Source organism: Marivivens sp. ABH4_498, assembly GCF_056160585.1.
In genome coordinates this window covers 507542-564157 of sequence record NZ_JBSWXL010000001.1, presented here as the reverse complement: position 1 = coordinate 564157, position 56616 = coordinate 507542, and the positions used below count along the sequence as shown (strand labels likewise).

Here is a 56616-nt window from a genome sequence, read left to right as displayed (position 1 = left end):
CGTCCTTTGGGCGGGCGTCCTGCCCATTTTATCCGCGGTCGCGGCGCAGATGGTGATGGGATTATCTTGTTTTTCCATGGCGGTGGGTATTTCGCCGGTTCCGGAAAAACGCATTCCGCGATGCTTGCACGATTGTCCGGCTATGCGGGGGTGCCAGTGTTCGCGCAAGATTATCGTTTGTCGCGCGACGAACCGTTCCCCGCAGCGTTCGAAGACGCAGTTGCCGCGTGGGATGATTTGATCGCCCGCGGGTATCGTGCGGACCAGATTGTCATTGGGGGCGATAGCGCGGGCGGGGGCCTTGCGTTGTCATTGTTGGCGACATTGTCGGCGCGGGGTGAACGTCCCGCTGGTTTGTTTGCGTTTTCGCCGTGGACGGATCTGACAATGTCAGGCCCTTCGGTGGTCGAGGTTGGCAATGCTGATCCTGTCCTGCCAGCCGATCGCATGACCGAAGCTGCCCAAGCCTATTATGCGGACACGCCCCCGACGGATCCGCGCATTTCGCCGCTGTTTGCGACATACACATCCCCGCCACCCATTTTCCTGCAGGTCGGCAGTCCCGAAGTGTTATCTGACGACACCTACCGCATGGCCGAGGTTTTGCGCAAAGCCGGTGCAAAGGTCGATGTTCAAACATGGGATAAAGCGCCGCACGTCTGGCATTTGGGCGAGTTGTGGGTGCCCGAAGCCCGCGCTGCGTTGCGTGATACGGCGGCTTTTGTTCAGGGCGTGCTAAGCGTGAGTCGATAACCGACCGCTTCGGCAATATGGGGGTGGCGCACGGTGTCTGATCCGTCCAAATCGGCGATAGTCCGAGCTACGCGTAAAACACGGTGATAGCCGCGCGCCGTCAGCCCAAATTTGTCGGCAACCCGAGTCAGCAAAGCCCGCCCGTCACTATCCGGTTCGGCAATTTGTTCCAAAATAGCGCCTTCGGCGTCCGAATTTGTGCGCATGTCTTTGACATCGATAAATCGTGCTTTTTGGATGTCTCGGGCGGTTTGAACGCGGTCCGCGATTGTCGCGCTGGTTTCACCGTCGGCAGGCAAATCCAGATCGGTAAAGGACACGGGGGGCACTTCGATCCGCAAATCGAAACGGTCCATCAAAGGCCCTGAAATGCGCCCCAGATAATCAGACCCACAGACCGGAGCGCGCGAACAGGCACGGCTGCTGTCCGACATAAAACCGCATTTGCAGGGGTTCGCGGCGGCCACCAGCATAAACCGACACGGGTAACGGACATGGGCATTGGCCCGAGACACGAACACTTCGCTTGTTTCAATTGGCTGGCGCAGGGTTTCCAGAACGGTGCGCGGGAATTCGGGGAATTCATCCATAAACAGGACGCCATTATGCGCCAAACTGATTTCGCCGGGTTTGGCGCCGCGCCCGCCGCCGACAATGGCGGCCATGGATGCAGTGTGATGCGGTTCGCGAAACGGACGGTCGCGGCTGATTCCACCGTCTTTGATCAACCCCGATAGCGAATGGATCATCGATGTTTCCAGCGCTTCGCCTGCATCCATTTGCGGCAAAATTCCCGTCAGTCGGGATGCCAGCATCGATTTTCCCGACCCTGGTGGGCCCTGCAAAAATAGGTGATGCCGACCAGCCGCCGCGATTTCCAGCGCGCGTTTTGCACGTTCTTGGCCTTTGACGTCGCGCATGCATTTGTGGGCACCTGACGGCGTTATTTCACCAGGTAGGGCCGGCGTGATCAGGGATTTACCCGTGAGGTGCCGTATGACCGACAGCGCCGATTTCGCGCCGTAAACAGGGGTTGCGTCGACCCACGCGGCCTCTGGGGCAGAGGTGGCGGGACAGATCATCGACATCGCGTTCTCTGCAGCGGTCAGTGCGGCTGGCAACGCGCCGATGACAGGGATCAGGCTGCCATCCAACGCGAGTTCGCCCATAGATACGGTTTCTTTGGCTTTGTCTTTGGGAACGACCCCCAATTCGGCCAGCAGGGCCAAGGCAATGGGCAGATCAAAGTGTGATCCGTCTTTTGGCATGTCGGCGGGGGACAGGTTTACCGTGATTTTGGACGATGGCAGCGCGATGCCTAACGCTTCGAACACGGCGCGGACGCGTTCACGCGCTTCGGTCACTGCTTTGTTCGGCAATCCGACAATTGCAAAACCGGGCAGGCCCTGCACCTCGGCGCATTGAACTTCGACCAGACGGGCCTCTAACCCTTCGAATGCGACTGTATAGGTCGTTGCGACCATGGGACCCCCGTTAACCTAAATGTTTGGTTAACGGGGCAGGAGTTGATGATTAGTTAACGGGCCACGGTTTGCGCGGCAGATTTTTTTCATAAGGAAACGGGTCGTGTGTTTCCTGCAACGCCATGTCGCGCCATTTCAGGAATGCAGGGTCCGCCAGATGCGCGTTCACATAGGTCTGCGCCATGTCGGATACGGGCAATCCGTACCCTGTGATCCGCATCGCCACGGGCGCATAAAACACGTCGGCCAGCGAATAGTCGCCAAACAGCCACGGGCCATTCGCGCCATATTTTTCGCGCGCCATGCCCCACAGAAATTCGATACGCGACAGATCGTTCCGCACCGCGTCGCTGGGTTCAAACCCGTCCCACACGTGGGATAGCTGCATGTCGCAGCCGCGCAGCGCGCCAAAGCTGGAGTGCATTTCGGCGACCAAATTCCGCGCTAAAGCCCGTGCGCCCGCGTCCGTCGGCCACAGGCCTTTGTCTGGGTTTTCTTCGGCCAGCGTTTCGGCCATCGAAATGCTGTCAGACAGTACATAGCCCGCGGGCGTTTTCATCGCGGGCACGGTTTTAGCGGGGGCAAGGTCCGCCATGTCAGTTTTTAATGTGCCCGCATACAGCCCCAGCATATGTTCGGTGTAGGGGATGTTAAATTTTTCAAACATCAGCCATCCGCGTAGGGACCAGCTGCTAAATAGGCGATCGCCAATATATAAATCGTAGCTCATGCCATCACGTTAGCGCGAAAAAATGAAACGCGCTAAACAAGAATTGTGAAGCCCCCCATTAGGGTTTGTGATTGATCGCGACGGCGTTCCAATTGGCGGTGTCGATCGTTGTCACGGACAGATTTTCGATCCGGTGGCCAAAGGTTTCATAGGCGCAGCACCCCAGCGCCCGCTGGACCTGAGTCAGGATCATCCCGAAATGCGCCACGACAATCAGATCGGGGTGCCCCAGCGATAGGTGTTCGTCGATAGCTGTGTTGGCACGGGTCCGCACGTCGTTCCAGCTTTCGCCATTGGGGGCGGCAATGTCGCCGGGCGTTTCCCAAAAGGCGCGCATATGCGGATCGTCGGAAAAACTCGCCATTTCCCAATCGCCGAAATGAATTTCCCGCAGTCCCGCGTGATGCGGCAGACGCGGGCGGTTCCCTTGGATCGCGTCCGCAGTCGCAACGGCGCGCGACAGGTCGGATGACACAACGGGGGCAGCAGGCAAATGCGCCGATAATCGTTCAATCGCGGCGGTGTCCGATAAATCGGCGGGCAGGTCTGTCCACCCGACCATGTTTTTTGCGTGGGTCGGGCCGTGACGCACCAGCCATAGGCGGGTCATTGCGGAGCCTTTAATGTCATGGGCAGTCCTGCGGCGACGAAATAAACGGTGTCGGCGGCGGCGGCGATCTGTTGGTTCATTTTGCCATGAAGGTTTCGAAATTTTCGACCCAATGTGGTTTCGGGCACCAACCCCATGCCCAATTCATTCGATACGATCACGACAGGCGCGGCGCAGCGGCGACAGGCGGCGGTTAAATCATCGAACGCCGCATCGATATCGTGGTCATAGTGCATCAAATTCCCCAGCCACAGCGTTGCGCAATCAATCAAAACGGCCTGAGTTCCGTTCACAGAATCGAGAATTTTGGAAATATTTATCGGCTCTTCGATGGTGTGCCATCCGTCGCCCCGCTGCTGTCTATGCGCAGTTACCTTTGCCTGCATTTCGTCATCGAACGGCTGAGAAGTCGCTAAATATACAGGGTTTTTTCCTGATTTTGTTACAATCGACTCGGCATATTTGGATTTGCCGGATGCAGCGCCACCTAGGACGAGTGTGAGTTTTTGCAACCTTAGATGTGCAGCCATGGGTGATCCACCTTTGGAACTTTTCCGTACCACAGTGAGTTAACCAAACAATTAACACAACAACACCCCAGGAGGTGACCATGGCACTGGACAATACGACGGACTTTAACATTTCCCGCCGCGCCATGAAGGCGGAACTGTTGGACGCAGAAACCGAAGCGCAGCTTGCTTTTGCGTGGCGCGACCATCAGGACACCGAGGCCCTCCACCGTTTGACGACCGCCTACATGCGTCTGGCGATTTCAATGGCCAGCAAATTCCGCCGCTACGGCGCCCCTATGAACGACCTGATCCAAGAGGCGTCGCTGGGTCTGATGAAAGCCGCTGAAAAGTTTGACCCAGATCGCGGCGTTCGTTTTTCAACTTATGCCGTTTGGTGGATCAAGGCGAGCATCCAAGATTTCGTGATGCGCAACTGGTCGATGGTCCGTACCGGTTCGACCAGCAGCCAAAAATCCCTGTTTTTCAACATGCGCCGCATTCAGGCCCGTCTGGAACGCGAAGCGTCCAAAGACGGCATCACGCTAGAACGCTCCGAACTATACGCCGCCATCGCCGCCGAATTGAAAGTGCCGGTGCACGACGTCGAAATGATGGATGGCCGCCTGTCGGGTTCCGATTTTTCGCTGGATGCGACCCAATCGACCGAAGACGAAGGCCGCAGCTGGATCGACACGATCGAAGACGAAAGCGAACAGGCTGAGCAGCTGGTCGAACACGAACACGATCAGGAACAGTTGCGCGTTTGGATGAACCTTGCGCTGGGCGAATTGAACGAACGTGAACGTTTCATCGTCCGCGAACGCAAACTACGCGAAAACCCACGTACCCTAGAAAGCCTGGGCGACGAATTGGGCCTGTCCAAAGAACGCGTGCGTCAGGTCGAAGCAGCAGCCTTTGGCAAAATGCGCAAAAGCCTTGAAGCGCAGTCGAAAGAGGTGTTCAACTTCCTTGCATGAGGAAGTTGATTCTTTTTGTAGGTCTTTTAGCCGCGCCAGTCGCCGCGCAGGATGTGTGGGTGTTGGGTGAAATTCACGACAACCCCGCTCACCATATCGAACAGGCCAATTTGGTCACCGAAATCCAGCCTACGGCGGTGGTTTTCGAAATGCTATCGCCAGATCAGGCCGCCATCATCAACGGCGGCATTGATCCTGCCGACATCGGCGATGCCGTTGATTGGGCGGACAGCGGATGGCCCGATTACGCAATCTATCAGCCGATATTCGAACAGTTGAACGGCGCGCGTGTTTACGGCGCTGCCTTGCCCCGCGACGTGGTTATGTCTGCCGCGGGCCAAGGGGCGGCTGCGATGTTTGGGGATGACGCGCTGACATTTGGCCTAGGCCCGTTAGATGCGGAAACGCAGGCGGCGTTTGAGGACGAAATTTTCCTGTCCCATTGTTCCGCCATGCCCCGCGATATTTTGGGCGGCATCGTCGAAGCGCAACGCCTACGCGACGCCCATTTCGCACGCGTGACGCTGGACGCTTTGCGTGAAACAGGTGGCCCGGTTGCCGTGATCACTGGCAATGGACACGCACGCAATGACCGCGCAATCCCTGCGATCATCGCGCAGGCCGCGCCTGATGTGGATGTTGTGTCTTATGGCATCTTGGAATCGTCCGCCGACACTGATCTGTATGATGTGACCATTGTCACTGGTGCATTTGAACGCCCCGATCCCTGTGACGCGTTCAATTGATTGTCCTTTCGGCTTTCGCTAGGGTCCAACCTATCCTAGGGAAGAGGCCGATATGCTGGCAAATAAACGAATTCTTCTGATCATCGGCGGCGGTATTGCGGCGTTCAAAACGCTGGACCTGATCCGCCGTCTGCGTGAACAGGGCGCGGCCGTGACGCCTGTGCTGACCAAAGCGGGTGCTGAATTTGTCACGCCTTTGTCTGTGTCGGCGCTGGCTGCGGAAAAGGTGTATCAGGATCTGTTTGACCTGACGGACGAAGCCGAAATGGGCCACATCGAACTATCCCGTTCCGCCGATCTGGTCGTCGTGGCCCCTGCGACCGCCGACCTGATGTCGAAAATGGCGAACGGTCAGGCGAATGACCTGGCGTCCACGCTGTTGATGGCGACCGATACGCCCGTTCTGATCGCTCCATCCATGAACGTGCGCATGTGGGAACACCCCGCGACGCAGCGAAACCTGAAAACACTGCAAGGCGACGGGATCATGATCGTCGGACCCGATCAGGGCAATATGGCCTGCGGCGAATACGGTCCCGGTCGTCTGGCCGAAGTGCCCGATATCATCGCCTCGATCCGCGTTGCGCTGTCGGATGGGCCGTTGCGCGGAAAACGCGTTCTGGTCACGTCGGGCCCGACCCATGAACCGATTGATCCCGTGCGTTACATCGCAAACCGTTCGTCGGGCGCGCAAGGCACCGCAATTGCCAAAGCGTTGGTCGAATTAGGGGCCGAGGTCGTGTTCGTCACGGGCCCCGCCGATGTGCCTCCGCCCGTTGGTGTGCAGGTCGTCGCTGTTGAAACAGCCCAACAAATGAAACACGCGGTCGAGGCGAATTTGCCCGTCGATGCCGCCGTTTTCGCCGCTGCGGTGGCTGATTGGCGCGTGTCATCGGCCTCGACGTCGAAGATTAAAAAACAAAACGGCGCGCTGCCTATGCTGGAATTTGCGGAAAACCCCGACATTCTGGCGGCCGTCAGCCAAATGACCGTTGGCCGTCCGCCGTTGGTTGTCGGCTTTGCCGCTGAAACAGATGATGTGATCGCCCATGCCACGGCGAAACGCGCGCGCAAAGGCTGTGATTGGATCGTCGCCAATGATGTGTCCCCCGCAACGGGCATTATGGGCGGATCAGAAAATGCGGTGACGATCATTTCGGACGCGGGCGCCGACGAATGGCCCCGCATGGGCAAAGACGCGGTTGCCCAAAAACTGGCGGAACGCATCGCCAGCGCTATCTTAGACAAAGACTAAAGGAACGCCTCTGTGCCTGATATTCAAATCGAATGGTTGGATGACGCCGATCAATCCGTTGCGCTGCCTAGCTATGAAACCGTGGGCGCAGCGGGCGCAGACGTGCGCGCGAATTTTCCAGCGGATGCGCGTGAAGGCGTGACGATCCCCGCCGGTGGCCGCAGCCTGATCCCCACAGGGTTTCGTATGGAAATCCCCGAAGGATACGAAGTTCAGGTTCGCCCCCGTTCGGGCCTTGCGCTGAAACATGGCATCACCTTACCCAACACCCCCGGAACCATCGACAGCGATTATCGCGGCCCTGTTGGCGTGATCATCATGAACGCTGGGGATCAGGATTTCCACATCGCCCACGGCGATCGCATTGCGCAGTTCGTCGTCGCCCCCGTTGTTCAGGGCCGTTTCGTGGCCGCTGGCAAAGAACTGTCCGACACCGTACGCGGTCAGGGCGGATTTGGATCGACGGGCCGCGCATGATTATCGTTCTGATCATGGCTGGCGTGATGTGGGGTGTCGGGGCCGCTATGGGCACGCCTCGCCGCGCGCGTTGGGTCATGATCGGAATTCTGATGGCCGCTGTTTTGCTGGCCAACATCGTCCTGCCCGAAGGTAACCCACTACGGCAAGCCACAGGCGGAGAGCCGCGTTTATGGGCGCTGGTGATCGGCTTTGCAGGGCTCGTCTGGGCGTACCGTTACGGCCTGCGGGCGCTGAAAACGCGGATCGCGGCCCGCGATGCCGCCGACGCGCCCGCCTTGCCTACGGGCAGTTTTACAGATGCCGAACTGGATCGTTACGCGCGTCACATGATGCTGCGCGAAATTGGCGGACCGGGGCAAAAGAAACTGAAAAACGCGCGGGTTCTGGTGATTGGGGCAGGGGGGCTGGGGTCGCCCGTGCTGCAATACCTTGCCGCCGCTGGCGTAGGCACCATCGGGATTGTCGACGATGACGAGGTGGATAATTCCAACCTGCAACGCCAGACCATCCACGCCGACCAAAACATCGGTATGCCAAAGGTGCATTCCGCGGCCAAAACCATGCGCGCCCTGAACCCGTGGATCGAGGTGCGCCCCTACAATCGCCGCCTAACTGCTGAAGACGCAGAAACCCTGTTCGCCGATTATGACCTGATCCTAGATGGGTCCGACAATTTCCCGACCCGCTATTTGGTCAATGAAATCGCTGTGAAACTGGGTAAACCCCTGATCGCCGCCGCCATGACCCAGTGGGAAGGCCAGATTTCACTATACGACCCCGCGCGCGGCGGCCCCTGTTATCAATGCGTTTTCCCACAGGCGCCCGCGCCCGAACTGGTTCCATCCTGCGCCGAAGCTGGTGTTTTGGGTCCATTGCCGGGCGTCGTTGGGTCGATGATGGCGGCAGAGGCCGTGAAATACATCACAGGGGCGGGCGATCCGCTGCGAGGGCGTTTGATGATGTATGATGCGCTATATGCCGATACGCGGATCATGAAAACGAAACCGCGTGACGACTGCCCCATATGTCAAAGCCGACCCCAGTAGGTCGGCTTTGTCTTTAGTCGCCCAGTTTGGCGTGAACTTCTTCCAGATCGACTTCGCCGATTGGCATTTTATTTCCAGGGTTTTCAAAGTCGTATTTGAACAGCTGGAAATCTTTTTTGTAGATCTCATAGACCAGATGCATCGACAGATCGTCAAAGTAGTCTTCGACGGGATGCGCGCGTTTCGGGCCGTGGCCTTCGGATTCGTTGAAACGTGGGATGTTCGACAGATCAATCGAATGCGCCGTTTCGCAGTTATCCAGAACGACCTGCATGCCTTCGTTGAATTTTTCTGTGAAAAAGATGTGGTCGTATTGACCGCCGTTCACGATGAACGTGGAAATATGGCCAGACATCGCGGACCAGTGGATGTCCGGTTCCATCGGGCGTTTCCAGCGGATGGTGTCACGCGCAAACAATAGGAAACGGCGGAACGACTGGATCTGGTCGAAATCGAAACCGTCCTCTGGGCTGCCAACCTCGATCCCGTATTTCTGGATCAGGGTCGGGACCAGATTGCCGCGATAGCGTTTGCCGTTGCGCTGAATGCCGCAGATTTTGTCAAAGAACGACGACAGAATGCGGGTGTACGGGTTGCGCACGCAGGTAAAGGCATAGCTTTTGTGCGATTTCACGTTGTCGGTGATCACCTGCTGGCTGCTGTCGAACGCCCATTTGTGCATGCCGTCGTTGGCATCGTGAATGTCGCCATCGAAAAATCGGCCGTGATCCGAATAGAACATAATCTGACCGATGGACGAACATGCGCATTTCGGAACGACCCGATATACCATGCTTTCACTTTCGGTCATCCAAGTGCCCGGAAACCCCATACTCTTCCCTTCTTTTGCACGTCGTTCGCCTGTAGATAGTCGACGCGAAATAATATCGCCCATAAAAAGCAAAGAAACACTGTTTTTTCAATGGCTCTTTGGGCTATCTAGAAGAAACCGAAAAGAACCAAGCTGGGTTATTGTTTCCGATATGGCAAAAATCGCCTTTATTCTACTTTGTCATAAAAACCCCGAAGCGATCATTCAGCAGGCCGAACAGCTGACCGCTGTGGGCGATTATATATCGATTCACTTTGATGCCAGCGCACCGCAAGCGGCCTATGACCTGATCGTTCAGGAACTGTCAGACAACCCAAACGTCACCTTTGCGAAAAAACGGATCAAATGTGGCTGGGGTGAATGGAGCCTGGTCCAAGCATCGCTTTACGCGATTGAAGCCGCCGTTGACGCCTTTCCGCGCGCGACCCATTTTTACATGGTGTCCGGCGACTGTATGGCCGTGAAATCGGCAAAATACGCGCATCGGTTCTTGGATTCGCACGACAAAGACTACGTCGAAAGTTTCGATTTTTTCGAAAGCGACTGGATCAAGACAGGCATGAAAGAAGAACGCCTGATCTATCGTCACTGGTTTAACGAACGCACGCAAAAGCGGCGGTTCTACTGGTCGTTCTGGGCGCAGCGCCGGTTCGGTTTCACGCGGCAAATCCCCGAAGATATTCAGGTGCAAATCGGCAGCCAATGGTGGTGCCTGCGTCGCCGCACGATCGAATGGATCATTGATTTTACGCGCCAACGCAAAGACGTGATGAAATTCTTTTCCACCACGTGGATTCCCGATGAAACCTTTTTCCAAACGCTTGTCCGTCATCTGGTGCCCGAAAAGGAAATTGATACGCGCACCCTGACGTTTTTGATGTTCACCGACTACGGGATGCCTGTGACGTTCTATAACGATCACTATGACATGTTGCTGGCGCAGGATTCGCTGTTCGCCCGTAAAATCAGCCCCGAAGCCACCGAACTGCGCAAACGTCTGGGCCGCCTGTACGCATCCGATCGGTCTGATTTCCCCATTTCGAACGAAGGCCGCAACCTGTTCAAATTCCTGACGGGCCGCGGACGCGAAGGTCGTCGGTACGCCCCACGTTTCTGGGAATCAGAGGCATCTTTGGGCCGTGACCGTGAATTGCTGATTGTGGCGTGTAAAAAATGGCACGTGGCCAAACGTTTGATCGCATCCATCGAACAGCACGCCAACATACCCGTGACGGCCTATTTGTTTAACGAAGAATCGACGCCTCTGCCCGATCTGGGCGGTATTCAGGCGACGCTGGGCAAACGTCACCGTCACCGCCGCGCATTGATGCGGATGCTGTTTGACTATCACGAAACCGACCGCATGGTCGTGTGTATGGATACGGCGAACCTGGATCTGATGCAGGATTTTTCGAACGATCGCTCCATTACCAAGGTTCTGGAAATTCAGTGTAATTTTTCGGATGACTACATCCGCGGGCACGCGCAACGGGTTGGTCTGATGGGCGAAGAAACAGACGCCGAAACCACTGCGCGTCTGCTTCCGACGGTTCGCAATGATCTGGCACACGAAAGCGACCGCATTCGCGACAGCGGTTTCGAATCCTACAACCGGATTATCGAAACCCTGCCGCCCGAAGAAAACGCAACCGCACTTGCGTCATTCCTGACCGTATCCGAAGATATCGCGCGTCAAATCGCGCAAACTCCACACCTATTCGTTGACTGAGGCGACCCATGGAATTCAACTACGACCCCCAGAATATTTTCGCGAAAATCCTGCGCGGCGAAATTCCGAATAACACCGTGTATGAAAACGATCATGCGCTGGCGTTTCATGACATCGCGCCGCAGGCTCCGACCCATATTCTGGTGATCCCCAAAGGCCCGTATATGTCGCTGGATCATTTTGCCCGTGACGCATCCGCCGACGAACAGGTTGGTTTCATGCAGGCCGTTGCCAAAGTTTGCGAAATCGCGGGCGTGGATGATGGGTTCCGCGCGATTGCCAACAGCCGCGAACACGGCATCCAAGAGGTGCCGCATTTCCACCTGCACATCGTTGCGGGCCGCGTTTTGGGCCGAATGCTGGAACAGTAATCAGCTGGCCGAGGTGAGGGCGAGGAACACGTCCTCTAGGTCGGCCTCTTCGGTTTTGATGTCGCTGATTTTGATATTGGCGGCATGAACCGCTGACAAAACCTGTTCGGCGGACACTTCGCGCGGTTTATACGTCAGCGCGATGGACCCGTCGGCCCGTTTTGCGCCCGTGATACCAGCGGGTAGGGCAGGGATTTCGGCATCATGGCTGGGCATGATCACCATGGTTTTATTATCCAAACGGCCCAGCAGGTTGGCGGTGGTGTCGCGCGTGATCAGTTCGCCATTATTGATGATGGCGATTTCGTCGCACATTTCCTGCGCTTCTTCCAAATAGTGGGTCGTCAGGATGATGGTCATCCCCAGTTCTTCGTTCAGGCGACGCACATTGGCCCACAGCATGTTGCGCAGGTTGATATCGACGCCCGCTGTCGGTTCGTCCAGCACCAGAATCTGCGGCGCGTGAACCAACGCTTTGCCCAGCAACAAACGGCGGCGCATACCGCCCGATAGGGACCGCGCGTAGGCTTCGGCTTTGTCGGTTAGGCCGATCAGTTCCAGAATCTCTGCCGTTTTGCGCTGTGATTTCGGCACGCCGTATAGGCCCGCCTGTACCTCTAGGCTGCCGCGCGGGGTAAAAAACGGATCAAGGTTCGGCTCTTGCGGCATGATGCCGATGGCGGCGCGCGATTGGCGCGGATTGACGTCCTGATCAAATCCCCAGATTTTCACGTTGCCGGCGGTTTTGTTTACCAGACCCGCCAAAATGTTGATAATCGTGGATTTTCCGGCGCCATTTGGCCCCAGTAGCCCGAAAATGGACCCGCGCGGGATGTTCAGGTTGATCCCTTTTAGCGCTTCTTTCGCCTCTGATCGGCCTGTCGCGGCATAGGTTTTGCGCAGGTCGGTGATTTCGATGGCATTTTCTGTCATGTTCGGGTCCTGCATTTTCAGCGCACGGGGTTGATATAGGTTCAATCACGATCTAAAGCGGAGAGTGTCCAGCGACAACCAATATAGGCTTAGTGATGACAATTCCTGCACCAGAAACCAAAATCGTCGAAACTTGGAAAGTCGCATGTGACGGTAGCGAAGGTGCCTTGGGCCACCCACGCGTCTGGCTGCAAATCCCACACGAAGACGGTTATGTGGAATGCCCGTACTGCGATGCGAAATACGTTCACGCATCGCGTCCGGAACTGGCTGAATAATCAGCTGATTGGAATATCGCCACCCGCGCACGGCAGGTAGGCGATCCGTTCCCCCGTATCCCCCCGAAGATATTCGAGCACATGCGTGCCCGACCAAATCCGTATGGGCGTGCCGTCTGCCATGGATCCGCGCCCAACAGCGGTGCCCGTATAAGGGTCTTGGTACGTGTAATAAACGCGGCCCGTGTCGCCGTTTTCGCATGTCACGTCCGCTTGACCCAGTCCCATCCAATTTTGCGACATCCACGTGCCGCTGCACAGCGTGCCGTCGGACAGTTTTCCTGAAAATTCGCCCGACCCGCGGCCAAAGGCGCGTCCGTTGAACCATGTGCCTTCGTTCCCGACGCAGGCGACGACGCGGTTACAGTTGTCATTGTCGTCCGTCAGGTGGCACGACGTACGTGATTGTGCATTTGCAACCGAAGAAGCCGTAATGCCGACTAGAAGCAGGACGCGGAACATGTCAAAAACCCTTTAACGAATACTGGAAATAGGAGCAGGTCATGAGCGGATTTGGAAAAGGGTGCCATTTGCATCTGATCGATGGATCGGCGTTCATTTTTCGCGCCTACCATGCGCTGCCCCCTTTAACCCGCAAATCTGACGGTCTGCCTGTTGGTGCCGTCAGTGGATTTGTGAACATGTTGCAACGCTATGTCGAGGGGAATTCAGGCCCCGATGCAGCGACCCACGTCGCGGTTATCTTTGACTATTCCGGAAAATCGTTCCGCAACGAAATCTATGACCAATACAAGGCGCACCGTCCCCCAGCCCCCGAAGATCTGGTGCCTCAGTTCCCGCTGACCCGCGATGCGACCCGCGCGTTCAACATCGCCTGCCACGAAATCGAAGGGTACGAGGCTGACGACATCATCGCGACCTTGTCCTGTCAGGCGCGCGAACTGGGCGGCCGCGTGACCATCGTGTCGTCGGACAAAGACCTGATGCAATTGATCGGCGGCGGCGTTGAAATGCTGGACCCGATGAAAAACAAACGCATCGGCGTCGAAGGCGTCGAAGAAAAATTTGGCGTCGGCCCCGAACGTGTGGTCGATGTGCAGGCGCTGGCGGGCGATAGCGTCGATAACGTGCCGGGCGCGCCTGGGATCGGGATCAAAACTGCAGCTTTGTTGATCAATGAATATGGTGATCTGGAAACTCTGCTGGACCGTGCGGGCGAAATCAAACAGCCCAAACGCCGTCAGACCCTGATCGACAACCGCGAACAGATCGAAGTGTCCAAACGTCTGGTTCAACTGGACTGTAACACGCCGCTGGATTTCAGCATTGATGATCTAGAGGTCCGCGACCCAGAACCAGAGGCATTGCTGGGGTTCCTGTCCGCCATGGAATTCCGCAGCGTATCCAAACGCATCGCGGATAAAATGGGCGTCGATAGCCCTGTGATCCCCGACAAAACGCCCGAAGGCGCAGACCCAATTGCCGCCGACGCGCCCGCGCAGGTGCCGTTTGATGCGGATGCCTATGAATGCGTGCGGGACGCTGATGCGCTGCGTAAATGGGTCGATGCGGCGTACGAGGTCGGCTATGTCGCCTTCGATACCGAAACCACGGGCCTAGATGACATGGTCGTTGATCTGGTTGGTGTGTCATTGTCTTCGGTCGCGGGGCAGGCGTGTTATGTGCCGCTGGGCCATAAATCGTCTGCGGCGGATGATCTGTTCGGCGGTGACGCGCTGGCCGAAGGTCAGATGGAGATGAACGCGGCGTTGGAAATCCTCAAACCGATGCTAGAGGATCAAAGCATCCTGAAAATCGGTCAGAACATCAAATATGACGCGAAAATTCTGGCGCGGTATGGGGTGGATGTGGCCCCGATCGACGACACGATGCTGATGTCTTATGCGCTGAATGCGGGTCTGCATGGGCATGGCATGGACGCGCTGTCCGAACAGTATCTGTCGCACAAACCGATTGAAATTAAATCGCTGCTGGGCACAGGTAAATCCGCGATCACCTTTGACCGCGTGCCTGTCGATGACGCCGTGAAATACGCCGCCGAAGATGCGGATATCACCCTGCGTCTGTGGCAGCTGTTCAAACCGCAACTGCACCAGAAAAAGGTCACGACCGTTTACGAAACGCTGGAACGTCCGTTGATGCCCGTGCTGGCGCGGATGGAAATGGCAGGGGTCAAGGTTGACCGCGATACCCTGTCGCGCATGTCCAATGCCTTTGCCCAGAAAATGGCGGGGCTAGAGGATGAAATCAAACAGCTTGCGGGCCGTGATTTCAACGTGGGGTCGCCCAAACAGCTGGGTGAAATCCTGTTCGACGATCTGGGCCTGCCGGGCGGCAAAAAAGGCAAAAACGGCGCCTATAGCACCGGCGCTGATATTCTAGAGGATCTGGCGACCGAACACGAAATGCCGCGCAAAGTTCTGGATTGGCGGCAGCTGTCGAAACTGAAATCGACGTACACGGACGCGCTGCAAAACCACATCAATGCGGATACGGGGCGCGTGCACACGTCCTATCTGCAAACGGGCGCTGCTACGGGGCGTTTGGCGTCGACCGATCCGAACCTGCAAAACATCCCGATCCGCAGCGAAGAAGGCCGCCGCATCCGCGAAGCATTCGTTGCCGAACAGGGCAAAACCATTGTCGCGCTGGACTATAGCCAGATCGAATTGCGCATTCTGGCCCATGTTGCGGGGATCGACGCACTGAAACAGGCGTTCCGCGATGGGCAGGACATTCACGCGATGACCGCGTCGGAAATGTTTGATGTGCCGATGGATCAGATGACATCCGATATCCGCCGTCAGGCCAAAGCGATCAACTTTGGTGTGATCTACGGCATCTCTGGTTTTGGCCTTGCGCGGAATTTGCGTATCCCGCGGGCAGAGGCGCAGGGGTTCATCGACCGCTATTTTGAACGGTTCCCTGGCATCCGTACCTACATGGATGAAACCGTCGCCTTTGCCAAAGAACACGGGTACGTCGAAACCCTGTTCGGACGCAAAATCCATACGCCCGAAATCGGTGCCAAAGGCCCGCAGGCAGGGTTTGCAAAACGCGCGGCGATCAACGCCCCGATCCAAGGCACCGCCGCTGATATCATCCGCCGCGCCATGATCCGCATGGATGACGCGATCAGCGGACTGCCCGCGAAAATGCTGTTGCAGGTCCACGATGAATTGCTGTTCGAGGTTGACCAAGGCGCCGAAGATGATCTGATCGCCGTGGCCCGTGACGTGATGGAAAACGCCAGCGACCCCGCCGTGAAACTGGATGTAAAGCTAAGCGTCGACGCAGGCACCGGCGCGAACTGGGCCGAAGCACATTAAAACAAAAGGCCCGCCAGATTATCTGGCGGGCCTTTGAATTAGGCTTGGCGGGCAAAGTAGGGGGAGGAGCCTTTGCCCAGCTGCGCCTTAATTCAGCGGTTCGTTGTCAATCGTCTGCGATGGTTTGCTGATCGCAATGCGGCGCGGTTTCAGCGCCTCGGGCACTTCGCGTTTCAGGTCGATGTGCAGCAGCCCGTTTTCCAGCGCGGCATTGGTCACCTGTACGTGGTCGGCCAGATGGAAACGGCGGTTGAATGCGCGCGTCGCAATCCCGCGGTGCAGATAGGTTGTTTCAGGTTCTTTGTCTTTCGCGCCCGAAACAAACAGAGTGTTTTCGCGTAATTCGATGGTCAGATCGTCTTCGGCAAAACCTGCGACGGCCAGCGTCACGCGCCATGCCTGTTCGTCGGTTTTTTCGATATTGTAGGGGGGATAGCTTTGGTTTGGGCTATCGTTTGTCATCACGCGGTCCATCAAATCGGCGATCTGATCATAGCCAACGGTGGCGCGGTAAAGGGGTGCAAGGTCAAAGCTTCGCATGGGTCATCCTCCAATGAGCGACAACAGATAATTATGCCTTCCATCATGGACAGGCGGTGAAATAACAGGACCCATTTGGCATCCTGTGGAATTTATTTGTGTATAGGGAAACAGGGTTTCAACCCCATTAGGGGCGAATAAATTTCGCGCCTGTGTCGCGGCGCTGACCGGGGGTGATGGACTGTGGCAAACCCGTCTGCAGGTCGTCAATTTCTTGCACCAACGCGTCCAAAGGCGCCCCGAGACTGGCACCCAGCGAAATTGGTTGCCCATTGGTTTCGGACATCGCAGAAACGACCGACACGATTTCCAAAATTCCGTTGTTAGACCGAAAAACGGGTGATCCCGATGCGCCAAAATCAACATCGCAGGTCAGAATGACAACGCCGTCCTGCTGGCCCAATACATCGCAAATTTCCTGCAAAGATGGGGCTTCTTCGCGGCCTTTGGCGTAGGACACGACCCCAACCATGTCGCCGCGACGGGGGCTGCCCGCAATGGGATAAGGTGCAAGCGACGGTAGGCGGATGGGCTGCGACAGCCGTAGCACTGCCAAATCATGCGCGACCTCTGATGCTTCGATCGCGCCGCCCGGACGAAAATCCGAATGCGCGACAACGGCCGCAATGCTGCGGTAGGCTTCGGCGCGGCCTTCGCGCAGTCCGGCACTGAATGTGAAACGGTCGGCAGAAATGGCCGCGTTATCGCGGTCATAGATACAATGCGCAGCCGTTAAAATCAGGTCTTCGCGGATCAAGGAAGCGGTACAAAACCCTTTGCCCGCGATATCCAAACGCCCGACCGACGCCCACTGCATGCCGTCTTGGCGGCTGGTCAATTCGTTCAGCGCAGTCGATTGCGCCCATGCCCCGCTAGCCCCTGCAATCGCCATAAAGACGCAAAGAATTTTCCAGATATTTTTGGCGCGTTTCATCATGAGCATTCTATCGCAGGGATATCAGGCATCTTTATGGCACATGGCAGGTATTTGGAACGGATTATTGCCTAAGATTTGGCTGCGCGATAATCAGGTTTTATGACTTTGATTGATCACCTGACTTTGCTCACTTTAGGCGACGGCATCGCCGCTATTTTCATTTTGCTTGCTTGGGCCGCTGTGGGGTGGACCATCGAACATCCACCAACGTCCAAACCATCGGTTTCTACGTTGATGGCCGCCTATCGCAGCGAATGGATGGTCGCATTTGAAGCCCGCGATAACCGTATCTTTGACGCGCAGATGATGGGGACGTTGCGGCAGGGGACATCGTTTTTTGCCTCTACATCGATCCTTGCTATCGGTGGTGTCTTGGCGCTGATCGGCAATACGGATCAGTTGCGCGGGGTCGCACAAGAATTCGCAAACGCCGATGATCCGGTGTTTGTCTGGCAGTTGAAATTGGTTTTGGTCGGGTTTTTCCTGACCTTTGCCTTTTTGAAATTTGTCTGGGCGCACCGTTTGTTCGGCTACTGTGCGGTGGTCATGGGAACCGTCCAACGCCCCGGCACCGAAGGCGGCGCGCATAGGTCAGAACAAGCCGCGCAATTGAATATCAGGGCATCGATCAATTTTACGCGCGGATTGCGGGCGATGTATTTTGCGCTGGGGGCGTTGGGGTGGTTGATGGGACCGATCATGCTGATCCTATCAACCTTGGGCGTGCTTTATCTATTGTGGAGCCGCGAATTCGCCTCGGCACCGCGTGATATTTTGATGAACGATTAACGGCGCCCTTCGCGCAGCCATGCGCCGACAGCCAGTGCCGCGGCCATCATCAAAAACAACCACGCAGGCACCAAGGGCATGATCGATACATCGGCGGTCAGATAGGCACCGCGCGGCGTGACGCCCAACCAATTGCTGGCGGCTGCAATGCGGCCTTCGCGGACGGCGCGGACGGTGAATTCACCCGTTTCTTGTCGAAATGCACCGCCACCTGTTTGATCCAGATAGGGCGCAATCACGCTGTCGGTCGCGATGGTTTGTTCAAATTCTTTGGGTGCGGCGGGACCAACGCCGATGACCGTTTCCTGATCGCCTTCGGTGATGCGGTATAGGCCCAGTTCGGGCGCAGTATATTCGGCCTCGAACCTACCGGGGGTGGTCTGACGCAGCGCGAAGGTCTGATCGCTGCCATCGGGCGCGGTCACGGTTGCATCGCCAATCGCATCCGACATTGTGCGCCGAATGATGCGGATCGTGTCGCCGTTCACTTCGGCCCATAGCGTTTCTTCTTCAAGCTCGGGTTCTTTCATCATCCAGTGGGCCAACCGCCGCAACAGTTCCAGCTGCGGCCCGCCGCCTTCGAACCCGCGGTCCCAAAGCCACGATTGATCGGATGTCATCAGCGCCACGCGGCCTTCGCCGACGCGGTTTAGGACCAACAATGGCCGATCATCTGCGCCCGACATCGCAACGGTCGCATCAGGCGTGGGAACGACATCAACCAATCGGAACCACCGCCCCCATTCGGGCGTGCCATCAGGGGCCAGGGTGGTGAACTGTTCCAATCCTTCGGTGACGGGGTGGCGTGCGCCCAGTTCGGTGATGGTAGGGGTGAACCCCTGCTCGATGACCTGCGCTGTTGGGGCACCCGGAATAATATCGCCCAAGGCCGACCGATAGATGCTGTCGGCACCGCCGAATTCAGGACCAGAGGAGACCAGCAAAGCACCGCCGTCTTCGACGTAGTAGCGAATGTTTTCCAAATATGAATTCGGTAAAATTCCACGGCGGCGATACCTGTCAAAGATGATCAGATCGAATTCGTCGATTTTTTCCAAAAACAGTTCGCGGGTCGGAAACGGGATAAGCGAAAGTTCATCTACAGGAACGCCGTCCTGTTTTTCAGGTGGGCGCAGAATTGTGAAATGCACCAGATCGACGCTGCTGTCGGATTTCAGCAGGTTGCGCCACGTCCGTTCCCCTGCATGCGGTTCGCCCGATACCAGCAGCACACGCAGCCTGTCGCGCACGCCGTTTATCTGGATCACGGCAGCATTGTTGCGGTCGGTCAATTCGCCGTCTTCTGTTGGGACGGTAAATTGCAAAACGTTCATTCCGCCGTGGGGCAGGGTGATGGGGACTTCGATATCTTGATCAACGGGAATATCGAATAGGAACGGTCGTCCGCCATCAATCGCGATAGCAAGCTGCGCCAAACCGCCTGTGTCTGGCGCGGCGCCTTGGTCTTCGATCCGCAGAGTCAGGGTGATCGGTTCATCGATAATGCCGAATGCGGGTGCGTTACGGACGATCAACCGGCGGTCCCAATCGGTTTCCTGTCCGGTTTGCAGCAAATGAACCGGCGCTTCGATCACTGGGGCGCGGTCCATATCGTGAATGCGGCCATCGGAAATGACAAAGGCCCCTGCGATCCTGCCAGTGGGTTCTTGCGCCAGAGCGCTGGATAATGCGGTCATCACCCGCGATCCGCTGTCCTGTTCGCCGTCTCGGACCGTGATTTCGCGTAGTTCTGTGTTGGGTAGCCGCGCGATCTGTTCGCGCAGATTTTCCAGCGCGGCCTGCGTTTGGTCGTCGCGCCCGTTGATGCGTTGGCTTGCGCTTTCGTCGATTGCCACCAGAACGATGTCGGACAATGCCGTGCGGTTTTCCGATTTCAGCGCTGGGTTCGCCAGCGCCGTCAGGATCGCAACAGCTGCCAAAGCGCGTAGCCACCAGCCCACGCTGCCGCGCAACGCCGAAAATAGACAAAACGCAATCGCGGCTGCCGCAAGGCCGGCAATCGCAACCCAAGGTAGCAGGGGATCAAAAACAATATCGGTCATTCGCCTAGCCTATCCAACAATGCAGGCACGTGGACCTGATCCGATTTGTAGTTTCCGGTTAGGACGTGCATGACCAGATTGACCCCGAACCGCAGCGCGATTTCGCGTTGCCTTGCGCCCGCGTTCCCGCGTCCGACAGGGAACAAATAGCGCCCTGTTTCATCCATCGCCCAAGCCGCGGCCCAGTCGTTCCCGCCGATCACCACTGGGGTCACGCCGTCGTTCAGATTGCGAAATGGCATGCCATCGATTTCGTTGCCTGCGTTCACGGATGCTTCGACCCAGATGTCGCGCCCGTTATAGCGCCCCGGAAAATCCTGTAGCAGGTAAAACGTGCGGGTCAGAATGTGATCCGTGGGCAGCCGTTCGATGGGGGGAATATCTAGGCCTGCCGCAATCGCCTGCAGTTTGCGAGCCTCGGTTGTGGTGGTGCCGTATTGCGCAAAATCCGCGTCGCGGGTGTCAAAGACGATCATCCCACCAGACCGTAGATAGTCGTTCAGTTTCGCATAAGCGTCACGGCTGGGCATCGGTTGGTTGGCCGTAATCGGCCAATAGATCAGCGGGAAAAACGACAGCTCGTCCGTTTCGATGTTCACGCCTACGGGATCATCTGGTTCGATGGATGTCCTGCGGGTCAATGTATCCGACAATCCAAATAGCCCTGCATAGGCGGCATCATCAACGTCAGCGTCGCCGGTGATAACATGCGCCAAAACAACGTTGGACGTGGCTGCAATCGCGGCGGCATCAGATTGCGCGCGTGCATCATTGGGCAGGATCATCACAGCAATAAACGCGGCAACAATTCCGCCCCGCAGGCGCCCCGACAGGCCCAATGTAACGATGATGTCGACGCATAATAGCGCCAGCGCAGTTGCCAAAAACCAGCCCATCAAAGGTGTCTCTGGTGCATCTGTGATTGTTTCGACCGTGACATTGGCTGGCCATGTGGCAGGTGCAATCTGGCGGTCGGCGTCAATGACATTCAGTGCAAGCGCGCGGTCTTCGCTGGTGTATAATCCGGGCGGAATATCCGCGGAGGGGGTGAATGCGGCCAAATCTTCGCCTGTTGTTCCAGCCAGATCGGCGCCACTACGCAATGTTCCGTCGGCCATCAGGATTTGCGCGGGTGTCCAAAACGATCCGGCTAAAATCTCTGCCGAGGGTTCGGTATTGCCGCTGATAATCGACAGGCGTTCCAGCATTTGAACGAACAATCCCGACAGGGGCAAATTCGACCACTCCGCGTTTGCGGTGACATGGAACAACACAATTTGGCCCGCGCCCAACGTGTCGCGCGTCACCAGCGGTGTGCCATCGGTCAACTGCGCGATAACGCGGCTGGCCAGCGTTGGATCGGGTTCTGCGACCACCTGTGCTGATACGATCACGTCCTTGGGGATCGGCAGTCCTGCAAAGGGGCTGTTTTCTGCGAAAGGTGCAAGGGTTTTAGGTTCGCCCCAGCTCATTGTGCCGCCGACGCTGCGGCCGCCCGACCGTAGGCGCACGGGCAACAAGGGGTCCGCTTCGATGGAAAATTCGGCCGCTGCCAGTCGCGGGCCGGCAAAGCGTAGCAACATCCCGCCCTGTTCGATCCAGTTGGTTAGCAGTTCGTTTTCCAAGGGCGAAATCGTTGCCACATCCGCCAACACAATGACGTCGGGGTTCGCGGGAATGGCATCTGTAAGCGGCAGTTCGATCAGGTCGGCATTGGGGCGCAACGCTTCGCGTAGGTAATGTAGTGGCGATAGCAGTTGCAGGCTTTCGGTGCTGGTCCCGCCCGATACCAACGCGATTTCGCGGCGTTTCAGGCTGTCATCCGTCAATGTCACAGCCCCTGCGCTGTTTACGCCAGAGATGGCAAAACGGGTGACGCGGTTGCGCTGTTCGGGGGGCAGATCGAATTCCGTGGTCGTTTCGGTTTCGGTGTCGGCGAAAACAATCGGCGCTGATGCCAATTCGCGTTCGATACCCGCTGGGTCCAGTCCAATTGCGTGGGCGGTATATTCATCCTGCGCGCCATGCGTTCGCGTCGCGCGCAGGGTCACGGTCGCACCGTCAATCACCGCAGGGCGGAGCCCCACAACAGGCCGATTGGTTTCGAACACGGTGACGGCACCGCGATCTTGCAATGCGACCAGAATGTCGTCGCGCACATCGCGGTCGATACCGTCAGACAGCCAATAGGTGTCGAACGATCCGTTCTGCATGGCGGCCCATTCCGCCGCCGTTTCAGGAACGTCCCAAGCGGCTGGCGACAGGTTTGCAACCGACCGCAGGGCGACATCGGACGTCACAAATGTCAGGTCTGTCGGCAGGTCGGTCAGCGTTGTTACAGCGACAGTCCGTTCGTTGCGCGCGGCTTCGGCAAGTTTGGATTCGATCTGATCCAGCCGCAGTGACCAATCGGGCGCATCCGCCCATGTGCCATCGGCGATGATCAACAATGGCCCCGATCCGCCAGAGCGGGTTTCGGGGTTCAAGATCGGTCCTGCAAAGCCGATAATCAGCCCGGCAATCGCCAAAGCGCGCAACACCAGCAACCACCAAGGCGTGCGGTCTGTTTCGACCTCTTTTTCTTGTAGACCCAATAGCAGCGCCACACCAGGAAAACGGCGTTGGATGGGCGCGGGCGGCACGGCCCGTAGCAAAATCCATAAAATGGGTAGGCCGATCAACGCGACCAGTAACCACGGGGCTGTAAAACCTAATGTGCCGAATAGTACCATTAGCGTGTCTGCTCCGTCGCGGTGTAGAGCCACAATAGGGCCGATTGCGCGCTATCGCCTGTGTGGTGCGTGCCGTATTGCCAACCCGCCGTGCGGGCCAGAGCGGCAATCCGGTCTTTGCGTTCGGCCAGACGTTCGCGGTATCGCGTGCGCAGATCGCCTGCCTTTTGCGTTTCAAACCGCAGACTGCCGCCCATCGACTGAAATACGGTGCGCCCGTCGAATGGGAAATCTTCTTCGGCGGGGTCAAGGATTTGCAACAGGGTTCCGCCCACGCCGCGATCTGCCGCGCGGGTTAGCGCCGTTTCCAGCGGGGCCAGATCGCCCATGAAATCCGACATATACACGGCGCGTGAATTCGGCAGGATGCCCGCATCATCTGGCGATCCGTAATCGGAGCCATCAGCCTGCGCCGCCCATTCGGCGATCCGCATTGATTGCGCTTCGCCGCGGCGGGCGGGGATATCCGCGCCAATCACGCCAACGCGTTCGCCGCCCCGCAACAGCAACAGCGACAAGGCCGTCATCAATACGCCTGCGCGGGCCGCTTTGGTCGGGTGGTTGTCGGCTGAACTGAACGACATCGACGAGGACCGATCGATCCACATCATCACGGTCTGGGCGATCTGCCATTCTTTGTCTTGGACATAGGTCGTGTCGGATCGGCCTGACCTGCGCCAGTCGATCAATCGTGCTTCGTCCCATGTTTGCGCTGGGCGGTATTGCCAGAAATGGTCGCCCATGCCTGCGCGGCGGCGTCCGTGTTCGCCCATGATAACGGTCGATGCCAATTGATCCGCCTGCGCCAATAGCGCGGGCAGGGATGCGGCAACAGTTTCCGCATTGGCACGTAGGGCGATCGGGTCGGTCAAGCGGCGGCCTCGGTCCCTGTGAACTGATCGGCGGTGGCGTCGATGATATCGGCCAAGGTGGTTCCGCGCGCTTTGGCGGCGAACGTCAGGGCCATACGGTGGGTCAGAACGGGCGCGGCCAATGCGCGGACGTCTTCGGGCGATGGGGCAAGGCGGCCGTTCATCAATGCCTCGGCCCGAGCGCATAGCATCAGCGCCTGCGCCGCACGAGGGCCAGGGCCCCACGCGATGTTTTCGTTCACGATGGCCGGCGCATCAGGGCCAGGGCGACAGGCGCGCACCAGATCCAAGATCATATCCATGATGTTTTCGCCAACGGGCATCTGGCGCAGCAGGGCCTGCGCGGCGATCAATTCATCGGCGGTGAAAACGGCATGAGCGTCTTCTTCGGCTGCGCCGGTGGTGGCGATCAGGATGTCGCGTTCCACATCACGGGTCGGGTAGGGCACGTCGATCTGCAGCAGGAAACGGTCCAGCTGCGCCTCTGGCAGGGGGTAGGTGCCTTCTTGTTCCAGCGGGTTTTGAGTGGCCAGTACGTGGAACGGTTTGCCTAATGGGCGGTGCTGACCTGCGATGGTGACTTCGCGTTCTTGCATCGCTTGTAGCAGCGCGGATTGGGTCCGCGGGGACGCGCGGTTGATCTCGTCGGCCATCAAGAGCTGACAGAAAACGGGGCCTTCGATGAAACGGAACGACCGCGACCCATCGGCGGCTGTTTCCAGAACTTCGGACCCTAGAATATCGGCAGGCATCAGGTCGGGCGTGAATTGGATGCGGCTGCCGTCCAGCCCCATCACGGTGGACAGCGTATCAACCAGACGGGTTTTGCCCAAACCGGGCAGGCCGACCAGCAGCGCGTGACCGCCAGAAACCAGTGCGGCCAGAGTCAAACTGACGACACGTTCCTGTCCAATGAACCGTTTGGAAATGCTATCACGGGCCTGAACCAGCTTTTCGCTTAGCTTTTCGATTTCAACAACCAGATCGGCGGGTGCGGCCATGACAATGCTCCTAGGTCACTCTATGTTGTTACAGAACCAGATATCACTACTGATCCCAATGGCAAAAACATGACTGGACAAAAGATTGTGACCCCATCGGCACAAAGCCTTGCTTCGGCGGCGCAGGCTGCATCGAAAAAGGGCCTGCCACCTGTCGAAAAATGGAATCCGCCGTTTTGCGGGGATATCGACATGCGGATCGCGCGGGATGGGACGTGGTTTTACATGGGCACGCCGATTGGGCGACACGCGATGGTGAAACTATTCTCAGGAATCATTCGGCGCGATGGGGATGATTATTTTCTGGTGACCCCTGTCGAAAAGGTGGGGATCACCGTTGATGACGCGCCATTCGTCGCCGTGGATTTCGACGAAACGCCCGATGGGCTGTTGTTTACCAATAACGTCGGCGATCAGGCGTTGGCGGGGCCTGACCATCCCATCCGCATGGAAACCGATCCCGAAACGGGCGAACCATCGCCCTACGTCCTGATCCGCCGAAACCTGTGGGCGCTGATCGACCGCAAATCGTTTTACCGTTTGGTTGATTTGGGCGACGTGCAGGGCGACCATTTCGGCGTGACCTCTGGCGGAGAATTCTTTCCGCTGATGGCGGCGGACGCGTTGGAATAATCTGGTTCCTATCGTGAACGCGGGCCGCGACAGGGAAACAAAGTTGTAATTTGTCGGTGCAAATGACGTTTCAAGACGAAAAATGACGTTTCGCGCCTCTTTCACCTGACGAATTGGTGTGTATCACAGGGTAAATCTAATCCGGAGTGATCCATGTCCAAATTTGCTCTTACCGTTACGTGCCCATCGACCCGCGGCATCGTTGCTGCGATCGCCAATTATCTGGCCGATCAGGGGTGTAACATTACTGACTCGTCGCAGTTTGATGACGCGCAGACCGGAAATTTCTTTATGCGCGTTAGCTTTACCGCTGAAACGGGCAAAGAACAGGCCGAGCTAGAGGCAGGTTTTGCCGAGACCGCAAAACAGTTCGCTATGGATTTCGCATTCCATGACGAAGCCGAAAAAATGAAGGTCATCATCATGGTGTCCCGTTTCGGCCACTGCCTGAACGACCTGCTGTATCGCTGGAAAATCGGGGCTTTGCCGATTGATATCGTGGCGGTCATTTCGAACCACATGGATTATCAAAAGGTCGTTGTGAACCACGACCTGCCGTTCCACTGCATCAAAGTGACCAAAGAAAACAAACCACAGGCCGAAGCGGCCATCATGCAGGTTGTCGAAGACACCGGCGCCGAACTGATCGTTCTGGCGCGTTACATGCAGGTTCTGTCGGATGCGATGTGCCAGAAAATGTCGGGCAAGATCATCAACATCCACCATTCGTTCCTGCCATCGTTCAAAGGCGCGAACCCGTACAAACAGGCGTTCGAACGCGGCGTGAAACTGATCGGTGCGACGTCGCATTACGTGACCGCCGATCTGGACGAAGGCCCAATCATCGAACAGGACATCGTGCGGGTGACGCACGCGCAATCTGCAACGGATTATGTATCGCTGGGCCGCGATGTCGAAAGCCAAGTTTTGGCCCGTGCAATCCACGCTCACGTTCAGCATCGCGTTTTCCTGAACGGAAACAAAACCGTTGTGTTCCCAGCGTCGCCTGGCGCCTATGCGTCCGAACGCATGGGATAAACCCGATCCATACCTTCAATGTTGGGCGGCCGTTGTGCCGCCCTTTTCTTTGGCGGTCAGGGGCATTAGGTTTTCCGCAAAACAGGAGCCACATATGACCCTACCTCCATTAGATTGGGACGATCGTTTCGCGAAATCAGACGGTTATTTGTTCGGAACGACGGCGAATTATTTCTTGGGCGAAGTGGCCCATCTGTTGCCGACCCGTGGGTCCGCTTTGGCTGTGGCAGATGGCGAAGGGCGCAATGGTGTTTGGCTTTCCCGTCACGGATTGGACGTCACATCGGTTGACGTGTCACCGACGGCCCAGAAACGCGCGGCGGATTTGGCTGCGGAATGTGGTGTGTCGCTGAACCTGATGATCGGCGATGCACATGACTGGGATTACCCTGAAAACGCATTCGATGTCGTGGTCGAGGTGTTCACCCAATTTTCCAATCCAGAACAAAGAGCCCGTAAATGGGCTGGGATGCGCCGTGCATTGAAACCCGGTGGCACGCTGTTGATTGTTGGCTACCGCGTGGAACAGTTGAACAACACTTCAGGCGGCCCGCGTCATCCTGATCACCTATATACCGCTGATTTGCTGAATGACGCCTTTGGTGATTTCACATTGAAACGCATGTCACAGGACGATTTGGAAATGGCCGAAGGGGCTGGACATGATGGCATGTCGTCCGTGATCGGCGCGGTTTGGCGAAAGCCGGAATAAAAAACTGGCGATGGTTGGCAGCATGCTGACAGTATGCTGTCAGCAGGGGTGTGTCACATAGAGTGCATCACAACTCTAGGAGATACAAAAATGACCACTATGCCAGCCGTTGTTTGGACCGAACTTGCCGTTTCTGATCTGGAAAAATCGGTGGCCTATTATCAGGCCGTTCTGAACCGCCCCGCCCATGTCAGCGATATGGCCGCCACCACGACCTATGTGTTTGGCGATGATTCGGTGACTGGATTTCAGTTGATCCCGGCCGAAAATCACGTGGCGAACCAATCGGTGATCCACGTGATGGTCGCGGGGTCGGTTGAAACGGCCGTTGAACGCGCGCAGCAAAACGGCGGGTCGTTAGATGGCGACATCCTGACCATGCCGTTCGGTAAAATCGCCTATACGCGGGATATTGATGGCAACCGCGTCGGCCTTTTCGAACCTGCGGCCTGATGCGCCGCGCTGATCGCCTGTTTGAAATTGTTCAACTGCTGCGCGGCGGGCGGCTAACCACTGCTGCGCAACTGGCGGATCGGCTCGAAGTATCAAAGCGCACCATTTACCGCGACGTCGCTGACCTGATGGCCAGCGGCGTCCCCATCACGGGCGAGGCAGGCACGGGATACGTCATGGGCGCGGGTTTCGATCTGCCGCCCCTGATGTTTTCTGAATCCGAAATTATCGCATTGGTCGCTGGCGCCCGCATGATCGAGGTGTGGGGCGGCAAGAAAATGGGCCTGAACGCGACCGAAGCCATCGTGAAAATCGCCTCTGTCCTGCCGGATCATCTGAAATCGCGGATCGATAGCGTGCAGGTCAATACCGTCGACATGAACGATATGACCGATGCGGTGCGCGAACATGTCGATACGGTCGAACACGCGGCCCACGCGCGTTTGCGTTTGAGTATGTCCTACAGCGATGAAAAGGCACAGTCGTCAGATCGCACCGTGCGGCCGTTGGGCGTTTGGTATTGGGGCAAGGTTTGGACGATGGTGTGCTGGTGCGAACTGCGCCACGATTTTCGGATGTTCCGTTTGGACCGCGTTGTGGATTTGCAGATTGGCGATGGGTTTCGCGATGAACGGGGCAAAACCTTGCGGGATTTTTTCCAATCGGACCGCATCAAAAACGACCCGCGCCCGCCCAAAGGAAAAGGCGCCCCATAGGGCGCCTTTGGTCTGTTTTACAGCTGGCCGATCGACCAAAAGAACGTTTCGCCCGAACTGTCGTCGACGCCGTCGTTATCGGTCGAAACCCACGCGGTGCCGTCTGGGAAAATTGCCAGACCTTCGATTTTGTCCACGATGTAACCACCGTTTGCCGCCAAATCTGGGATCAGGTCATAGACAATTTCCGAAGATACAACAGGCAGGTCGCCGCCCAGTTCTGCAGGCACCATTTCAGCCGCTGGGATGCGGACGATCTGTTTGGTGACGGCAGCCGCGCCGATCTGGTTGTCGCGTTCGATCAGGTAGACATAATCGCCATGCGCTACGATCTCCGACAGACCAACCCACCCCGTTTGAGGTGCGGTTTTGTTGAACAGGACTGCGCCCCATTCTTCGGTATCCGTATTGTAGGCCACTAGTTTCACGTGGTTTTCGGCGTCATCGGCCCATTCACGTTGAACGGCCATCCACAGGGTGTCACCGATCATGGTGATGCCTTCGAAACCGAACCGTTTTTCCACGGCCAGCAGTTCGGCGGGTAGCGCGATTTCTGCCTCGATCTCTCCGTCCGCGTTGACGTGGTAAATGCCGTGCGGAACCATGCGGTCGGTGCGACCTTCGGAGGCGATCCAAAAACCACCGTTGCCGTCCAGCGCGATGCCTTCCATATCCAGTTTTTGCGCAGGGAAACCACCGCGAGTCACTAGGGTGGCATCAGTGATGCGGGCAGGGGTCTGGGTGGTGTCGATGGTGAAAATGGTCGGCTGATACGCGTAGAAGCTGTCGTTCACGGCGTAGATCGTACCGTTGTCGCCCGCGACCATGCCCGAAATAGCACCCCAACCGATCAGGTCATCGGCGCCTTCGGAGGTTAGCTGTGGGTAGGCGGCTGGCGCGTCTTGCAGTTTATAGATCATGACGTGGGCGCGCACGCCGCCGTCTTCGATCAGGTCGGCTTCGTTCGCGGTGATGAACAAGTTGCGTTCTGGGATGGCAATCGCGCCTTCGGGGGCGATGCCCGATGGCAGGATGTTGGCCAGAACAGGCGCAGCGGGATCGGTCACATCGTAAACCGTAACCACAGACGCGCGTTCGGACAGAACGAACAGGTATGGCGTGTCACCGAACACGGCGAATTCCATGCCTTCGGGTTCGTTGCCTTTGGCGTCCGACCGTTTGTCAGGATAGTGGCCCGACTGGATCACAGCGTATTCCATCGCGGTGCCGGATTCATAAACCACGGTGCCGTCTTTGTGGAAAATGGTGAAACCGCGCGAACCGCCGTCCATGTCGCCTTCGTTCGCGATGGCAAAGTGGTTGTCGTCGATCCATTGCAGGCCATCAGGTTCGCGCAGGCGGCCCATCTGGTTTTCGGTGAACGTCAGCGTTGCGCGTTCGTCCGTTGCGTCGATGTTCATTAGATCGACCGATCCAGCCGAAAAATGGTTCATCACTGCGCCGTCTGCACCGATCACAACGATTTCGTTGTTTTCCTGCATGGTTACGGCGATTTCGCCCAAACCATTCACGTCCACGAATTCAGGCTCTGGGTCTTCGGGCGCGATTTCGGCCAGACCCGTGACGTCGATTTTCATCATGGCGTCGCAGTCCAGCGCGCCGTCGGTTGCGGCGACTTTGACAACGTAACCACCTGGGGCTTGGCCTACGCGGCCGTCACCCAGATCTTCGTCGCGTTCGTTTTCAATCGCGACTGTGACGAACGACCCATCAGGAGCCACAGCGGTGGAATCCGGCTGACCGCCCAGATCGCATTCTCCGGTGATATCGCGGCTGGTTAGGTCGATCGACACCAGTTTGCCGGACGGCGCGGTGTAGGATTCGGATGTGTTCACGCCAACAAAGGCGGTGTTGCCGATGACGGATACAGCCGTAGGTTCGCCGTCCATCGCGATGTTGCCCAGCGGGGCAGGATTAGCTGGATCAGTGATGTCGATCAGGCCGATGACGCCCAGCGGGCTGTCGGTGTAGACCACTGTCATGCCGTCTGCGGTTGCCGAAATAATCTCGGCCGAGGTTTCGCGACCCATATCTTCGCCTTCGGCCATGTTGTGCGGCGTGGCAAAGGACGAAATGCGGTTGAAATTCATATCGGCCATCGCCTGACCAGCGGCCAAGGCAAAGATCGAGGTAAGGCAGACGGATTTAAAGGTCATGCTGTTCTCATGCGGTTTAAATAAAAAGACGCATGTCGCATGAATGATTGTCATGACCGCCGTATGAAGCGGCCATGACGGTTTTGTAAAACGTCAGACGTTTGTGCAGATGTATTTCAGTTCGAGGTAATCTTCGATCCCGTGGTGCGATCCTTCGCGGCCCAGACCCGACTGTTTGACGCCGCCGAACGGGGCGACTTCGGTCGAAATGATGCCCGTGTTCACGCCGACGATGCCGTATTCCAGCGCCTCTTGCACTTTGATCACGCGGGACAGGTCGTTGGCATAGAAATAGGATGCCAGACCAAAGATCGTGTTGTTCGCCAGTTCGATCACTTCGTCTTCGTCTTTGAAACGGAACAGCGGCGCGAACGGGCCAAAGGTTTCTTCGGTCGCGACTTTCATATCGCTGGTCACATCGCAAACGATGGTCGGTTCAAAGAATTGCGCGCCTTTGTCCGATGCCTTGCCGCCGGTGATAACCTTGCCGCCTTTGGATAGGGCATCTTCGATGTGGTCACGGACTTTGTCCAACGCTTTGGGTTCGATCAGCGGGCCCAGATCGGTGCCGTCATTCAGGCCGTCACCAACGGTTAGGGCTTCGACGGCTGCCTTTAGTTTTGCGCTGAATTCGTCATACACAGCGTCCTGTACGTAGATGCGGTTTGCGCACACGCAAGTTTGGCCGTTGTTACGGAATTTACAGGCAATTGCGCCCTGAACAGCGGCGTCGATATCGGCGTCGTCAAACACGATGAAAGGCGCGTTTCCGCCCAGTTCCATCGAACATTTCATCACCTGATCGGCCGCCTGACGCAGCAGGATGCGGCCAACTTCGGTCGATCCGGTAAAGGTCAGTTTGCGCACCTTTTGGTTTTCGCAGAATTCTTTGCCGATGCCCGATGCGTCCTCGGACGTAATCACGCTGAACACGCCAGCAGGAACGCCCGCCTGTTCGGCCAATTTCGCCATGGCCAGCGCCGATAGCGGGGTTTGCGACGCAGGGCGGATCACAAACGAACAGCCCGCTGCCAGTGCAGGCGCGACTTTGCGCGCGATCATCGCATTTGGGAAATTCCACGGCGTAATACCCGCCGCAACGCCGATGGGTTGTTTGATAACTGTAATGCGTTTGTCGGCCATGTGGCCCGGAATGGTTTCGCCGTAGACGCGTTTTGCCTCTTCCCCGAACCATTCAACGAACGACGCGCCATAGGCGACCTCGCCTCGGCTTTCGGCCAATGGTTTGCCCTGTTCGGCGGTCATGATGATGGCCAGATCCTCTTGGTTCTCCATCATCAGGTCGAACCATTTGCGCAGAATTTTCGCGCGGTCCTTGCCCGTCTTTTTGGCCCAGTCTTTTTGCGCGTTGTAGGCCGCGTCAATCGCCGCGGCACAATCGGCGCGGGGCAGGTCAGGGACCGATGCGATCACGTCGCCGCGGGCTGGGTTCACCACGTCAAAGGTCGCGCCGTTCGACGCTTCCACCCACGCGCCGTTCAGATAGGTCTGTTCGCAAACCAGATCGGGATTTTTCAGCAGGGATTTCAGATTGGTGTCGGTCATCGGGCTCTCCGTCTGGAAATTTGATCATATTTCAATCACGAGGGCACCAGATCGTAAAGCCCCTTTTGCCTATTGCGGCAAAGGAACCAACTGAGCGCCCAGATATTCCAACATAGGTGTGTCATCCAATTCATAAGGAAAGCCGCCAAAGGCGTATTCGGACATCACAACAATGGAATTGCGCGTGCCGATCTGGCGGCGCAACCGTTCCTGTTCCGCAGGAGAGAAAAATTCAGCCAAAACCACAGGAACCGCAGCTGCATATCCCGTCGCCACATAAGTCGTGTCCACAAAGGCACCTGGCAAATCGACGTTGATGGGTTCGGGGCTGTCGTCGTCGGGGCTATCGAAACAGTAGGTTAGCAGAGCCTCTTCGGTATCGAAATTTCCGGCAAAAATATGGACGCGCGTCATGCCTGCGGGGATCGCGGGATGATCATCTGTGTCGTCATTATCGCTGGGCATAGCGGGGTCAAACAGGCTGCGCCAAATGCTAAGCATGATGGTTCCTATCCCTGCGCGTTGCCTATCAAGGATGATAGCGTCGCATCGAAATCTGTGTCTGCATCAATCTGCACGTATTCAAACGTAATGTCATCTGCCAATGGATCATTGGATATGGCATCCACAGCATTGCGCACAAAGGCCGCGCTTGCGGCTGCCCAGACATCACCTTTCGTGGGGGCGCTGGTCAGTACGGCGATTTTTCCACCGTTCGCAGCGGCCATGCCGGGCACAAAATGCCGACCGATCATGAACACAGGGCGCATTTGCGATTGCATCAGCGCGTCGAAATGCGCAACCGGCACGGCAAAACCTTGGCGGCTGGGGGAATCCGATAGACATATAATCATATCGATATCGCCCAGCTGATCTGCCAGATCATAGGCTAGACCCGCCGCGCTGCCATTGTCGGCCAAATCGCCCGACATCGAAATGCCATCCGTTCCGATGACCACAGATTGCGCGACATCCCCATCGGGGTCCACGACGGCGAATTTGATGCCTTGTTGGTTCAGGTATGTTGCGATTTTCGGCGCGACACTGGACGTCGCCCCATAAAGGACAGCGGTAGAAATGTTCGAATGAGTCATCAGGTTATTTGGACTTTTTGCCGCCTTTTTCTTTTTTGTCTTTTTTACCTGCCAAGGCATCGTTGTTTTTCGACGGTTTTAGACCCTGCCATGCGGCGTTTGACAAAGTGTCTGCCAATTCATCGTTTCGGCCCGCGCCTGTTTCCAGATAATGGTCTGCTGGTCCGAATATCAGGGCCGACGCTACCGTCCAGTCGACATCTTGAATGGCGCCTTCATAAATCCAGCTTTGGAAAATCGCCGCACATTCCCGCATCTGCGTTTCCATTTCCACGGTCAAAGGCGCAAAGTCAGGATCGGATTTTGATCGCGTCATCAAATCGCGGTGAAAACGGTACAGGTCAGGGTTTGACCAGCCCCAATTCAGGTAATGTTCAATCAGCGCGGCAATCGCTTTGCGGGGTTTGTTTGACGCGTTGGATATGACGGTTGCGAAATCTTCGGGCTGGCCGTCCATCCAGATTTCATAGGCTATGGCCGCTTTGCCCGAAAACGCGTGATAAATCGATCCGACTGTCGATCCGCTTTTGCGACCTATTTCGGTGATCGTCGTCGCCGCATATCCGTTTTCCAAAAAGCCTGCCAAGGCAGCGGATTTAATTGCGGTTCTACGATCTGTCATTGTCGCCTCGTTCAGGTTTCAGGTTAACGATACGCAGGCAACTCCGCAGATCACAGTGTTTTTTCGACCTTTTTGTCCTTTAGGTCACATATCTGTGCAATCTTTGTCAAAGATTGGCGATTTTGGTCCGCGGTGCTAAGTGTCTGGTCAGAAAATATTGGAATAATGTAATGCGACCCTTGGCTTTTGTGTCTATTCGTTCGGTTTTCGCGCTGTTTGGTCTTTTGGCTTTGGTTGCGTGTCAGCAAGAAGAACCCATTGAAACCGCGCCGCCTGAACCTGTGATCGTTCCCGGTTATGATACGATTATTGATAACGGCTATGCCCTGCCGGCAATCGATGCGTCCTACCTAGCAGAGCCGAACCGCCGCGTTTTGGTGTATTATTCGGGTGACGAAGAACCCGGCACGATCGAAGTCGATATCTATGCCAAATTCCTGTACTGGATCATGGATGACGGGACCGCGTGGCGTTACCCTATCGCGGTTGGCCGTTTGGGTCGCGCGATCCGTGGCGACACTGTCATCCGCCGCAAAGTCGAATGGCCCGGCTGGACGCCAACCGCGAACATGCTGCGCACCGAACCAGACGTTTATGGCGATTTCGCAGGCGGTATTCCGGGCGGATTGCGCAGCCCGCTGGGCGCACGCGCGCTTTATCTGTATCAGGGCGGCCGCGACACTTATTACCGCATCCACGGCACCAATGATCTGGCGTCCATCGGCAATTCTGGATCGGCTGGCTGTATCCGCATGTTCAACCATGACATCATTCACCTGTTCGACATGGTTCCGCTGGGAACCGATGTCGTCATGCGCAGCGAAGAAGATTCGATCCGCATCGAAGATGAATTCTATGATCGCGGTATTGAATTGCCAGCCACGCACATCGATCCCGATGATATCTACGGCGAGGCCGCTGTTTTGGCAGATCGCCCAATTGCCGAAATACTGGCAGATCAACTTGCGCCCGCTGAACAGCCAGACGACGAAGACCCGCAGGACGATGCATAATTAATAAAGAGGCAAGGAAATTTCCCCTTGCCTCTTTGTTACAACCGCAGGCTTTACTACATCTGAATTAGATTTGATTGATACAGGTGTAAAATGTCCAATTTCGACGCGCAAATTCGTGAATCGCAGGCCCAAGTCGCCGAGGCGCAGTCCAAAATTTCGGAACTGACGTCACGGATCGAAGATGCCCGCGCGAAAATGGCGACGGGCACCGATGTCACCGTTGATATCGAAAACGCTACGCTGGACGACGTTCATGCCCATACCGAGGCAATGAACGCCAACATCGCCGAACTGATCATGGGTTTGGATGATGTCACCGCAGGGTTCCAATCTGATTTCGATGAAATGCGGTCGAAAACCGCGATGGAAAAGATCGTTGGTATCTTTTCGCGCGGCAAATCTGAATCCATGCGTCAGGAACGGATGCGCACCGCGTCGATTGACGACAAACTGCAGGACCTGATCGCCAAATCCAACACCATCCAGCAACTGCTAGAAGGCCAATTGGCCATCCTGAACGACCAGAAAACCAAGGTGGATGACAACCTGAAATCCACTCTGGATGAACGCGAATTCACCGTTCAGGAACTGGAAAAGGTCCGCGCTGATATTCTGGCGATGGACCCGAAAATCATCGAATTGGAAAACAAAATCGCCGTTGAAACCGATGCGGCGGCGCGGACAGCATTGGAAACGCAACTGGCTGATCTGAATGCGCAATACAACGAATTGGTTCAGACCGAACAAGTGAAACTGGCGAAATCCCAGACGCTGGAACGCTACATCGAAAAAGGCAAAACCTGGCTGGATTCGCTGCAAAACCAGGCGGCTACGCAGATGGTTCTGATCAACAAACTGATGACAGACACCAAACAGCGCGTTGTTTTGTATGATGCGCTGACCAAATCGTTGAAAACGGCGCAGCAGCAGGACATCGCGCACCGCATCAACGAAATCGGTGTGCAGACGGACAAAGAGGCGCAGCAAGCCATGGCCGCCATCGGGTCTGCCACGAATTCGCGTATGGCCGACATGCTAGAGGCGCACGAAGACCACATGGTATTCGCCCGTAAGGTGCTAGAGGAAAAGGCAAAAGCCGACGAACGTTTCCTGCGCCGTTTCCAAAAGATCGTCGAAAAGCACGACAAAAACGCCTATGGTCAGCAGTAACCGATAGGGGACTGCATGACCGACGCAAAATCCGACCTGACGCTGGATCATTTCCAGCTAGAGGACACCCGCATCACGCGGCGCTATTTTGACAAATTCCAGAAAATCACTGGCTATTTGGGCAAAGTCGCCGCCGTGATGGAGGTAGAGGGTCGTTACAAACGCCACGAAATCGATGTGATCGCCCGCTATCTGGTGGCGCTGAACCTGTCGTTTCGGGCGTTGCGGTACAAATACCTGTTTTCGGGGCGGTTCGCCCATGCGGGCAACCTGACCTTTGACCGCATAGAAAGCGGTTTCCCAGTCTATCCCGAACTGCTGGAAATGGCGAATGACGCGCAGCAGGCGCAGCGCCATTTGGACGGCATGCCGTCCGAGCCAGAGCTAAAGGACCAGATGGTTCGTCAAATCCTGACCGATCAGGCGATCCCGACGAAACTGCAATACGCGCTGTCTCAGCGGATGTATTATCAGGAATTGGCGCAGGGCGGTTTGTTTTGGTCGCGCAATGATCCCGATGTGATCTGGCGCGGGGATCGCAACGGGCGGCGCAATTATTTGATCCATTGGGCGGTCTATGACAGCCAGATCAACCTGCCGACCGTCTATCTGATGGATGTCGAAGACACAGGAAAAACCGGCCTGCCCAAAGACGAACGCCGCTGGCCCGAGGTCATGCAGCATCTGATGGCGCAATCGGTTGGCGGTCTGAAACTGCTGACCATAGCCAAAGGTTTCGACGAAGATTTCGACGACCTGCACCCCAAACGTCTGCGCCGCATTCACATCGGCCCGATGTATTCCCACGCGTTCACTCAACAATCCGGCCCCCTGCGCGACGTGTTGGAAAAGGCAAAATCGCCCGTTGGCGAAGATTGGGCGCTGGTCTGGACCGAAGAAGATTTGAAATCCGAACGGGTCGAGGATGTGAAATCGGGCTGGTTTGGCCGCGTTGAACGTCAGATTTTCGCGCTGGATCCATTCGCAGGGCAGGGCGCGGATACGGGCGCGACGTCGATGACACGGTCGATTATCATGCCCGAACGCCCCTATCAGGCGCTGGCCGAACTGAACCCCGCGGGTTTCGGGGATGTGCGTAAATTTGTGGTCAGCCCCACGGGCCGCGTGCTGAGTTATAGGTAGAACATGAGCCAGAACACTGGACAGATGGAACTGCGCGAAGCGGACATTCGCAAACATTACCCTGCCGCGCTGGCGCTGTTGCAAGGGTTCGATCACGCCCCGCGGATCGGCAAACCTGTGGCGTCTTTGCCGGAACGGTCGCCTGGCATCGGGGCGCGCCGCGCGTTTCGGGCCACGACGCCCGGTTTGGCTGCATCGCGGTCCACCCGCAACGAAGGCGTCCACCTGATCGAAACGATCGAAGAGCTGAATTCAAACGACGGCCTTATGTCGCCTTCGCAGTCGGCTGTTTTGAACGCGCTGCGCCGCGCGATTGCCGTGGCCCGCACGGTTGGCGATCAATTTGCAGAACACAGCGGGCTGGCCGACCTGAAACGCGCCAATCTGCAGGGCGGCATGGCCCCGTCGAAATCCGTTGAATTCGCCGAAGCGTTATCCGCCGAAGCCTTGGCCACGTTGCACGTTTTTGCGTCCTATCTGACCTTTGCCTTGGCCGACCGTGTGTCTGACGTGACCGTCGATCAGCCCGACGTGGTCGAGGTGCTGACTGACAACGCCTTGCTCGCGATGCAGGGTGCGCTGTGGGAACTGGAACGCCAGATCGAAGGCCGCGAAGACAGCGACGAACATCTGGTCGCCCGCGTTGTCAGCTTTGCCGAAGTGTTGATGGAAAAGGTCGCCGCCCGCGCCGCCAATGCGCCGCGTTTGGGGGCCTTTGTTGATGGCAGCTGGCGCAGCGACGACGGGTTCGTGGTTAACGGGTTCACGGCTGCCCGCGCCGCGAAATCAACGACCCTAACGATGCAGTTCAAGAAACCGCACGAAGTCGTCGGTAACCACATCGCCAAATATCAAGCGATGAAATTGGCCAAAATGCTGATGGCCTATGATTTCGATCGCAAAATGAACCCATTCGCCGAATTGGGCGGTTTCATCTTTACCTTTATGGGGGATGGCGCGCCGGGGACGGGCAAGACAACGCTGATCCAGATGATGGCGGGGATGGTGCATGACTATTGCCAGATCGCGGGCTATCCGTTCCGGTATCAGAATTTCGGCATCGACAATATCGACAGCTATCAGGGCAAATCGGGCCAAAATGCCAAAGCGTTTATCAACACCGTTCTGGACCCATCTGTCATCGGGTTCGGCACGATTGATGACATCGACCAGATCGCAGGCAAACGCGGCGACCGTCAGTCCAGCGCTGGCCAACAAGAGGTCACCGCCGTATTCATGGAGGCATTCGCCGGCGCAAACACCGTTGTGCGCGGGAACTGCACGTTTGGGATGTTTTCGAATTTCCCCGAAAACGTGGATGATGCGCTGCGCCAACGGGCAGGGGCGCGGTTTTTGGTGGACGGCCCCCAAACGCGCGAAGATTACATCGATATTCTATCGCTGCTGCTGGGCAAAAATCACGATATCCCGCTGGGCCAGCATGATCTGTTTTCGGCGCAGCAAATCAAACGGGCCGTCGCCCGCAGTTTTGAATCCCACAACCGCCCGAAAGAGCCGCGTTTGGAACAGGTTTTCGACCGTCTGCACGGTCAGATCGGGCAGCCTGATACCATCGCCAAACTGGGTAGCTATCTAAAAGCGATCCAAGAGGCCGATCCTAGGTTCACGGGCCGCGCGATTAAAAACATCACCGACGCTGTCAAAGTCCGCGCTATGGATTTTGAACTGCCCGACGAATGGATGGAAAACCCCGATCTGTTCTTGCGCAAAGATTATGACACCAAACGCAATATGATTGCCGACCTGCGCCAGGCGATCACGACCGATATGGTGCTGCAGGAAATCAACCGCTACGCCGATAGTGAATTCCGCTATTCGGGCAAATCCGACGAAGCCGCCATCGACCAAATGGTCCGCGATCTGCGCCTGTCCGAAGAAGCAAAGCGCCGCTACCTAGAGGGCAAGGCATGACTATTTTCATCCCCGCCGTGATATTGGCGCTGATCGGCTGGTTCGTGCCGCGCCTTTTGGGGAAACTTCTACCCGAAGGCGTCCGCCCGCTTTTGTTGAACGCTTTGCTATCCACGTTGATCATGGGCTGTCTGGGCATCGGATATTTCATGGTCCTATACGTGATCCAAGGCATGCCTTTGTCTGCGATGCTGATGGACGGGGTCGGGCCCGCGATCGGGTATTTCGGACGGCTATCTATGATTTCGGCCCTCATCTGGGCCCCCATTATGATTTTGTCGCTGGCGGGATTGCCACGCAAATGGACGAAAGAGGTGTGGTGATGAAACGTGTCGCAGCGCCTTTTATTGCGGCCTTGGTCACGGCCTTTGGGATCGCAACTGCGATGACGATCCAGATGTGCGGGCTAAAGGGGCTGGTGTCCCCTATGACCGATGGCATTTGCGCGGCAACAGATACCCCTGCCGAAGTGTTTTCGGCGTTTTTGGTTTTGGGCTGTTTTGCCGGCATGTTCATACTGGCGATCTGGGTCGGTATCTTGCTTTTTCGCGATAGGGGGCAGTGATGTATCGCCTGATTGAAAAAGGATTGATGTTCGGCAATCTGGTGCGCATCGACAGCCCTGTTTTGGTGGAACGCTACAACCGTGCCCTGAAATCGTTGACGGGACGACAGACAGAACAGACCGAATTTCACATCGACATTTCCGGTTTTTCACCCGAGGTCGCAGACGAATTGGGCGATCCGTTGTATCTGAACCAGTCAGGCGTGAACCGGCAATTTATCCTGCTGACGACCGAACAGAAAACCGCGCCTTTGCTGGATGCAAAGTTTTCAACCTCTCGCGGGATATTGCGCCAATTTATCGACGCAAACCACGAACAACTGTTTGCACTGACTGCCCGTGATGCCGTTGCGGGCGAAATGGTGAATTCGGTTTATCATGCCGACACGCCAGATGATTTGTTCAACATTCGCCGCATCACAATCGAAGCCGACACGACCCAAGGCACCGTGAAAACAGCGGCCAAGTTGGGCAAGATGATTGATCGGTTCAAATCAGAACCGGACGCATGGTGGGATGATGTGCTGATCGGCGAAATGATCGGGCTGGCCAAAGAAACGGGTGATGTAACGCGCAATCCGGTGACATTGACCCAAGACAGTTTTGACGCCGATGATTTTTGGACAGCGCATTTCGGCGGCGTCTATCTGTTTCGCAGTTACGGCGATCCGGTCGTGATTGCGCATGATCGGCTGGATGTAGATGCCAAATCGATCACGTTGTCGGATCGGGGTGCGATTGCGAAATTCCTGCGCCAGAACCGACTGGCTGAACCATTGGCAGATGCGCGCGGCGTCGATGCGGCCTCGATTTTGCATCAGAAAATGGATTTCATCGTGGCCGAGGTCGCCGCGCGTCACGGTGAAACTTTGGTGGGCGCAACGCGGCGCGACATGCGCATTTTGGGCCGTAAGTTTGCGGCTGACCTGCCGCCCGAATGGAAAGGTTTGGCCGCTCTGGCGCGCTGGGCCGAAGGTGTAGGGGAATGGCCCCGCATCGACAGCGATCATCCTGCATATTTCTATTCTCTGCGGGCATCCGATACCAAAAACGCCGATCTGGTGAATATGCTTTTGGCCGAATTGTCCCCACTGGATGTCAGGCAGCTGTTCATCTGCCACAAAAATGCGTTTTATGCGGACTACGCCAAATGGTCGGATGCGAAAAAAGATTACGTCGCGGATTTTCTGGCCCGTGAATATGCCGCAGACAAAGCGGGCACACGCGCCAAATTATTTGGGCATCACGGGTTGCCGAACGTGCCAAAAACCGAAAAACGCGGTATTGTAGATGCGGTTGGCCCTTGGGGTGCGGTCAGACGGGGGCGGTGATGCGTTTTGTGTATACGATGGTTTTGGGCTTTGTCGTTTTGACGGCCATCTATTTCGTAGTTTCGATCTATTCGCGATCGGTTCGGCGCGAACGGTTGGAAAAACATTGGGATCACGACAATCCAGGGGGTGATCCTGCCGCGCGTGCGGATTATATCAACGCTGGAATGGCAAAATACGAAACCGGTTTTCGTAAAAAACTGATTTTTTTGGTCTACGTCGTGCCGATCGTGACGGTTGGCGTGATCATGTATCTGGTGAATTGAGAATAAGATGAAATTAAAATCGTTCTTTCGTTTGGTTGTCGCTGTACTGTTGTTGCCGTTCTTTCATTACGTGCTGCCGCAGCATGACATTGCGCGGATTACATCGACAGAAATCATTCGTCAGGATTTTTCCGGTTTTAACCGTCTGTTCTATGCACAGGCCGACAGCGGCAGCGTCGAACAAACCACCCGCGATTTGCGATTGATCAACACCGTGCGCAAACAGACCTATCTGTTGGGTCTGATCCGCGGCGGCGACGATACGATGGTATTCCGCAACGAAGACACGGGTTGGATTTGGCCGCCCTATTTCAAATTCGATAGCTCTGACCTGCAGGCCGAGGCCGCCGATTACGCCAAAGCGGACGGTCAGTATTACATGATCACGCACTATGGTTGGCGAAACCGAGTATTCAGCATTTACCCCAACGCGATTTCGATCAAACCGATCGAAGACCCGAATATGCGTATTATTCCGTGGTTTAACATTGTGTTCTTTATCGCGTTGATGGCAGGTATCTTGTTTGTCCGCGCCGCATGGTTCCAATTCCGCGAACGGTCTTTGGATCCTGCTATGGACCGCGTTGGCCATAAATGGGACGAAGTCGAAGCCGGCGTTGCGAAACGCAAATCCCGCCTTGGCCGCTGGATGGACAGCTGGAAATCGAAATAACCATGCCGTCGGTTCTGTTCGTTTGTTTGGGGAATATTTGCCGTTCGCCAGCGGCAGAGGCAGTGGTGCGTGACCTTGCGCCTGATTGGGTGACCGATAGCTGCGGCACCGGAGGCTACCACGTCGGAGAGCCACCCTATGGTCCCATGCAGCAGGCGGCGCGCACCCGTGGTATCCAGATGTCGGATCTACGTGCGCGCCAATTCAGCCGCGCCGATTTTGACCGCTTTGATCTGATCTGCTGTATGGATGGCGATAATTTGGCGAATGTCGAACGGATGCGGCCAGCGGGAAACGAAACTCCGGTTCGACTGTTTGCAGACGGGCCAGTGCCCGATCCGTACTACACCCGTGATTTTGACGGCTGTTTGGATATCATCCAGGCAGCCGCGCAGGCGCTGGTTACGCGCGGCACATAGATTCCGCCGTGCGTGCGAAATTGCGGTATCGCGCCCAGAATGCTTCGTCCGTTGAACGGTTCGATTGGCGTGTTTCCTGCGCCTGATGCGGGTCAGCAAAAAATTCAGCTGCGCGCGCCTGATCCGATCCGCGTAACGTCTGGTTCGCCGCGCGTTGAACGCAAGAACACAGTGCCGGATTTGCAGCCGACCGACCGCCGTTCATGCAGGCATTGCCGACTTCGCCAGAAACACGTCCCGCACCGCAAGACACTAGAACAAGGCATGCCGCAGCTGCCATCGTAAAACGGATCATGTTTTCACCTCTGCTCTGGCCCGGCGCTGATCTATGCCGCGTCGCGGGCTGGTTGCGTATAAGGTGCCAGAACACGCGCCCGATGTCTACGTGCCCCGTCGGCTGGATTTCGCGCATTTGTGCTGCGGCTATTCTGCGGGATAGCGCCAAGGTGAAAAGCATAGCGGCATGATCCGTCGCTGAAAAAGAAGCGTAACATCGTCATATGTGTAAGAGGAGAGCACATGACCGAAGCTACAAACATGAACGTAACGGCAGAACGCCCCCCCGAGGCGGTCGTCGCCGCCATCCCCGCGAACGAAGATCGTAGGCTTGCCTCGGTCAAACGGTCGGGGTTGATGGACAGCGAAAACCTATCGCGGTTCGATATCTACACCCGCTTGTTTCGACACATCGCAGGTGTCCCAATCGCCTACACAGGCCTATTGGACGAAGCGCGCCAGTATTTCCTGTCTGAAAATTTCACCGGCTGCCTGCTGGGCGCCAAAGAGGTCGCACGCAACGAGACGCTGTGCCAGCACGCATTGCTAAGCACGAAACCGATCATCGTGAATGACATGCGCCTGCACCCAACGTTCGAAAACCACCCGTTGATTATTGGCGATCCCCACTGGGTGTTCTGGGCCGGTTTCCCGTTGGTCACGTCCGAAGGCTACGTTCTGGGCACGCTATGCGCCGTGGATTTCGAACCGCGCGAATTGACGGACGAACAGATCGACCTGTTGTCGGGCGTGGCTGCGGACATGACCATGTCGGTCCAATTGCAGGCCGATCAACAGGAACTGATCGCCGACAAAGCGCTAGAGGTCATGTCGGCCCTGAAAAAGAATGGCATGGGATCCGTTGATGAAGCTCTGGCATTTTTGAAAATATGTTCGGGAAAAACTCTATCGTCGTCAGAGGTCACGCTGCTGGGCGCGTTAGGGCTGGTCGAACAAACGGACGCGGGCCTAGACCTGACACCCAAGGGCCGCACCATCAAAACCGACCACGGACTGGGACCATCCAGCTACAAGGTCGCTGCATCACCTCTCAAGGATAATGAACTGTTGGGCGCGATGCTGGACGATCTGGATTTCTAAGGAACAAAGCCAATGTTTACCAAAGTCTACAACCTAAAATTCCCGGGCATCGACGAAGCCAAAATCGCGGTGTCGTTCCTATCCGAAGAAATCGGAGGGTCCATTGCGGACGCAAATATTGCGAACCTGTCGATCCTGCTGGACAAAGAGGGCCAAGTATCCGTCACCGTCCGTTTCGACAGCGCGTCCGAAATGAAAAAATTCTGTGCGGCCAAAGGCGAGGTGTTCGACGGATTGCGCAAATCCTTTACGATCAAACTCCAAGAAATGTCCGCCGTCGCCGTGTTCAACTACGACCGAGAGGCCATGTCGACGATGTGATGTCGGGGTGCACGGCTAGGTATCAACGATTTCGGGAATTTCCGATAGTTCGGTTAGATCATCGGCGGTGCATAGCTGAATGTGATTATTGTAGGTATTGTTGATGACCTGCTGAACTTCTGCGTCTGCGCCGCCTAAGAAACTCATCGCGACGCCTGTCACGATGCCGCCCAACCCTGCCGCAACAGTCCCCGATATTGTGACGGCTTTCCAAGGATGACGTTGGGCCCAACTGCGTGATTTGTTCAGTCGGTCATTTAGTTCGCGAATTGTTAGGTACATCTCACGGATAATCTGCGCGACAACCTTGGCTTTGTCCTCTTCCGACTTCGTTGCGCTTAGTGCGATCGACAACCCATTGAGTTTCGAACGCAGGCGGTCTACAGGTTCTAATTCGTCTGGCACCTTATCCGTACTGTCCAACTGCTTGACGATAGCGGTCAGAGTGTCCTCAATCACCTGTGCCTGAAGCTTGGCAAGCGGGGCCAATGTTTCTGCGCGAGCGATCACGGATTTGGCCAGTGGCATCCATTCTGCGGCCTTGATCCGTTCAATCTCTGCCGCGACGGCCTTTGGTCCGCTCTCCCATTTTTCGTTATCAATTTCAGCAATGCGGCGCCAGAGTTCCCAATCGGGTGCGCGGCCCTCTAACAGGCCTTCGTACCAGTCGATCCAGAATGCCATTGCAGGGTCCGAGCGCCAAGCCATTTGTAATGAAACCCATTTGGCGCGCAAACGTTTAGGCATATCGTTTGGGGGCCAAAGCGGCTCTGAGAGCATCTTTTCTGGTCCTCCAGTCACAGCCGAGATCGTGGACATAAATGCTGTCGAATAGGCAATGGACGAACGGTCAGCAAACGTAACAGCATTATGAACAGCGGTTGAATCCGAAGCAGCCTTGCAGGCTGATGCCGCAGAAAATGCTAATTCGCGGATGGGCTCTTCAGACGAAATTGCAACAAATGCATTTGCATTGTCGTACGCAGAATTACCGGCGGCGTTCTCAATAGATTTCGTAGAAAATACGCTGCGAACAAGTGCGGTTAGGATCGCCCGGCATAGAATAAGATCAAGCTGAAAATCTGAATGAATGCCGTCGGTACCAATTGTTGGCAATCCGCGCGCCACCGTTATACCTGCAAATGCGCTGCGCACCTCAGGCGTTTGGTCTACCGCCCAAGACTCAAAATCGAATTTTACCTTCATTTCACCCTCGCTCAACCTATGGTTAATTTGGGCACTTTATGCGCGGATCACAACCCCGTGACGTCAATCCTGATCTGCCTCTTGCAAAATGGCCAAAACCCCTACATAGACAGGCGCTGAACCCCATATAGGCTGCCTATCCCATGACCGACCTGTCCCTTATCCGGAACTTCTCGATCGTTGCACATATCGACCACGGTAAATCGACCTTGGCCGACCGTCTGATCCAATCCACCGCAACCGTTGCGGACCGCGATATGAAGGCGCAGTTGCTGGATTCCATGGACATCGAACGCGAACGTGGCATCACGATCAAAGCGAACACCGTGCGCATCGATTACAAGGCGGATGACGGCAATACCTATGTGCTGAACCTGATCGACACCCCCGGCCACGTCGACTTTGCCTACGAAGTGTCGCGGTCCATGCGCGCCGTCGAAGGATCATTGTTGGTCGTCGATTCCACCCAAGGCGTCGAAGCGCAGACCCTAGCCAACGTGTATCAGGCGATCGAGGCAGACCACGAAATCGTGCCTGTCCTGAACAAAATCGACCTGCCCGCAGCAGACTGCGAACGCGTGGCCGAACAGATCGAAGACGTGATCGGCATCGATGCGTCCGAAGCGCTGCAAGTGTCCGCGAAATCGGGCATCGGCATCAAAGAAACGCTAGAGGCGATCGTCAAACGTCTGCCCGCGCCAACAGGCGATCGCGATGCGCCGCTAAAGGCGATGCTGGTGGATTCGTGGTATGACGCCTATCTGGGCGTTGTTGTTCTGGTTCGCGTTGTTGATGGCGTTCTGAAAAAGAACGACAAGATTAAATTTATGTCGAACGGCACCGTCCATCACGTCGACCGTGTTGGCGTGTTTAAACCGGGTATGCTGCCTGTTGACGATCTGGGACCGGGCGAAATCGGGTTCCTGACCGCGTCGATCAAACAGGTCCGCGACACCCGCGTTGGTGACACGATTACCCACGACAAAAAGGGCGCCGAGACTCCGCTGGCGGGCTTTAAACCGTCGCAGCCTGTGGTGTTCTGTGGCCTGTTCCCAGTCGATTCTGCCGAATTCGAAGACCTGCGTACCGCCATCGAAAAACTGGCGCTGAATGACGCGTCGTTCAGCTATGAAATGGAAACCTCGGCCGCGCTGGGGTTCGGTTTCCGCTGCGGTTTCTTGGGCCTTCTGCACCTAGAGGTGATCCGCGACCGCATCGAACGCGAATACAACATCGAACTGATCACCACCGCGCCGTCGGTTGTGTATCACATGCACATGAAGGACGGTACGGTCAAAGAACTGCACAACCCCGCCGACATGCCCGATGTGACCCTGATCGACCACGTCGAAGAACCCCGCATCAAAGCGACCATTCTGGTGCCCGACGAATATCTGGGCGACGTTCTGAAACTGTGTCAGGACCGCCGCGGTATCCAGCTGAACCTGACCTACGCGGGTTCGCGCGCGATGACGGAATACGACCTGCCGTTGAACGAAGTGGTGTTCGATTTCTACGACCGCCTGAAATCCGTGACCAAAGGCTACGCGTCCTTTGACTATCAGGTGATCGGCTACCGAGAGGACAATCTGGTCAAGATGTCCGTTCTGGTCAACGAAGAGCCCGTGGACGCGCTGTCCATGCTGGTGCACCGTGACCGCGCCGAAATGCGTGGCCGCGCGATGTGTGAAAAGCTAAAGGATCTGATCCCGCGTCACATGTTCAAAATCCCGATTCAGGCAGCGATCGGCGGCAAAGTCATCGCCCGCGAAACCCTATCGGCGATGCGCAAGGACGTGACGGCGAAATGTTACGGCGGCGATGCGACGCGTAAACGCAAACTGCTGGACAAACAGAAGGCGGGTAAGAAAAAGATGCGCCAATTCGGCCGCGTCGAAATCCCGCAAGAGGCGTTCATCTCTGCGTTGAAAATGGATGATTGATAAACACGCTAACGTGTTGAATACTAAAGCCGCTCCAATTTGGGGCGGCTTTTTCTGTGGTGACCATGAATCAGTATGTAACAGACTGCGTTCGGTGTGACGCAACGAATTCAACTCACGATATTTTGGGCTCGGCGTGCAGCGGGGTGGATTTTGGTAATAACAATTACCTGCTGGAGTGCTTCGTGATGTGTCGGAACTGTCAGTTGACGCACGTTCGACGCATTTTAGCTAAGGTTTCGTCCGTTCCCTCCCAAGTGGTCGAGAGCAATGCGCTTGCTGCACTCGATATCGATTTGTCGTCCCGGTATAAGTTTAACGACAAAGGCCCCATCGTGATGGGGCGCAGGAACCGACGAAAACCACCGGAGCACCTCCCCGACGAGATTGAGGTTTTGCTATCTGAAGGAAACACCGCGCTCGCTAATAATTGCTTCAATGCTGCTGGTGCGATGTACCGCCTAGTACTTGATCAAGTCACAAAAAAAGAAATCGACAGATTGATTGCATCCAAGTCGAGCAAATTAAATACAATTTATGCGCGGGTTGAATGGTTGGTGGATGAAGGACACTTTCCTAACGGGCTGAAAGACCTCGCGACCAGTATCAGGCTCGATGGGAATGATGCCGCACACGATGGCACTCTAACAGAAATTGATGCTGAGGAACTCGCAGATTTCACAACAGAGCTTTTGATAAGAGTTTATACGGATCCAAAGAGACTGGAACTTGCGGAACAACGTAGGAAAGAGCGAAGAGCCGCCAAATAGCCCGCGTAGCAGGCAGCGCCCGAACCGCCCCCACGGGCGGGCGCTTTGCTTTCCGCCCTCGGTTCGGGCACTGCCCGCAAATCTGATCGGGGGGCTTGATGCATATCAATGATGTGGGGCGCGGGCTGCGATAGGGATGACGAACCGTTCACAGCATCACTGTCTCGCCATGATCCGCCTTGCCCTCACGCTGTATTCCCTGATCGCATCGACACTGGCGTCGACGGCTGTGATTGCGGCCTTGGTTGCGGGAATATCTGGGCTGTGGCCTTTGGTCGGAGCGGCGGTTTTCGGCGCGGTGGTCGCCGTGCCTGTCGCCTATTTCGTGGCAAAGGCGCTGTATAGCAATTAGGCGCGACGGAAAGGCGGGGCGCGGGCGTTAGACATGGCAAAGGAGCCCGAAATGACCCGTTTGCCCGCTATCTACCTTGTCTCTATCGCCATCCTCGCCATCGTGACGATCTATTCGTCAGCTATACTCTAGGTTCAGGAACGTCCGCACGGCGGCTTCGAATTCGCGCGGTTTTTCCGCGTGGAGCCAGTGTCCCGTCCCCGGCAATTTGGCGAAATGCGAATTGGGGAATAGGTCGCGGATGCGGGCGCGGTATTCGGGCAGCACGTAGTCCGATTTTGCGCCCGACAAAAACAGCGTTTCGCCGTCAAACTGCCCCGACACGTCAGGAAATCCGACGATGTCGGCCATGTTCGCCTCTAACGCGTCCAGATTCAGTTTCCAGCGGCGTTCTTTTAGGTCCAGCGACTGCAGGAAAAACGCCTCTAGCCCGTCGTCCAGATCTCCCATCTGTTCGCCCGCCTCTTTGCGGTCTTTGACGGTTGCCAGATCAACGCGGCGCATACGGTTGATGTTTTGCGTTTGCGTGTGGGTATAGGCCACGGGCGCGATGTCTGCCACGATCAGGCGGTTCACTTTTTCAGGGTATTTCAGCGCCAGAACCATCGCCGCTTTGCCGCCCATCGAATGGCCCAGCACGTCCCATTTGCCGTCGATCACCTGCGCCAGATCATCGGCCATGTCGAAATAGGTGTGGCTGTCATAGCGCGGGCTGTCGCCGTGGTTGCGTTGGTCGACGGCTATGACTTCGCGTTCGTCGGACAGGCGTTTGCTGATCACGCCCCAGTTGCGGGCCGATCCGAACAATCCGTGGACCACCAGCAGGGGCGGGCGGTCTGTCGGGGTGCCGTGGCGGATCATGTTCAGCATGGGAAATACCTTTGTCATCTATCGCGGCGAATATAGCGCGCGGCAGGGTGGGCGCCATAAAAAACGGGGGCGCAATGGCCCCCGTTTTCATGTCATGTCACTGACCGATTACAGGTTCGGGTACAGTGGGAATTTTTCGCACAGCGCTTCTACTTCGGCGCGGACTTTGGCTTCGACGTCGCCGTTGCCTTCTGGACCGTTCGCAGCCAGACCATCGACAACTTCGACGATCCAGTCAGCGATCTGACGGAATTCGGCCTCTTTGAAACCGCGGGTGGTGCCTGCAGGCGAGCCCAGACGGATGCCCGACGTCACGGTCGGTTTTTCAGGGTCGAACGGGATGCCGTTTTTGTTACAGGTGATGTGCGCGCGGCCCAGTGCCTCTTCGGTCTGGTTGCCTTTGACCGATTTGGGGCGCAGGTCGACCAGCATCAGGTGGCTGTCGGTGCCGCCGGTCACGATGTCCAGACCGCCTTTCATCAGCTGGTCAGCCAATGCTTGTGCGTTCAGAACAACCTGTTTCTGGTATTCTTTGAACTCTGGGCGCAGTGCTTCGCCGAAAGCAACAGCTTTGCCTGCGATGACGTGCATCAGCGGGCCGCCCTGAATGCCAGGGAAAATAGCCGAGTTGAATTTCTTGGCCAGCGCTTCGTCGTTGGTCAGGATCATGCCGCCACGTGGACCGCGCAGCGTTTTGTGCGTGGTGGTGGTTGCGACGTGCGCGTGTGGGAATGGCGATGGGTACAGGCCAGCAGCGACCAGACCAGCAAAGTGTGCCATGTCGACCAGCAGGTATGCGCCAACGCTGTCTGCGATTTCACGCATTTTGCCGAAATCGATGATGCGTGGGATGGCCGAACCACCTGCAACGATCATTTTTGGCTGGTGTTCGGTTGCCAGTGCCTGAATCGCGTCATAGTCGATCTGGCTGTCTTGCTGGCGCACGCCGTACTGAACAGCGTTGAACCATTTGCCCGACTGGTTAGGCTTTGCACCGTGGGTCAGGTGGCCGCCTGCGTCCAGCGACATGCCCAGAATGGTGTCACCTGGCTGCAGCAGCGCTTGGAATACACCTTGGTTCGCTTGGGAACCCGAGTTTGGCTGAACGTTTGCGAATTCACACGAGAACAGTTTGCACGCGCGTTCGATTGCCAGATTTTCAGCAATGTCTACGTACTGGCAACCGCCATAGTAACGACGACCTGGGTAACCTTCGGCGTATTTGTTGGTCAGAACCGAACCTTGGGCTTCCATTACAGCAGCGGAAACGATGTTTTCCGATGCGATCAGTTCGATTTCGTGACGCTGACGGCCCAGTTCGGATTGAACAGCGGCGTACAGATCGGGATCGCGGGTTTCTAGGCTTTCGGTGAAAAAGCCGGCGTCAGTGGCAGTCATAGTCGCTTCCTCTGGCTGAGGGGTTGGTGTTGCCCGCTTATTATGTGGTCTGAGCCAATGAGGAAAGCCGCGAAAACGTCATAATCATCATGAAAACGAAGCATAGTTCTGAATCTTGGTGCCGATGAGGTGAATTTTTCGCCGATAAGCGACTTTGACGGGTGCAGGGGAAATTTTTGGGTGCTAACCATTAGGTCAAAGATCGGAGACCGGATATGCACAAGATCGCATTTGTTGCCAGTGACGCCCCCACCGCAAAGAACGCGTTGGAACGGTTGGTCGCGCGCCACAAACCCGTTCCCGTGGAAGAGGCTGAGATCATCGTCGCTTTGGGCGGGGATGGTTTTATGCTGGAAACGCTGCACGCGACCCAAGCGTTGGATATCCCCGTTTACGGCATGAACCGCGGCACCGTCGGGTTCCTGATGAACGAATACCACGAAGAAGACCTGATGTTCCGCCTGTCCGCCGCAGAAGAGGAACATTTCAACCCGCTGTCCATGACTGCGATCACCAATGACGGTAGCGAACATCATGCGCTGGCAATTAACGAAGTATCCCTGCTGCGCGAAGGCCCCCAAGCCGCCCGCCTGCGGATCACCGTGGATGGTAAATTGCGTATGGCCGAACTGGTCTGTGACGGCGTGATGGTTGCGACGCCTGCGGGATCGACCGCCTATAACTATTCCGCGCACGGCCCGATTTTGCCGATTGGATCGGACGTTCTGGCGCTGACTGCTGTGGCTGCGTTCCGTCCGCGCCGTTGGCGTGGGGCGCTATTGCCGAATTCGGCTGTGGTGCAATTCGATGTGATCGACCCGAAAAAACGCCCCGTGATGGCGGATTCGGACGGCAAATCGGTGCGCGACGTGTCCAAGGTCACAATCAAAAGCGACAAATCCATCGTCCACCGTATCCTGTTCGATCCGGGTCACGGGTTAGAGGAACGTTTGATTTCCGAACAGTTCGTCTGATGCTGCTGGGCATTCATCATGCCGCCATCATCGCGTCCGATTATGATCGGTCCAAATCGTTCTATATAGATGTGCTGGGCTTGCGCGTGATTGCCGAAACCTATCGCGCGGATCGGGACAGTTGGAAACTGGATCTGGGATTGCCAGACGGCAGCCAGATCGAACTGTTCACATTCCCCAATGCCCCCGTTCGACCCAGCTACCCCGAAGCCCGTGGGCTGCGGCATCTGGCGTTTCGCGTCGCGGATGTGGCCGCCGTTGTGGCGGACCTGACGGCCAAAGGCGTGCAGGTCGAACCGATCCGCGTTGACGCGCAGACCGGCAAGGAATTCACATTCTTTGCCGATCCGGATGGTTTGCCGCTGGAAATTTACTCCAACTGATTATTTGCCATAGCCCATCGGCAACAACGCTTCGCGGATTTCATCCAGAATGGCCGGATCATCGATGGTCGCGGGCATTTTGAAATCTTCGTTGTCGGCGATTTTCACCATGGTGCCGCGCAGGATTTTGCCCGAACGGGTTTTCGGCAGGCGATCCACGACGGTGGCCAATTTGAACGCAGCCACTGGACCGATCTGATCGCGGACCAGTTTGACAACCTCGGCCACGACATCGCGGTGATCACGGGTGCAGCCAGCGTTCAGGCACAAGAAACCCAGCGGCAACTGGCCCTTTAGCTGATCGGTCACACCAATCACGGCGCATTCAGCCACGTCAGGGTGGGATGCCAGAACTTCCTCCATCGCGCCGGTCGATAGGCGGTGGCCAGCCACGTTAATCACGTCGTCGGTGCGGGCCATTATGTACAGATACCCGTCGTCATCCTTCATCCCTGCGTCCCCAGTTTCATAGTAGCCGGGGAAATTGTTCAGATAGGATTTATGGAAACGGTCCCGCGCATTCCACAGTGTCGGCAACGTGCCCGGAGGCAGCGGCAGTTTCACCGCAATCGCGCCCAGTTCGCCGTCTTTGACGGGGTGGCCTGCGTCGTCCAGAATTTGGATGTCGTAGCCCGGCATCGCAACGGTTGGCGATCCGATTTTGACGGGCAGCGCTTCGATCCCTGCGGGGTTGCCTGCGATAGTCCAGCCTGTTTCGGTCTGCCACCAGTGGTCGTAGACAGGCACGCCCAGCTGGTCCTGCGCCCAGATGATGGTGTCAGGATCTGCACGTTCGCCTGCCAGATACAGCGCCTTGAGCGACGATAGATCGTATTTTTTGACGTATTCGCCTTTGGGGTCTTCGCGTTTGATGGCGCGGAACGCGGTGGGCGCGGTGAACAGAACGCGGATGTTGTATTCTTGGATCATGCGCCAGAACGTGCCCGCATCAGGGGTGCCGACGGGTTTGCCTTCGAACACGACGGTCGTGTTGCCGTGGATCAGCGGGCCGTAGCAGATATAGCTGTGTCCAACGATCCAACCCACGTCTGATGCTGCCCAGAACACATCGCCCGGATCGACGTTGTAGATGTTTTTCATCGTCCAGTTCAGCGCAACCAGATGGCCCGCCGTGTGGCGCACGACGCCTTTGGGCTGACCCGTGGTGCCCGAGGTATACAGGATATACGCAGGGTGGTTGCCTTCGACCGGAACGCATTCGGCGGGTTCGACGCCGTATTGGAACCCATGCCAGTTATAATCGCGGCCTTCGATCAGTTCGGCGACCTCTTGTTCGCGCTGAAAGATCACGCAGAAATCAGGTTTGTGTTCGGCCAGTTCAATCGCGCCGTCCAGCAGCGGTTTATAGTGAACCACGCGGTTCGGTTCCAAACCGCAGGAGGCAGCGATGATCGCCTTGGGTTTTGCGTCATCGATACGCACCGCCAGTTCGTTCGCCGCAAAGCCGCCGAAAACCACCGAATGGATCGCGCCCAAACGTGCGCAGGCCAGCATCGCCTCTAACGCCTCAGGTATCATCGGCATGTAGATGATGACGCGGTCGCCTTTTTCGACGCCTTTCGCGCGCAGGGCCCCCGCCAGCGATGCCACGCGATTGCGCAGTTCGACATAGGAAATCTGACGTTTCGTGCCCGTGATCGGGCTGTCGTAGATGATAGCGGCCTGTTCGCCGCGGCCCTGTTCAACGTGACGGTCAACGGCGTTGTAGCAGGTGTTCACCTTTGCATCGGCGAACCATTCGTAATCGGGTGCGTTTTCGTCAAACAGCGCTTTGGATGGTTTTTCGTCCCATGCGATTGCGCCCGCTTGTTCCATCCAGAACCCCTCTGGGTCCGATTTCCAAGCGTCGTATACGTCTTTATATGTCATGGCGGGCTCCTCCTCTTGAACAAAACTTAGGAGGAGGGGGTATTTCCGCGCAATGATGTTAGCGTCCAGACTGCCGCAAACAGATCAAAATAGGTGGATATTTCGGATAGGTGGGTGTGAAGACTTTGCAAAGTTTTGCGTATTTTACACGACGAGTTAAAATTTCGCGAAATTTGCAAATTGTTGACCGGGCAACCAATTGGCTGTCCGGCCCAGATTCTTAGCTGTAGTGCGACACTGGGGTGCCCGCAATTGCCGACACGTTCAGCAGGCCGCGCGCGGTGATCGACGGGGTGACGATGTGCGCCTTGTTGCCCATGCCCATCAGGATCGGACCGACCTCTAGGCCGCTGCCTTTCATTTTCAGAATGTTGCGCACGCCGGATGCCGCGTCAGAGTTTGCAAAGACCAGCACGTTGGCGGTGCCTTCCATGCGGCTGTGCGGGAAAATGCGGCTGCGCAATTCAGCATCCAAGGCCGAGTCGATGTGCATTTCGCCTTCGTAACAGAAATCGCGCGGCTCGCTGTCCAGAATGTTCAGCGCAGCGCGCATACGGCGACCCGAGTCGATATCAAGGTTGCCGAACTGCGAATGCGAACATAGCGCGATGTTCGGTTTCAGGCCAAAACGGCGAACGTGACGCGCGGCGCCTGTGACGGCCTCGGCGATTTGTTCGGGGGTTGGTTCTGGATGCACATGGGTGTCCGCGATGAACAGGGGGCCGTCCTCTAGGATCATCATGGACAGCGCGCCGACAGGGTGCAGCGTGTCGCGGCCCAAAATCTGGCTAACGTAGTTCAAGTGCCACAGATATTGGCCGAATGTGCCGCAGATCAGGCTGTCGGCTTCGCCGCGGTGGACCATGATCGCGCCGATGGCGGTGGTGTTGGTGCGCAAAATCGCCTTTGCGCTGTCTGGGGTCACACCCTGACGTGCCAGCAGTTCATGATAGGTAGACCAGTATTCGTAATAACGTGGGTCGTTTTCTGGGTTCACGACTTCGAAATCGTCACCGGGGCGGATTTTCAGGCCTGCACGTTCGCAACGGGCCGCAATCACGTCAGGACGGCCAATTAGGATCGGGGTTTCGGTGGTTTCTTCCATGACGGCTTGGGTCGCGCGCAGAACGCGTTCGTCTTCGCCTTCGGCAAATACGATACGGCGCGACGCGCTGCGGGCGGCTTCGAATACGGGGCGCATCAGCATGGCGGATTTGAACACCGACCCATCCAGTTTGCGTTTGTATTCGTCGATGTCATCCAGCGGCGTTTTGGCAACGCCCGTTTCCATCGCGGCCTTCGCAACCGAGGTCGCAACAACGCCCATCAGGCGCGGGTCAAACGGTTTCGGGATCAGGTAATCCGCGCCGAATTTCAGTTTTTCGCCCTGATAGGCGGCTGCGGCTTCGGCGCTGGTGGTGGCGCGGGCCAGTTCGGCGATGCCCTGAACGCAGGCGATTTTCATTTCGTCGTTGATTTCGGTCGCGCCCACATCCAGCGCGCCGCGGAAAATGAACGGGAAACACAGGACGTTGTTCACTTGGTTCGGGAAATCCGAACGGCCAGTCGCGATGATCGCATCGGGTTTCACAGCGCGCGCGTCTTCGGGCAGGATTTCTGGGTTCGGGTTCGCCAGAGCAAAAATCGCAGGGCGATCGGCCATTTTGGCGACCATTTCCGGTTTCAGAACATTCGGGCCAGACAGGCCAAGGAACAGATCCGCGCCGTCGATCACGTCATCCAAGGTGCGCAGGTCCGATTTTTGCGCGTACTCTGCCTTTTGCGGGGTCATCTCTGCCTCGCGGCCTTCGTAGACCAGACCAGCGATGTCGCACAGCCAGACGTTTTCGCGTTTCACGCCCAATTTCAGTAGCATGTTCAAGCAGGCGATACCCGCCGCGCCGCCGCCTGTAGAGACGACTTTGATGTCTTCGAATTTTTTGCCTGCGACATGCAGCGCGTTGGTAGCGGCTGCGCCAACAACAATCGCGGTGCCGTGCTGGTCATCGTGGAACACAGGGATGTTCATGCGTTCGCGGCAGATTTTTTCGACGATGAAACAGTCTGGCGCTTTGATGTCTTCTAGGTTGATCGCGCCAAAGGTTGGTTCCAGCGCGCAAACGATATTGGCCAGTTTTTCAGGGTCTGGTTCGTTCACTTCGATGTCGAAACAGTCGATGTTGGCGAATTTTTTGAACAGGACGGCTTTGCCTTCCATTACAGGTTTGGACGCCAGTGCGCCGATGTTGCCCAGACCCAAAACAGCCGTACCGTTCGACACAACGGCCACCAGATTGCCGCGCGATGTGTATTTGCGTGCGGTGTCCGCGTCGTTTTTAATCTCGACGCAGGCTTCGGCCACGCCGGGGGAGTAGGCGCGTGCAAGGTCGCGACCGTTGGCCAAAGGTTTCGTTGCGCGGATTTCCAATTTCCCCGGTTTTGGGAATTCATGATAGTCCAGCGCCGCTTGGCGTAGATTGTCTTGGCTCTTGTCGGTCATCTGGTCATCCTGTGATTGTTTAATATTAAACAATTTTGCGTCGTTACGCCTTCCTTAGCGTAAAATGGGCGCATGTTGCAAATTCAATTCAGCACAGTCAGGGTGTTTCCACGGTTGCGGGTTGC

57 protein-coding genes (1 of these 57 running past the window's edge) are annotated in these 56616 nt (G+C 56.5%); 33 read left to right on the top strand and 24 right to left on the bottom strand.

Annotation, left to right across the window (positions count from 1 at the left end; genetic code table 11):
* On the top strand, nt 1-753 hold the 3' portion of the coding sequence (locus tag ACXAGA_RS02910) for an alpha/beta hydrolase fold domain-containing protein (RefSeq protein ID WP_475116006.1). It extends 153 nt beyond the left edge of the window; the window shows 753 of its 906 coding nt (coding positions 154-906); its start codon lies beyond the left edge, outside the window; its stop codon occupies nt 751-753.
* Here the strand turns inward: ACXAGA_RS02910 and ACXAGA_RS02905 are convergent.
* The 4 genes from ACXAGA_RS02905 to cobU are packed head-to-tail and all read right to left on the bottom strand — an operon-like array spanning nt 726 to nt 4107.
* Nucleotides 726-2237 carry a YifB family Mg chelatase-like AAA ATPase gene (locus tag ACXAGA_RS02905; RefSeq protein ID WP_475116005.1) on the bottom strand — a complete coding sequence of 504 codons (1512 nt, stop codon included), beginning with the start codon at nt 2235-2237 and terminating at the stop codon, nt 726-728. The genes ACXAGA_RS02910 and ACXAGA_RS02905 overlap by 28 nt on opposite strands.
* 49 nt (nt 2238-2286) lie before the next feature.
* Nucleotides 2287-2967 carry a glutathione S-transferase gene (locus ACXAGA_RS02900; RefSeq protein ID WP_475116004.1) on the bottom strand — a complete coding sequence of 227 codons (681 nt, stop codon included), beginning with the start codon at nt 2965-2967 and terminating at the stop codon, nt 2287-2289.
* Between the two features lie 58 nt (nt 2968-3025).
* Complete coding sequence (locus ACXAGA_RS02895) at nt 3026-3577, bottom strand: histidine phosphatase family protein (RefSeq protein WP_475116003.1); 552 nt, start codon at nt 3575-3577, stop codon at nt 3026-3028.
* Nucleotides 3574-4107, bottom strand: a complete 534-nt coding sequence (gene cobU / locus ACXAGA_RS02890) for a bifunctional adenosylcobinamide kinase/adenosylcobinamide-phosphate guanylyltransferase (RefSeq protein WP_475116002.1) — start codon at nt 4105-4107, stop codon at nt 3574-3576. The genes ACXAGA_RS02895 and cobU overlap by 4 nt, the downstream gene beginning before the upstream one ends.
* A gap of 80 nt (nt 4108-4187) precedes the next feature.
* Between cobU and ACXAGA_RS02885 the strand changes: the two genes are divergently transcribed.
* Genes ACXAGA_RS02885 through ACXAGA_RS02865 form a run of 5 tightly spaced genes read left to right on the top strand, consistent with a single transcriptional unit; the run spans nt 4188 to nt 8593 of the window.
* Nucleotides 4188-5066 carry an RNA polymerase factor sigma-32 gene (locus ACXAGA_RS02885; protein ID WP_475116001.1) on the top strand — a complete coding sequence of 293 codons (879 nt, stop codon included), beginning with the start codon at nt 4188-4190 and terminating at the stop codon, nt 5064-5066.
* Entirely contained in the window at nt 5063-5812 is a 750-nt protein-coding gene (locus ACXAGA_RS02880; protein WP_475116000.1) for a ChaN family lipoprotein, read from the top strand. The genes ACXAGA_RS02885 and ACXAGA_RS02880 overlap by 4 nt, the downstream gene beginning before the upstream one ends.
* 52 nt (nt 5813-5864) lie before the next feature.
* Nucleotides 5865-7067, top strand: a complete 1203-nt coding sequence (gene coaBC / locus ACXAGA_RS02875) for a bifunctional phosphopantothenoylcysteine decarboxylase/phosphopantothenate--cysteine ligase CoaBC (RefSeq protein ID WP_475115999.1) — start codon at nt 5865-5867, stop codon at nt 7065-7067.
* 12 nt (nt 7068-7079) lie between these two features.
* Nucleotides 7080-7544 (top strand): dUTP diphosphatase, encoded by a 465-nt coding sequence (dut, locus tag ACXAGA_RS02870; RefSeq protein ID WP_475115998.1) that lies wholly within the window; start codon nt 7080-7082, stop codon nt 7542-7544.
* Entirely contained in the window at nt 7541-8593 is a 1053-nt protein-coding gene (locus ACXAGA_RS02865) for a HesA/MoeB/ThiF family protein (protein WP_475115997.1), read from the top strand. Before dut ends, ACXAGA_RS02865 begins: the two co-directional genes overlap by 4 nt.
* A gap of 13 nt (nt 8594-8606) precedes the next feature.
* Here ACXAGA_RS02865 and ACXAGA_RS02860 read toward each other — a convergent pair whose 3' ends face one another.
* On the bottom strand, nt 8607-9425 hold the full coding sequence (locus ACXAGA_RS02860) for a sulfotransferase family protein (protein WP_475115996.1): 819 nt from the start codon (nt 9423-9425) through the stop codon (nt 8607-8609).
* A 151-nt stretch (nt 9426-9576) separates the two neighbouring features.
* Here ACXAGA_RS02860 and ACXAGA_RS02855 point away from each other — a divergent pair, with 151 nt between their 5' ends.
* Both ACXAGA_RS02855 and ACXAGA_RS02850 read left to right on the top strand, forming a co-directional pair.
* Nucleotides 9577-11154 (top strand): DUF5928 domain-containing protein, encoded by a 1578-nt coding sequence (locus tag ACXAGA_RS02855; RefSeq protein ID WP_475115995.1) that lies wholly within the window; start codon nt 9577-9579, stop codon nt 11152-11154.
* 8 nt (nt 11155-11162) lie between these two features.
* The gene (locus ACXAGA_RS02850; RefSeq protein WP_475115994.1) at nt 11163-11525 is read left to right on the top strand and encodes an HIT domain-containing protein; all 363 of its coding nucleotides are present in this window, start codon (nt 11163-11165) and stop codon (nt 11523-11525) included.
* Here ACXAGA_RS02850 and ACXAGA_RS02845 read toward each other — a convergent pair whose 3' ends face one another.
* A complete protein-coding gene (locus ACXAGA_RS02845) occupies nt 11526-12458 on the bottom strand; it encodes an ABC transporter ATP-binding protein (protein WP_475115993.1) in 933 nt (310 codons plus the stop codon).
* Nucleotides 12459-12553: 95 nt separating this feature from the next.
* Here ACXAGA_RS02845 and ACXAGA_RS02840 point away from each other — a divergent pair, with 95 nt between their 5' ends.
* Nucleotides 12554-12736: a zinc-finger domain-containing protein gene (locus tag ACXAGA_RS02840; RefSeq protein WP_086451500.1), complete on the top strand. Its 183-nt coding sequence runs from the start codon at nt 12554-12556 to the stop codon at nt 12734-12736.
* Here the strand turns inward: ACXAGA_RS02840 and ACXAGA_RS02835 are convergent, their stop codons facing one another.
* The gene (locus ACXAGA_RS02835; RefSeq protein ID WP_475115992.1) at nt 12737-13198 is read right to left on the bottom strand and encodes a hypothetical protein; all 462 of its coding nucleotides are present in this window, start codon (nt 13196-13198) and stop codon (nt 12737-12739) included.
* Nucleotides 13199-13239: 41 nt separating this feature from the next.
* Here ACXAGA_RS02835 and polA point away from each other — a divergent pair, with 41 nt between their 5' ends.
* Nucleotides 13240-16047, top strand: coding sequence for a DNA polymerase I (gene polA, locus ACXAGA_RS02830; protein WP_475115991.1), 2808 nt, complete (start codon nt 13240-13242; stop codon nt 16045-16047).
* A gap of 87 nt (nt 16048-16134) precedes the next feature.
* Here polA and ACXAGA_RS02825 read toward each other — a convergent pair whose 3' ends face one another.
* Both ACXAGA_RS02825 and ACXAGA_RS02820 read right to left on the bottom strand, forming a co-directional pair.
* Nucleotides 16135-16587: an Hsp20 family protein gene (locus ACXAGA_RS02825; protein WP_475115990.1), complete on the bottom strand. Its 453-nt coding sequence runs from the start codon at nt 16585-16587 to the stop codon at nt 16135-16137.
* Between the two features lie 127 nt (nt 16588-16714).
* On the bottom strand, nt 16715-17524 hold the full coding sequence (locus ACXAGA_RS02820; RefSeq protein WP_475115989.1) for a trypsin-like serine peptidase: 810 nt from the start codon (nt 17522-17524) through the stop codon (nt 16715-16717).
* 99 nt (nt 17525-17623) lie between these two features.
* Between ACXAGA_RS02820 and ACXAGA_RS02815 the strand changes: the two genes are divergently transcribed.
* Nucleotides 17624-18313 (top strand): DUF599 domain-containing protein, encoded by a 690-nt coding sequence (locus ACXAGA_RS02815; RefSeq protein WP_475115988.1) that lies wholly within the window; start codon nt 17624-17626, stop codon nt 18311-18313.
* Here ACXAGA_RS02815 and ACXAGA_RS02810 read toward each other — a convergent pair.
* The 4 genes from ACXAGA_RS02810 to ACXAGA_RS02795 are packed head-to-tail and all read right to left on the bottom strand — an operon-like array spanning nt 18310 to nt 24981.
* The gene (locus ACXAGA_RS02810) at nt 18310-20376 is read right to left on the bottom strand and encodes a hypothetical protein (protein WP_475115987.1); all 2067 of its coding nucleotides are present in this window, start codon (nt 20374-20376) and stop codon (nt 18310-18312) included. The genes ACXAGA_RS02815 and ACXAGA_RS02810 overlap by 4 nt on opposite strands.
* Nucleotides 20373-23108 carry a DUF4159 domain-containing protein gene (locus ACXAGA_RS02805; protein ID WP_475115986.1) on the bottom strand — a complete coding sequence of 912 codons (2736 nt, stop codon included), beginning with the start codon at nt 23106-23108 and terminating at the stop codon, nt 20373-20375. Before ACXAGA_RS02805 ends, ACXAGA_RS02810 begins: the two co-directional genes overlap by 4 nt.
* On the bottom strand, nt 23108-23980 hold the full coding sequence (locus ACXAGA_RS02800) for a DUF58 domain-containing protein (protein ID WP_475115985.1): 873 nt from the start codon (nt 23978-23980) through the stop codon (nt 23108-23110). Before ACXAGA_RS02800 ends, ACXAGA_RS02805 begins: the two co-directional genes overlap by 1 nt.
* Nucleotides 23977-24981: an AAA family ATPase gene (locus tag ACXAGA_RS02795; RefSeq protein ID WP_475115984.1), complete on the bottom strand. Its 1005-nt coding sequence runs from the start codon at nt 24979-24981 to the stop codon at nt 23977-23979. The genes ACXAGA_RS02800 and ACXAGA_RS02795 overlap by 4 nt, the downstream gene beginning before the upstream one ends.
* A gap of 69 nt (nt 24982-25050) precedes the next feature.
* Here ACXAGA_RS02795 and ACXAGA_RS02790 point away from each other — a divergent pair, with 69 nt between their 5' ends.
* The 5 genes from ACXAGA_RS02790 to ACXAGA_RS02770 all read left to right on the top strand — a co-directional run bounded on the left by ACXAGA_RS02790 (nt 25051) and on the right by ACXAGA_RS02770 (nt 28533).
* Complete coding sequence (locus ACXAGA_RS02790) at nt 25051-25614, top strand: DUF1285 domain-containing protein (protein ID WP_475115983.1); 564 nt, start codon at nt 25051-25053, stop codon at nt 25612-25614.
* A gap of 153 nt (nt 25615-25767) precedes the next feature.
* Nucleotides 25768-26652 (top strand): formyltetrahydrofolate deformylase, encoded by an 885-nt coding sequence (gene purU / locus ACXAGA_RS02785; RefSeq protein WP_475115982.1) that lies wholly within the window; start codon nt 25768-25770, stop codon nt 26650-26652.
* A 94-nt stretch (nt 26653-26746) separates the two neighbouring features.
* A complete protein-coding gene (locus ACXAGA_RS02780; protein WP_475115981.1) occupies nt 26747-27364 on the top strand; it encodes a class I SAM-dependent methyltransferase in 618 nt (205 codons plus the stop codon).
* Nucleotides 27365-27454: 90 nt separating this feature from the next.
* Entirely contained in the window at nt 27455-27817 is a 363-nt protein-coding gene (locus tag ACXAGA_RS02775; RefSeq protein ID WP_475115980.1) for a VOC family protein, read from the top strand.
* The gene (locus ACXAGA_RS02770; RefSeq protein WP_475115979.1) at nt 27817-28533 is read left to right on the top strand and encodes a helix-turn-helix transcriptional regulator; all 717 of its coding nucleotides are present in this window, start codon (nt 27817-27819) and stop codon (nt 28531-28533) included. The genes ACXAGA_RS02775 and ACXAGA_RS02770 overlap by 1 nt, the downstream gene beginning before the upstream one ends.
* Before the next feature lie 17 nt (nt 28534-28550).
* Here the strand turns inward: ACXAGA_RS02770 and ACXAGA_RS02765 are convergent, their stop codons facing one another.
* From ACXAGA_RS02765 to ACXAGA_RS02745, 5 genes are all read right to left on the bottom strand, one after another.
* A complete protein-coding gene (locus ACXAGA_RS02765) occupies nt 28551-30710 on the bottom strand; it encodes an esterase-like activity of phytase family protein (RefSeq protein ID WP_475115978.1) in 2160 nt (719 codons plus the stop codon).
* Nucleotides 30711-30803: 93 nt separating this feature from the next.
* On the bottom strand, nt 30804-32276 hold the full coding sequence (locus tag ACXAGA_RS02760; protein ID WP_475115977.1) for an NAD-dependent succinate-semialdehyde dehydrogenase: 1473 nt from the start codon (nt 32274-32276) through the stop codon (nt 30804-30806).
* Nucleotides 32277-32345: 69 nt separating this feature from the next.
* The gene (locus tag ACXAGA_RS02755) at nt 32346-32777 is read right to left on the bottom strand and encodes a hypothetical protein (RefSeq protein WP_475115976.1); all 432 of its coding nucleotides are present in this window, start codon (nt 32775-32777) and stop codon (nt 32346-32348) included.
* Between the two features lie 8 nt (nt 32778-32785).
* The gene (locus tag ACXAGA_RS02750) at nt 32786-33370 is read right to left on the bottom strand and encodes an SDR family oxidoreductase (protein WP_475115975.1); all 585 of its coding nucleotides are present in this window, start codon (nt 33368-33370) and stop codon (nt 32786-32788) included.
* A 4-nt stretch (nt 33371-33374) separates the two neighbouring features.
* The gene (locus ACXAGA_RS02745; RefSeq protein ID WP_475115974.1) at nt 33375-33992 is read right to left on the bottom strand and encodes a TetR/AcrR family transcriptional regulator; all 618 of its coding nucleotides are present in this window, start codon (nt 33990-33992) and stop codon (nt 33375-33377) included.
* Nucleotides 33993-34162: 170 nt separating this feature from the next.
* Between ACXAGA_RS02745 and ACXAGA_RS02740 the strand changes: the two genes are divergently transcribed.
* The 10 genes from ACXAGA_RS02740 (at nt 34163) to ACXAGA_RS02695 (ending at nt 42507) form a co-directional block, all read left to right on the top strand.
* Nucleotides 34163-35005 (top strand): L,D-transpeptidase, encoded by an 843-nt coding sequence (locus tag ACXAGA_RS02740; RefSeq protein ID WP_475115973.1) that lies wholly within the window; start codon nt 34163-34165, stop codon nt 35003-35005.
* 93 nt (nt 35006-35098) lie between these two features.
* Nucleotides 35099-36178 carry a hypothetical protein gene (locus ACXAGA_RS02735; protein ID WP_475115972.1) on the top strand — a complete coding sequence of 360 codons (1080 nt, stop codon included), beginning with the start codon at nt 35099-35101 and terminating at the stop codon, nt 36176-36178.
* Nucleotides 36179-36193: 15 nt separating this feature from the next.
* Complete coding sequence (locus ACXAGA_RS02730) at nt 36194-37321, top strand: hypothetical protein (protein ID WP_475115971.1); 1128 nt, start codon at nt 36194-36196, stop codon at nt 37319-37321.
* Between the two features lie 3 nt (nt 37322-37324).
* Entirely contained in the window at nt 37325-39253 is a 1929-nt protein-coding gene (locus ACXAGA_RS02725; RefSeq protein ID WP_475115970.1) for an AAA family ATPase, read from the top strand.
* Complete coding sequence (locus ACXAGA_RS02720) at nt 39250-39576, top strand: hypothetical protein (RefSeq protein ID WP_475115969.1); 327 nt, start codon at nt 39250-39252, stop codon at nt 39574-39576. The genes ACXAGA_RS02725 and ACXAGA_RS02720 overlap by 4 nt, the downstream gene beginning before the upstream one ends.
* Nucleotides 39576-39818, top strand: coding sequence for a hypothetical protein (locus tag ACXAGA_RS02715; protein ID WP_475115968.1), 243 nt, complete (start codon nt 39576-39578; stop codon nt 39816-39818). Before ACXAGA_RS02720 ends, ACXAGA_RS02715 begins: the two co-directional genes overlap by 1 nt.
* A complete protein-coding gene (locus tag ACXAGA_RS02710) occupies nt 39818-41149 on the top strand; it encodes a DUF6638 family protein (RefSeq protein ID WP_475115967.1) in 1332 nt (443 codons plus the stop codon). The genes ACXAGA_RS02715 and ACXAGA_RS02710 overlap by 1 nt, the downstream gene beginning before the upstream one ends.
* Nucleotides 41149-41415: a hypothetical protein gene (locus tag ACXAGA_RS02705; RefSeq protein ID WP_475115966.1), complete on the top strand. Its 267-nt coding sequence runs from the start codon at nt 41149-41151 to the stop codon at nt 41413-41415. The genes ACXAGA_RS02710 and ACXAGA_RS02705 overlap by 1 nt, the downstream gene beginning before the upstream one ends.
* Before the next feature lie 7 nt (nt 41416-41422).
* Nucleotides 41423-42088: a DUF1523 family protein gene (locus ACXAGA_RS02700; protein ID WP_475115965.1), complete on the top strand. Its 666-nt coding sequence runs from the start codon at nt 41423-41425 to the stop codon at nt 42086-42088.
* 2 nt (nt 42089-42090) lie between these two features.
* Nucleotides 42091-42507 (top strand): low molecular weight protein-tyrosine-phosphatase, encoded by a 417-nt coding sequence (locus tag ACXAGA_RS02695; RefSeq protein WP_475115964.1) that lies wholly within the window; start codon nt 42091-42093, stop codon nt 42505-42507.
* Here ACXAGA_RS02695 and ACXAGA_RS02690 read toward each other — a convergent pair.
* A complete protein-coding gene (locus ACXAGA_RS02690; protein WP_475115963.1) occupies nt 42491-42802 on the bottom strand; it encodes an arginine transporter in 312 nt (103 codons plus the stop codon). The genes ACXAGA_RS02695 and ACXAGA_RS02690 overlap by 17 nt on opposite strands.
* Nucleotides 42803-43026: 224 nt before the next feature.
* On the opposite strand from ACXAGA_RS02690, the gene ACXAGA_RS02685 reads away from it, so the two are divergent.
* Together ACXAGA_RS02685 and ACXAGA_RS02680 are read left to right on the top strand one after the other, a co-directional pair.
* Nucleotides 43027-43884, top strand: a complete 858-nt coding sequence (locus ACXAGA_RS02685; RefSeq protein ID WP_475115962.1) for a GAF domain-containing protein — start codon at nt 43027-43029, stop codon at nt 43882-43884.
* A 12-nt stretch (nt 43885-43896) separates the two neighbouring features.
* Nucleotides 43897-44205, top strand: a complete 309-nt coding sequence (locus ACXAGA_RS02680) for a hypothetical protein (protein ID WP_475115961.1) — start codon at nt 43897-43899, stop codon at nt 44203-44205.
* A gap of 15 nt (nt 44206-44220) precedes the next feature.
* Here the strand turns inward: ACXAGA_RS02680 and ACXAGA_RS02675 are convergent, their stop codons facing one another.
* Nucleotides 44221-45411 (bottom strand): DHH family phosphoesterase, encoded by a 1191-nt coding sequence (locus ACXAGA_RS02675; protein WP_475115960.1) that lies wholly within the window; start codon nt 45409-45411, stop codon nt 44221-44223.
* A gap of 143 nt (nt 45412-45554) precedes the next feature.
* On the opposite strand from ACXAGA_RS02675, the gene lepA reads away from it, so the two are divergent.
* The 3 genes from lepA to ACXAGA_RS02660 all read left to right on the top strand — a co-directional run bounded on the left by lepA (nt 45555) and on the right by ACXAGA_RS02660 (nt 48476).
* Nucleotides 45555-47354 (top strand): translation elongation factor 4, encoded by a 1800-nt coding sequence (gene lepA, locus ACXAGA_RS02670; RefSeq protein WP_475115959.1) that lies wholly within the window; start codon nt 45555-45557, stop codon nt 47352-47354.
* 65 nt (nt 47355-47419) lie between these two features.
* Nucleotides 47420-48124, top strand: a complete 705-nt coding sequence (locus ACXAGA_RS02665; RefSeq protein ID WP_475115958.1) for a DUF4145 domain-containing protein — start codon at nt 47420-47422, stop codon at nt 48122-48124.
* Nucleotides 48125-48260: 136 nt separating this feature from the next.
* Nucleotides 48261-48476: a CTP synthetase gene (locus ACXAGA_RS02660; protein WP_475115957.1), complete on the top strand. Its 216-nt coding sequence runs from the start codon at nt 48261-48263 to the stop codon at nt 48474-48476.
* A 117-nt stretch (nt 48477-48593) separates the two neighbouring features.
* On the opposite strand, the gene ACXAGA_RS02655 is transcribed toward ACXAGA_RS02660, so the two are convergent.
* Nucleotides 48594-49346, bottom strand: a complete 753-nt coding sequence (locus tag ACXAGA_RS02655; protein WP_475115956.1) for an alpha/beta fold hydrolase — start codon at nt 49344-49346, stop codon at nt 48594-48596.
* Between the two features lie 108 nt (nt 49347-49454).
* Nucleotides 49455-50744, bottom strand: coding sequence for a serine hydroxymethyltransferase (glyA, locus tag ACXAGA_RS02650; RefSeq protein WP_475115955.1), 1290 nt, complete (start codon nt 50742-50744; stop codon nt 49455-49457).
* A gap of 215 nt (nt 50745-50959) precedes the next feature.
* Between glyA and ACXAGA_RS02645 the strand changes: the two genes are divergently transcribed.
* Together ACXAGA_RS02645 and gloA2 are read left to right on the top strand one after the other, a co-directional pair.
* Complete coding sequence (locus ACXAGA_RS02645) at nt 50960-51718, top strand: NAD kinase (protein WP_475115954.1); 759 nt, start codon at nt 50960-50962, stop codon at nt 51716-51718.
* Nucleotides 51718-52101 carry an SMU1112c/YaeR family gloxylase I-like metalloprotein gene (gene gloA2 / locus ACXAGA_RS02640; protein WP_475115953.1) on the top strand — a complete coding sequence of 128 codons (384 nt, stop codon included), beginning with the start codon at nt 51718-51720 and terminating at the stop codon, nt 52099-52101. Before ACXAGA_RS02645 ends, gloA2 begins: the two co-directional genes overlap by 1 nt.
* Here the strand turns inward: gloA2 and prpE are convergent, their stop codons facing one another.
* On the bottom strand, nt 52102-53991 hold the full coding sequence (gene prpE, locus ACXAGA_RS02635) for a propionate-CoA ligase PrpE (protein WP_475115952.1): 1890 nt from the start codon (nt 53989-53991) through the stop codon (nt 52102-52104).
* 220 nt (nt 53992-54211) lie between these two features.
* Nucleotides 54212-56515 (bottom strand): NADP-dependent malic enzyme, encoded by a 2304-nt coding sequence (locus ACXAGA_RS02630; protein WP_475116222.1) that lies wholly within the window; start codon nt 56513-56515, stop codon nt 54212-54214.
* Nucleotides 56516-56616: the final 101 nt, after the last annotated feature.

Coding starts and splice junctions, on each gene's coding strand:
- ACXAGA_RS02905 (WP_475116005.1), bottom strand. CDS start 2,237: ATGGTCGCAACGACCTATACAGTCGCATTCGAAGGGTTAGAGGCCCGT.
- ACXAGA_RS02900 (WP_475116004.1), bottom strand. CDS start 2,967: ATGAGCTACGATTTATATATTGGCGATCGCCTATTTAGCAGCTGGTCC.
- ACXAGA_RS02895 (WP_475116003.1), bottom strand. CDS start 3,577: ATGACCCGCCTATGGCTGGTGCGTCACGGCCCGACCCACGCAAAAAAC.
- cobU (WP_475116002.1), bottom strand. CDS start 4,107: ATGGCTGCACATCTAAGGTTGCAAAAACTCACACTCGTCCTAGGTGGC.
- ACXAGA_RS02885 (WP_475116001.1), top strand. CDS start 4,188: ATGGCACTGGACAATACGACGGACTTTAACATTTCCCGCCGCGCCATG.
- ACXAGA_RS02880 (WP_475116000.1), top strand. CDS start 5,063: ATGAGGAAGTTGATTCTTTTTGTAGGTCTTTTAGCCGCGCCAGTCGCC.
- coaBC (WP_475115999.1), top strand. CDS start 5,865: ATGCTGGCAAATAAACGAATTCTTCTGATCATCGGCGGCGGTATTGCG.
- ACXAGA_RS02865 (WP_475115997.1), top strand. CDS start 7,541: ATGATTATCGTTCTGATCATGGCTGGCGTGATGTGGGGTGTCGGGGCC.
- ACXAGA_RS02860 (WP_475115996.1), bottom strand. CDS start 9,425: ATGGGGTTTCCGGGCACTTGGATGACCGAAAGTGAAAGCATGGTATAT.
- ACXAGA_RS02855 (WP_475115995.1), top strand. CDS start 9,577: ATGGCAAAAATCGCCTTTATTCTACTTTGTCATAAAAACCCCGAAGCG.
- ACXAGA_RS02850 (WP_475115994.1), top strand. CDS start 11,163: ATGGAATTCAACTACGACCCCCAGAATATTTTCGCGAAAATCCTGCGC.
- ACXAGA_RS02845 (WP_475115993.1), bottom strand. CDS start 12,458: ATGACAGAAAATGCCATCGAAATCACCGACCTGCGCAAAACCTATGCC.
- ACXAGA_RS02840 (WP_086451500.1), top strand. CDS start 12,554: ATGACAATTCCTGCACCAGAAACCAAAATCGTCGAAACTTGGAAAGTC.
- ACXAGA_RS02835 (WP_475115992.1), bottom strand. CDS start 13,198: ATGTTCCGCGTCCTGCTTCTAGTCGGCATTACGGCTTCTTCGGTTGCA.
- polA (WP_475115991.1), top strand. CDS start 13,240: ATGAGCGGATTTGGAAAAGGGTGCCATTTGCATCTGATCGATGGATCG.
- ACXAGA_RS02825 (WP_475115990.1), bottom strand. CDS start 16,587: ATGCGAAGCTTTGACCTTGCACCCCTTTACCGCGCCACCGTTGGCTAT.
- ACXAGA_RS02820 (WP_475115989.1), bottom strand. CDS start 17,524: ATGATGAAACGCGCCAAAAATATCTGGAAAATTCTTTGCGTCTTTATG.
- ACXAGA_RS02815 (WP_475115988.1), top strand. CDS start 17,624: ATGACTTTGATTGATCACCTGACTTTGCTCACTTTAGGCGACGGCATC.
- ACXAGA_RS02810 (WP_475115987.1), bottom strand. CDS start 20,376: ATGACCGATATTGTTTTTGATCCCCTGCTACCTTGGGTTGCGATTGCC.
- ACXAGA_RS02805 (WP_475115986.1), bottom strand. CDS start 23,108: ATGGTACTATTCGGCACATTAGGTTTTACAGCCCCGTGGTTACTGGTC.
- ACXAGA_RS02795 (WP_475115984.1), bottom strand. CDS start 24,981: ATGGCCGCACCCGCCGATCTGGTTGTTGAAATCGAAAAGCTAAGCGAA.
- ACXAGA_RS02790 (WP_475115983.1), top strand. CDS start 25,051: ATGACTGGACAAAAGATTGTGACCCCATCGGCACAAAGCCTTGCTTCG.
- purU (WP_475115982.1), top strand. CDS start 25,768: ATGTCCAAATTTGCTCTTACCGTTACGTGCCCATCGACCCGCGGCATC.
- ACXAGA_RS02780 (WP_475115981.1), top strand. CDS start 26,747: ATGACCCTACCTCCATTAGATTGGGACGATCGTTTCGCGAAATCAGAC.
- ACXAGA_RS02775 (WP_475115980.1), top strand. CDS start 27,455: ATGACCACTATGCCAGCCGTTGTTTGGACCGAACTTGCCGTTTCTGAT.
- ACXAGA_RS02770 (WP_475115979.1), top strand. CDS start 27,817: ATGCGCCGCGCTGATCGCCTGTTTGAAATTGTTCAACTGCTGCGCGGC.
- ACXAGA_RS02765 (WP_475115978.1), bottom strand. CDS start 30,710: ATGACCTTTAAATCCGTCTGCCTTACCTCGATCTTTGCCTTGGCCGCT.
- ACXAGA_RS02760 (WP_475115977.1), bottom strand. CDS start 32,276: ATGACCGACACCAATCTGAAATCCCTGCTGAAAAATCCCGATCTGGTT.
- ACXAGA_RS02755 (WP_475115976.1), bottom strand. CDS start 32,777: ATGCTTAGCATTTGGCGCAGCCTGTTTGACCCCGCTATGCCCAGCGAT.
- ACXAGA_RS02750 (WP_475115975.1), bottom strand. CDS start 33,370: ATGACTCATTCGAACATTTCTACCGCTGTCCTTTATGGGGCGACGTCC.
- ACXAGA_RS02745 (WP_475115974.1), bottom strand. CDS start 33,992: ATGACAGATCGTAGAACCGCAATTAAATCCGCTGCCTTGGCAGGCTTT.
- ACXAGA_RS02740 (WP_475115973.1), top strand. CDS start 34,163: ATGCGACCCTTGGCTTTTGTGTCTATTCGTTCGGTTTTCGCGCTGTTT.
- ACXAGA_RS02735 (WP_475115972.1), top strand. CDS start 35,099: ATGTCCAATTTCGACGCGCAAATTCGTGAATCGCAGGCCCAAGTCGCC.
- ACXAGA_RS02730 (WP_475115971.1), top strand. CDS start 36,194: ATGACCGACGCAAAATCCGACCTGACGCTGGATCATTTCCAGCTAGAG.
- ACXAGA_RS02725 (WP_475115970.1), top strand. CDS start 37,325: ATGAGCCAGAACACTGGACAGATGGAACTGCGCGAAGCGGACATTCGC.
- ACXAGA_RS02720 (WP_475115969.1), top strand. CDS start 39,250: ATGACTATTTTCATCCCCGCCGTGATATTGGCGCTGATCGGCTGGTTC.
- ACXAGA_RS02715 (WP_475115968.1), top strand. CDS start 39,576: ATGAAACGTGTCGCAGCGCCTTTTATTGCGGCCTTGGTCACGGCCTTT.
- ACXAGA_RS02710 (WP_475115967.1), top strand. CDS start 39,818: ATGTATCGCCTGATTGAAAAAGGATTGATGTTCGGCAATCTGGTGCGC.
- ACXAGA_RS02705 (WP_475115966.1), top strand. CDS start 41,149: ATGCGTTTTGTGTATACGATGGTTTTGGGCTTTGTCGTTTTGACGGCC.
- ACXAGA_RS02700 (WP_475115965.1), top strand. CDS start 41,423: ATGAAATTAAAATCGTTCTTTCGTTTGGTTGTCGCTGTACTGTTGTTG.
- ACXAGA_RS02695 (WP_475115964.1), top strand. CDS start 42,091: ATGCCGTCGGTTCTGTTCGTTTGTTTGGGGAATATTTGCCGTTCGCCA.
- ACXAGA_RS02690 (WP_475115963.1), bottom strand. CDS start 42,802: ATGATCCGTTTTACGATGGCAGCTGCGGCATGCCTTGTTCTAGTGTCT.
- ACXAGA_RS02685 (WP_475115962.1), top strand. CDS start 43,027: ATGACCGAAGCTACAAACATGAACGTAACGGCAGAACGCCCCCCCGAG.
- ACXAGA_RS02680 (WP_475115961.1), top strand. CDS start 43,897: ATGTTTACCAAAGTCTACAACCTAAAATTCCCGGGCATCGACGAAGCC.
- ACXAGA_RS02675 (WP_475115960.1), bottom strand. CDS start 45,411: ATGAAGGTAAAATTCGATTTTGAGTCTTGGGCGGTAGACCAAACGCCT.
- lepA (WP_475115959.1), top strand. CDS start 45,555: ATGACCGACCTGTCCCTTATCCGGAACTTCTCGATCGTTGCACATATC.
- ACXAGA_RS02665 (WP_475115958.1), top strand. CDS start 47,420: ATGAATCAGTATGTAACAGACTGCGTTCGGTGTGACGCAACGAATTCA.
- ACXAGA_RS02660 (WP_475115957.1), top strand. CDS start 48,261: ATGACGAACCGTTCACAGCATCACTGTCTCGCCATGATCCGCCTTGCC.
- ACXAGA_RS02655 (WP_475115956.1), bottom strand. CDS start 49,346: ATGCTGAACATGATCCGCCACGGCACCCCGACAGACCGCCCGCCCCTG.
- glyA (WP_475115955.1), bottom strand. CDS start 50,744: ATGACTGCCACTGACGCCGGCTTTTTCACCGAAAGCCTAGAAACCCGC.
- ACXAGA_RS02645 (WP_475115954.1), top strand. CDS start 50,960: ATGCACAAGATCGCATTTGTTGCCAGTGACGCCCCCACCGCAAAGAAC.
- gloA2 (WP_475115953.1), top strand. CDS start 51,718: ATGCTGCTGGGCATTCATCATGCCGCCATCATCGCGTCCGATTATGAT.
- prpE (WP_475115952.1), bottom strand. CDS start 53,991: ATGACATATAAAGACGTATACGACGCTTGGAAATCGGACCCAGAGGGG.